Origin of the sequence: Bacillus pumilus (genome assembly GCF_038738535.1) — a bacterium.
In the GTDB taxonomy this organism is placed as follows: Bacteria; Bacillota; Bacilli; order Bacillales; family Bacillaceae; genus Bacillus.
Map to the genome: position 1 here is coordinate 2,349,750 of NZ_CP046128.1, position 57,671 is coordinate 2,407,420.

The 57,671-nt window shown below is 42.8% G+C and carries 56 protein-coding genes and 3 other annotated features (2 of these 59 cut by a window edge); of the genes, 5 read left to right on the plus strand and 51 right to left on the minus strand.

Annotated elements, in window-relative coordinates; genetic code table 11:
- The 4 genes from safA to nadB all read right to left on the minus strand — a co-directional run.
- A protein-coding gene (gene safA, locus GKC25_RS11940) for a SafA/ExsA family spore coat assembly protein (RefSeq protein ID WP_187703990.1) crosses the window boundary here: on the minus strand, nt 1-440 show its 5' end (the start). 961 nt of this gene lie to the left of the window's left edge; only the first 440 of its 1,401 coding nucleotides appear in the window; it begins with the start codon at nt 438-440; its stop codon lies beyond the left edge, outside the window.
- Between the two features lie 131 nt (nt 441-571).
- Nucleotides 572-1,681 (minus strand): quinolinate synthase NadA, encoded by a 1,110-nt coding sequence (gene nadA / locus GKC25_RS11945; protein ID WP_034661601.1) that lies wholly within the window; start codon nt 1,679-1,681, stop codon nt 572-574.
- Complete coding sequence (gene nadC, locus GKC25_RS11950) at nt 1,668-2,531, minus strand: carboxylating nicotinate-nucleotide diphosphorylase (RefSeq protein WP_034661605.1); 864 nt, start codon at nt 2,529-2,531, stop codon at nt 1,668-1,670. Before nadC ends, nadA begins: the two co-directional genes overlap by 14 nt.
- Nucleotides 2,513-4,084: an L-aspartate oxidase gene (gene nadB / locus GKC25_RS11955; RefSeq protein ID WP_342689804.1), complete on the minus strand. Its 1,572-nt coding sequence runs from the start codon at nt 4,082-4,084 to the stop codon at nt 2,513-2,515. The genes nadC and nadB overlap by 19 nt, the downstream gene beginning before the upstream one ends.
- A 97-nt stretch (nt 4,085-4,181) precedes the next feature.
- On the opposite strand from nadB, the gene GKC25_RS11960 reads away from it, so the two are divergent.
- Together GKC25_RS11960 and GKC25_RS11965 are read left to right on the plus strand one after the other, a co-directional pair.
- On the plus strand, nt 4,182-5,324 hold the full coding sequence (locus GKC25_RS11960) for an IscS subfamily cysteine desulfurase (RefSeq protein ID WP_170938408.1): 1,143 nt from the start codon (nt 4,182-4,184) through the stop codon (nt 5,322-5,324).
- A gap of 3 nt (nt 5,325-5,327) precedes the next feature.
- Nucleotides 5,328-5,870: a transcription repressor NadR gene (locus tag GKC25_RS11965; protein WP_307500008.1), complete on the plus strand. Its 543-nt coding sequence runs from the start codon at nt 5,328-5,330 to the stop codon at nt 5,868-5,870.
- A gap of 22 nt (nt 5,871-5,892) precedes the next feature.
- Here the strand turns inward: GKC25_RS11965 and pheA are convergent, their stop codons facing one another.
- The 20 genes from pheA to GKC25_RS12065 all read right to left on the minus strand — a co-directional run bounded on the left by pheA (nt 5,893) and on the right by GKC25_RS12065 (nt 23,952).
- Nucleotides 5,893-6,771: a prephenate dehydratase gene (gene pheA, locus GKC25_RS11970; RefSeq protein ID WP_034661622.1), complete on the minus strand. Its 879-nt coding sequence runs from the start codon at nt 6,769-6,771 to the stop codon at nt 5,893-5,895.
- An 18-nt stretch (nt 6,772-6,789) separates the two neighbouring features.
- A complete protein-coding gene (locus GKC25_RS11975) occupies nt 6,790-7,233 on the minus strand; it encodes an ACT domain-containing protein (protein WP_003216269.1) in 444 nt (147 codons plus the stop codon).
- Between the two features lie 55 nt (nt 7,234-7,288).
- On the minus strand, nt 7,289-8,575 hold the full coding sequence (gene obgE, locus GKC25_RS11980; protein ID WP_034661626.1) for a GTPase ObgE: 1,287 nt from the start codon (nt 8,573-8,575) through the stop codon (nt 7,289-7,291).
- A gap of 21 nt (nt 8,576-8,596) precedes the next feature.
- Complete coding sequence (locus tag GKC25_RS11985) at nt 8,597-9,190, minus strand: sporulation initiation phosphotransferase B (protein ID WP_034661629.1); 594 nt, start codon at nt 9,188-9,190, stop codon at nt 8,597-8,599.
- Between the two features lie 255 nt (nt 9,191-9,445).
- Nucleotides 9,446-9,730: a 50S ribosomal protein L27 gene (gene rpmA / locus GKC25_RS11990; RefSeq protein WP_003216586.1), complete on the minus strand. Its 285-nt coding sequence runs from the start codon at nt 9,728-9,730 to the stop codon at nt 9,446-9,448.
- A gap of 12 nt (nt 9,731-9,742) precedes the next feature.
- Complete coding sequence (locus tag GKC25_RS11995) at nt 9,743-10,081, minus strand: ribosomal-processing cysteine protease Prp (protein ID WP_034661634.1); 339 nt, start codon at nt 10,079-10,081, stop codon at nt 9,743-9,745.
- A 14-nt stretch (nt 10,082-10,095) separates the two neighbouring features.
- Nucleotides 10,096-10,404 (minus strand): 50S ribosomal protein L21, encoded by a 309-nt coding sequence (rplU, locus tag GKC25_RS12000; protein ID WP_003216781.1) that lies wholly within the window; start codon nt 10,402-10,404, stop codon nt 10,096-10,098.
- Nucleotides 10,405-10,416: 12 nt separating this feature from the next.
- Nucleotides 10,417-10,489, minus strand: a sequence feature (ribosomal protein L21 leader region).
- A 66-nt stretch (nt 10,490-10,555) separates the two neighbouring features.
- Nucleotides 10,556-11,425, minus strand: a complete 870-nt coding sequence (locus GKC25_RS12005; protein ID WP_034661637.1) for a M50 family metallopeptidase — start codon at nt 11,423-11,425, stop codon at nt 10,556-10,558.
- Nucleotides 11,418-12,209 carry a M23 family metallopeptidase gene (locus tag GKC25_RS12010; RefSeq protein WP_342689805.1) on the minus strand — a complete coding sequence of 264 codons (792 nt, stop codon included), beginning with the start codon at nt 12,207-12,209 and terminating at the stop codon, nt 11,418-11,420. Before GKC25_RS12010 ends, GKC25_RS12005 begins: the two co-directional genes overlap by 8 nt.
- A 109-nt stretch (nt 12,210-12,318) precedes the next feature.
- Nucleotides 12,319-13,122, minus strand: coding sequence for a septum site-determining protein MinD (gene minD / locus GKC25_RS12015; protein WP_003216504.1), 804 nt, complete (start codon nt 13,120-13,122; stop codon nt 12,319-12,321).
- Between the two features lie 2 nt (nt 13,123-13,124).
- Nucleotides 13,125-13,808, minus strand: coding sequence for a septum site-determining protein MinC (gene minC, locus GKC25_RS12020; protein ID WP_034661644.1), 684 nt, complete (start codon nt 13,806-13,808; stop codon nt 13,125-13,127).
- Nucleotides 13,809-13,862: 54 nt separating this feature from the next.
- Nucleotides 13,863-14,381, minus strand: coding sequence for a rod shape-determining protein MreD (gene mreD / locus GKC25_RS12025; protein WP_106042555.1), 519 nt, complete (start codon nt 14,379-14,381; stop codon nt 13,863-13,865).
- The gene (gene mreC, locus GKC25_RS12030; protein WP_003216396.1) at nt 14,378-15,277 is read right to left on the minus strand and encodes a rod shape-determining protein MreC; all 900 of its coding nucleotides are present in this window, start codon (nt 15,275-15,277) and stop codon (nt 14,378-14,380) included. The genes mreD and mreC overlap by 4 nt, the downstream gene beginning before the upstream one ends.
- Before the next feature lie 27 nt (nt 15,278-15,304).
- Complete coding sequence (locus GKC25_RS12035; protein ID WP_012010766.1) at nt 15,305-16,324, minus strand: rod shape-determining protein; 1,020 nt, start codon at nt 16,322-16,324, stop codon at nt 15,305-15,307.
- A 90-nt stretch (nt 16,325-16,414) separates the two neighbouring features.
- Complete coding sequence (radC, locus tag GKC25_RS12040) at nt 16,415-17,089, minus strand: RadC family protein (protein ID WP_034662037.1); 675 nt, start codon at nt 17,087-17,089, stop codon at nt 16,415-16,417.
- A 48-nt stretch (nt 17,090-17,137) separates the two neighbouring features.
- On the minus strand, nt 17,138-17,707 hold the full coding sequence (locus tag GKC25_RS12045) for a Maf family protein (RefSeq protein ID WP_034661651.1): 570 nt from the start codon (nt 17,705-17,707) through the stop codon (nt 17,138-17,140).
- Nucleotides 17,708-17,884: 177 nt separating this feature from the next.
- Nucleotides 17,885-18,904, minus strand: coding sequence for an SPOR domain-containing protein (locus GKC25_RS12050; protein ID WP_342689806.1), 1,020 nt, complete (start codon nt 18,902-18,904; stop codon nt 17,885-17,887).
- A 168-nt stretch (nt 18,905-19,072) separates the two neighbouring features.
- Nucleotides 19,073-19,792, minus strand: a complete 720-nt coding sequence (locus GKC25_RS12055; protein WP_342689807.1) for a prepilin peptidase — start codon at nt 19,790-19,792, stop codon at nt 19,073-19,075.
- Nucleotides 19,793-19,939: 147 nt separating this feature from the next.
- A complete protein-coding gene (locus tag GKC25_RS12060; RefSeq protein WP_342689808.1) occupies nt 19,940-21,244 on the minus strand; it encodes a folylpolyglutamate synthase/dihydrofolate synthase family protein in 1,305 nt (434 codons plus the stop codon).
- A 65-nt stretch (nt 21,245-21,309) separates the two neighbouring features.
- On the minus strand, nt 21,310-23,952 hold the full coding sequence (locus GKC25_RS12065) for a valine--tRNA ligase (protein WP_106039617.1): 2,643 nt from the start codon (nt 23,950-23,952) through the stop codon (nt 21,310-21,312).
- Nucleotides 23,953-24,011: 59 nt separating this feature from the next.
- Nucleotides 24,012-24,241: a binding site (T-box leader), on the minus strand.
- A 168-nt stretch (nt 24,242-24,409) separates the two neighbouring features.
- On the opposite strand from GKC25_RS12065, the gene GKC25_RS12070 reads away from it, so the two are divergent.
- Nucleotides 24,410-24,598: a hypothetical protein gene (locus tag GKC25_RS12070; RefSeq protein WP_003216497.1), complete on the plus strand. Its 189-nt coding sequence runs from the start codon at nt 24,410-24,412 to the stop codon at nt 24,596-24,598.
- Between the two features lie 44 nt (nt 24,599-24,642).
- Here GKC25_RS12070 and ysxE read toward each other — a convergent pair whose 3' ends face one another.
- From ysxE to hemA, 8 genes are all read right to left on the minus strand, one after another.
- Complete coding sequence (gene ysxE, locus GKC25_RS12075; RefSeq protein WP_342689809.1) at nt 24,643-25,674, minus strand: spore coat protein YsxE; 1,032 nt, start codon at nt 25,672-25,674, stop codon at nt 24,643-24,645.
- 37 nt (nt 25,675-25,711) lie between these two features.
- Nucleotides 25,712-27,169 carry a LysM peptidoglycan-binding domain-containing protein gene (locus tag GKC25_RS12080; RefSeq protein ID WP_342689810.1) on the minus strand — a complete coding sequence of 486 codons (1,458 nt, stop codon included), beginning with the start codon at nt 27,167-27,169 and terminating at the stop codon, nt 25,712-25,714.
- A 133-nt stretch (nt 27,170-27,302) separates the two neighbouring features.
- A complete protein-coding gene (hemL, locus tag GKC25_RS12085; RefSeq protein WP_106038030.1) occupies nt 27,303-28,595 on the minus strand; it encodes a glutamate-1-semialdehyde 2,1-aminomutase in 1,293 nt (430 codons plus the stop codon).
- A gap of 27 nt (nt 28,596-28,622) precedes the next feature.
- The gene (gene hemB / locus GKC25_RS12090; RefSeq protein ID WP_034661673.1) at nt 28,623-29,594 is read right to left on the minus strand and encodes a porphobilinogen synthase; all 972 of its coding nucleotides are present in this window, start codon (nt 29,592-29,594) and stop codon (nt 28,623-28,625) included.
- The gene (locus GKC25_RS12095) at nt 29,591-30,382 is read right to left on the minus strand and encodes a uroporphyrinogen-III synthase (protein ID WP_034661676.1); all 792 of its coding nucleotides are present in this window, start codon (nt 30,380-30,382) and stop codon (nt 29,591-29,593) included. Before GKC25_RS12095 ends, hemB begins: the two co-directional genes overlap by 4 nt.
- Nucleotides 30,379-31,314: a hydroxymethylbilane synthase gene (gene hemC, locus GKC25_RS12100; RefSeq protein ID WP_034661679.1), complete on the minus strand. Its 936-nt coding sequence runs from the start codon at nt 31,312-31,314 to the stop codon at nt 30,379-30,381. Before hemC ends, GKC25_RS12095 begins: the two co-directional genes overlap by 4 nt.
- 41 nt (nt 31,315-31,355) lie before the next feature.
- Entirely contained in the window at nt 31,356-32,186 is an 831-nt protein-coding gene (locus GKC25_RS12105) for a cytochrome c biogenesis protein (RefSeq protein ID WP_034661681.1), read from the minus strand.
- A gap of 7 nt (nt 32,187-32,193) precedes the next feature.
- Nucleotides 32,194-33,561, minus strand: a complete 1,368-nt coding sequence (gene hemA, locus GKC25_RS12110; RefSeq protein WP_034661684.1) for a glutamyl-tRNA reductase — start codon at nt 33,559-33,561, stop codon at nt 32,194-32,196.
- 242 nt (nt 33,562-33,803) lie between these two features.
- On the opposite strand from hemA, the gene GKC25_RS12115 reads away from it, so the two are divergent.
- Nucleotides 33,804-34,289: a hypothetical protein gene (locus GKC25_RS12115; protein ID WP_034661687.1), complete on the plus strand. Its 486-nt coding sequence runs from the start codon at nt 33,804-33,806 to the stop codon at nt 34,287-34,289.
- A gap of 45 nt (nt 34,290-34,334) precedes the next feature.
- Here GKC25_RS12115 and yihA read toward each other — a convergent pair whose 3' ends face one another.
- The 14 genes from yihA to ilvE all read right to left on the minus strand — a co-directional run bounded on the left by yihA (nt 34,335) and on the right by ilvE (nt 52,680).
- Entirely contained in the window at nt 34,335-34,922 is a 588-nt protein-coding gene (gene yihA, locus GKC25_RS12120) for a ribosome biogenesis GTP-binding protein YihA/YsxC (protein WP_034661689.1), read from the minus strand.
- The gene (gene lon / locus GKC25_RS12125) at nt 34,919-37,243 is read right to left on the minus strand and encodes an endopeptidase La (RefSeq protein WP_060596896.1); all 2,325 of its coding nucleotides are present in this window, start codon (nt 37,241-37,243) and stop codon (nt 34,919-34,921) included. Before lon ends, yihA begins: the two co-directional genes overlap by 4 nt.
- A 171-nt stretch (nt 37,244-37,414) precedes the next feature.
- The gene (lonB, locus tag GKC25_RS12130) at nt 37,415-39,076 is read right to left on the minus strand and encodes an ATP-dependent protease LonB (RefSeq protein ID WP_342689811.1); all 1,662 of its coding nucleotides are present in this window, start codon (nt 39,074-39,076) and stop codon (nt 37,415-37,417) included.
- Nucleotides 39,077-39,212: 136 nt separating this feature from the next.
- A complete protein-coding gene (gene clpX, locus GKC25_RS12135) occupies nt 39,213-40,478 on the minus strand; it encodes an ATP-dependent protease ATP-binding subunit ClpX (protein ID WP_012010785.1) in 1,266 nt (421 codons plus the stop codon).
- Nucleotides 40,479-40,729: 251 nt separating this feature from the next.
- Nucleotides 40,730-42,004 (minus strand): trigger factor, encoded by a 1,275-nt coding sequence (gene tig / locus GKC25_RS12140; RefSeq protein ID WP_060596897.1) that lies wholly within the window; start codon nt 42,002-42,004, stop codon nt 40,730-40,732.
- Between the two features lie 239 nt (nt 42,005-42,243).
- A complete protein-coding gene (ddcA, locus tag GKC25_RS12145) occupies nt 42,244-43,251 on the minus strand; it encodes a DNA damage checkpoint antagonist DdcA (RefSeq protein ID WP_342689812.1) in 1,008 nt (335 codons plus the stop codon).
- A 125-nt stretch (nt 43,252-43,376) separates the two neighbouring features.
- Nucleotides 43,377-43,976: a 3-isopropylmalate dehydratase small subunit gene (gene leuD, locus GKC25_RS12150; RefSeq protein ID WP_034661698.1), complete on the minus strand. Its 600-nt coding sequence runs from the start codon at nt 43,974-43,976 to the stop codon at nt 43,377-43,379.
- 13 nt (nt 43,977-43,989) lie between these two features.
- A complete protein-coding gene (gene leuC / locus GKC25_RS12155) occupies nt 43,990-45,405 on the minus strand; it encodes a 3-isopropylmalate dehydratase large subunit (protein ID WP_034661700.1) in 1,416 nt (471 codons plus the stop codon).
- Between the two features lie 40 nt (nt 45,406-45,445).
- Entirely contained in the window at nt 45,446-46,543 is a 1,098-nt protein-coding gene (gene leuB, locus GKC25_RS12160; protein WP_095285533.1) for a 3-isopropylmalate dehydrogenase, read from the minus strand.
- Between the two features lie 18 nt (nt 46,544-46,561).
- A complete protein-coding gene (locus GKC25_RS12165) occupies nt 46,562-48,115 on the minus strand; it encodes a 2-isopropylmalate synthase (RefSeq protein WP_034661703.1) in 1,554 nt (517 codons plus the stop codon).
- Entirely contained in the window at nt 48,102-49,130 is a 1,029-nt protein-coding gene (ilvC, locus tag GKC25_RS12170) for a ketol-acid reductoisomerase (protein WP_034661704.1), read from the minus strand. Before ilvC ends, GKC25_RS12165 begins: the two co-directional genes overlap by 14 nt.
- Nucleotides 49,131-49,148: 18 nt before the next feature.
- Nucleotides 49,149-49,667, minus strand: coding sequence for an acetolactate synthase small subunit (gene ilvN, locus GKC25_RS12175; RefSeq protein WP_034661705.1), 519 nt, complete (start codon nt 49,665-49,667; stop codon nt 49,149-49,151).
- Nucleotides 49,664-51,388 (minus strand): acetolactate synthase large subunit, encoded by a 1,725-nt coding sequence (ilvB, locus tag GKC25_RS12180; protein WP_034661707.1) that lies wholly within the window; start codon nt 51,386-51,388, stop codon nt 49,664-49,666. Before ilvB ends, ilvN begins: the two co-directional genes overlap by 4 nt.
- Before the next feature lie 122 nt (nt 51,389-51,510).
- Nucleotides 51,511-51,757: a binding site (T-box leader), on the minus strand.
- 8 nt (nt 51,758-51,765) lie between these two features.
- The gene (gene ilvE / locus GKC25_RS12185; protein ID WP_003216381.1) at nt 51,766-52,680 is read right to left on the minus strand and encodes a branched-chain-amino-acid transaminase; all 915 of its coding nucleotides are present in this window, start codon (nt 52,678-52,680) and stop codon (nt 51,766-51,768) included.
- Nucleotides 52,681-53,112: 432 nt separating this feature from the next.
- Between ilvE and GKC25_RS12190 the strand changes: the two genes are divergently transcribed.
- Nucleotides 53,113-54,156 carry a lactonase family protein gene (locus GKC25_RS12190; protein WP_095285534.1) on the plus strand — a complete coding sequence of 348 codons (1,044 nt, stop codon included), beginning with the start codon at nt 53,113-53,115 and terminating at the stop codon, nt 54,154-54,156.
- A gap of 81 nt (nt 54,157-54,237) precedes the next feature.
- On the opposite strand, the gene GKC25_RS12195 is transcribed toward GKC25_RS12190, so the two are convergent.
- From GKC25_RS12195 to dltA, 5 genes are all read right to left on the minus strand, one after another.
- Nucleotides 54,238-54,660 (minus strand): YkvA family protein, encoded by a 423-nt coding sequence (locus tag GKC25_RS12195; protein WP_034661711.1) that lies wholly within the window; start codon nt 54,658-54,660, stop codon nt 54,238-54,240.
- A 95-nt stretch (nt 54,661-54,755) separates the two neighbouring features.
- The gene (dltD, locus tag GKC25_RS12200) at nt 54,756-55,922 is read right to left on the minus strand and encodes a D-alanyl-lipoteichoic acid biosynthesis protein DltD (protein WP_342689813.1); all 1,167 of its coding nucleotides are present in this window, start codon (nt 55,920-55,922) and stop codon (nt 54,756-54,758) included.
- Nucleotides 55,922-56,158, minus strand: a complete 237-nt coding sequence (gene dltC, locus GKC25_RS12205; protein ID WP_024423191.1) for a D-alanine--poly(phosphoribitol) ligase subunit 2 — start codon at nt 56,156-56,158, stop codon at nt 55,922-55,924. Before dltC ends, dltD begins: the two co-directional genes overlap by 1 nt.
- A 21-nt stretch (nt 56,159-56,179) precedes the next feature.
- The gene (gene dltB, locus GKC25_RS12210) at nt 56,180-57,364 is read right to left on the minus strand and encodes a D-alanyl-lipoteichoic acid biosynthesis protein DltB (RefSeq protein WP_034661715.1); all 1,185 of its coding nucleotides are present in this window, start codon (nt 57,362-57,364) and stop codon (nt 56,180-56,182) included.
- Nucleotides 57,361-57,671, minus strand: partial view of a D-alanine--poly(phosphoribitol) ligase subunit DltA gene (gene dltA, locus GKC25_RS12215; protein WP_034661718.1) — the end only. The gene runs 1,195 nt beyond the window's last position; the window shows 311 of its 1,506 coding nt (coding positions 1,196-1,506); its start codon lies beyond the right edge, outside the window; its stop codon occupies nt 57,361-57,363. The genes dltB and dltA overlap by 4 nt, the downstream gene beginning before the upstream one ends.

Below are 57,671 nucleotides of genomic sequence, written 5' to 3' on the forward strand. Positions count from 1 at the left end.
TGATCTTTCTTTTCATGAACGTAATCTTTTTTCTCATGATGTTCTTTTTTGGGAGGAGGCGTGAATGGCTGGTAGAGATTGGTCTGATAATAGTTCACATCGACTTGTGGAAAAACTGGATGCTCGATCTTTGGCACTGGCGGTACATAAGGTACCGGTTCATTTGGCTTTTCTTTCGGCTTCGTATCTTGCACTTGCACGACATCTTTTGGCTTTTCTTTCACATACGGATGTTCTTTCGGCTTTGGCATTTCTTTTGCTTTGTGATGATCTGTTTTTACAGGAACACCACTAGATGGAATCTTGATCTTCATACCCGGCATGATCAAATCTGGGTTACTGAGTTGTGAATTTAGTTTTTTCAATTCTTGAAAGTCGACTCCGTATTTCTTTGAAATTTTCCAAAGGGAGTCTCCTTTTTGCACAATATGAATTTTCAACGTTTTCCCCTCCTATGCAAAACGTGAACGTAACGGTTATGTCAGAAGTACAATATGTTTCACCATAAATTTATGCCTATTTACAAGCCGATATGATAAAAACTTGTTTTCTGATAGGAGGGGCTGATTTATTATTTAATGGCGAGCATTTTATTCAGTGCAAGTAAAGCCTCTTTGGTAATGTCTTCATTGACCTGAATCAAACCGACCGGATCACCTTTCTCAATGCTTTCTAGTGACCATAACAAATGAGGAAGATCGATCCGATTCATGGTCAAACATGGACACATATCCGGATTGAGGGATTCAATTTGTTTATCTGGATGCTGATCTATTATCCGCTTGACTAAATTCATCTCTGTTCCAATCGCCCACTTGCTTCCTGCTGGCGCTTCCTTAATCGTATCAATAATAAATTTCGTTGAACCGGCAAGATCAGAAGCCCTGACGACTTCATGCGTGCATTCTGGATGGACAAGGATTTGAATGTCACGGTCTCTTTTTCTCGTTTCTTCAATATTCCGCACCGTAAATTTCTCATGGACAGAGCAATGGCCTTTCCATAAAATCATCTTGATGCGGGAAAGCGGCTGATCGGTGATGAGCTTTTCTTCTATTTGATCCCAGACAGCCATTTCTTCTAGTGAAATGCCTAAATCGAATGCCGTATTACGCCCTAAATGCTGATCAGGGAGAAACAGAATGCGCTCATTTTGTGTGAGCGCCCACTCCAGCACTTTTTTAGCGTTTGATGATGTCACAGTGGCCCCGCCATGCTTTCCGACAAATGCTTTAATATCAGCTGTTGAGTTGACATACGTAAGTGGAAGAATTGTCTCCCCAAACAGATCAGTGAGCTGCTCCCATGCTCTATCCGTTTGTTTCATGTTCGCCATATCTGCCATTGAACAGCCTGCTCTCATATCTGGCAATAGGACCTTTTGATTCTTGTTTGACAGCATGTCTGCCGTTTCAGCCATGAAGTGAACACCGCAGAAAACAATGTACTCCGCTTCCTTGTTGTCCGCGGCTATTTGTGCGAGCTGCAATGAATCTCCTGTTGCATCTGCGAATTGGATGACTTCATCCTTTTGATAATGATGCCCTGGTATAAAGAGTTTTGATCCAAAGGATCGTTTAATGTCTAACACACGCTGCTTCATCTCTTCAACAGATCGGTGTTTATATTCTTCTGGCATCATGGCTGCATGTTGTTTCGCAAGTACATCAAGCAGTGACATGAGTTGTTCCCCCTTTATGACTGAATTCCATATTCATACTAAAATCAAATGCTGGAACAGAATGTGTCAGAAAACCAAGTGAAATAAGGTCGACACCTGTCCCTCTGTAACTTGGCAATGTCTCAAGCGTGATGCCTCCTGAAGCCTCAGTCAGAATTGTCTCCGGTGTCATTTGTTTAAAACGTTTTACCTCGTCCGGAGAGCAGTTGTCAAACATGATGACATCGGCTTTTGCATCAATGGCTTCCTTTAGCTGCGTTTCTGATTCAATTTCTACTTCAATTTTCACCATATGACCCGCATATGCTCTTGCTTTCTCTACAGCTTCACGAATAGAGCCGCATGCGGCAATATGATTATCTTTAATCATCACCCCATCTGATAAGCCGAAGCGATGATTCTTTCCGCCCCCTGTCTTCACAGCATATTTCTCTAACATACGCAAGCCGGGAGTCGTTTTTCTCGTATCACAAATCGTAATCGACGGATCCGCTAATCGCTGCACCGCTTCATGTGTTAATGTGGCGATACCTGTCATGCGCTGCAAGACATTCAAAATGACCCTTTCTCCTTTTAATAAGTCGCTGACCGGCCCCTTTATTTTCGCCAGCACAGCGCCTGAATGAATCCAATCACCTTCCTCAAAAAACAACTCAGCTTGAATCTGTTCATTCAGCAGGCGGTACCCTATGTCAATGACTTGAGAACCTGCCAATACACCCGATTGTTTTGCGATGATGTATGCTGTTCCTTTCTTTTCTCCAAAAATGGCATCAGCTGATACATCTCCAAAGCCAATATCTTCTGTGAAAAAATGAGTCATCATTTGTTTTAACTGTAAACGTTCCATTTGGCACCGATCCTTTCATTTTTCATCATATGAATGTGGCCTTTTTCATGGACAATCTGCATGCCCCGCCACAAAGCATCATTCCGATTTGGATAATCCATTCGAAAATGGCCGCCTCTGCTTTCTGTACGAAGTAATGCAGACTTCACAAGGCAAATCGCTAATGCCCATTGATTGCTTAATTCGATCTGTTCACTTGTGATATTTTTCACATTCGTTTGCTGATAAGGGACTTGCTGTAATACTTGAAGCAAGGTCTTTAGCCCTTTTTCGTCTCTTACAATTGCGGCATATGTCATCATCCATTGTCTCAACTGATCCTCTGAAATCGCTGGGACGGACCATACTTCTTGAATAGAAAAAGATGGGACTGTTTTTTTCTGTTTAGGTACCTGTTCAATTCTCCGTGCCGCTTTGTTTCCTAAAACGAGACCTTCCAATAGAGAATTACTCGCTAATCGGTTCGCTCCGTGTAATCCTGTACAGGCCGCTTCTCCGATAGCAAAAAGAGATGGAACAGTGGTTTCTCCATATTCATTCACGCAGATTCCGCCCATTAAAAAATGCATACCAGGGGAAACTGGGAGCCTGCCGCTTGCCAAATCGATACCTGCCCGTTCACACATTTCAGCAATGGCTGGAAAACGAACTGAGAAATGTGGAATTTCGCTGATATTGAGATACAGATCATGACCTAATTGCTGCTCATGAAAAATAGCTCTAGCGACCACATCTCTAGGCGCTAAATCAGCTTGTGGGTGAATGCCTTTCATCATCCTCCTGCCTGTTTCATCTTCTAAATAGGCTCCCTCTCCCCGGACTGCCTCTGAAACGAGACCGACTGCTTTTCCAGCGATCGTCAAGAGGGTGGGGTGGAATTGAACAAATTCAAGATCTGCTAATTGTGCCCCGGCTCGATAGGCCATCATCAGTCCGTCTCCTGTTACAGAAGGGTCATTTGTGTTTGTTTCATATAGGGAGCCGCAGCCGCCCGTGGATAAAACAACTGCATCTGCGGTCATGGTATGGACGTGTCCTTTCTCGTCTTTCCACACCACACCCATGCAGGTTCCTTCATGGACCAATAGATCAATGACATGGTGATATTCGTATAAATGAATATGTGAGCCAAGCTGACTTTTTAAATACTGCACGAGTGTTTTGCCTGTTTGGTCTCCTCCTGCATGCAAAATGCGATGAGTCGTATGTGCCCCCTCTTTACCTAATTGCGGCTCGCCCGTCTCCGTTTGATCAAATGGACAGCCTTCTTCTACGAGCTGCTCTACCAATTGCTTTCCAAGACTTACGATCTCTTGTACCGCCCTCTCATCATTGTGATCACAGCCGGCAGCTAATGTGTCTTGTACATGCTGATGAACTGAATCCTGTGCTGAAAAGGCAGCAGCGATTCCTCCTTGTGCAAGCATGGAATTACTAGAGGAAAATTGTTTTTTTGTCATCATGATAACTTGGCAGCTTTCTGAAATGGTTTTTGCAAAGGAAAGCGCTGCAATGCCTGATCCCACCACAATGACTTTTTTGATTGATGACACCTTCGCCCCTCCTGTCATTTACACCTGTCTTGACACATATCATTACACAACACTACAATAAATACAAGAAAAAATTTTCTCATAGGAGATGGATGGATTGGTTTATTTAGATTACGCAGCTTCTACACCTGTTTCAGAGGAAGCACTGCATGTTTTTCAGCAGCTAAGTCAAGATTGCTACGGGAATGCAAGCAGTCTTCATGATGCAGGTGGAAGAGCAAATGACATACTGACTTACAGCAGACAATCATTCGCTGCCATTCTTGAGGGCGAACCAGACGGCATCTACTTTACAAGCGGCGGAACAGAATCCAATCTTCTGGCGATTCAATCGATCGCAAATGGTCTGCCAGCACACAGGCAGCATGTCATCACAACTTCTGTAGAGCACCCTTCTGTTCATCACGCGGTTAGTAGCTTAGAGCGTCTTGGCGTGAAGGTCACAATCATTGAACCGAATCAAGATGGGATCATCACTCAGGACATTCTCAAAGAAGCATTATTGCCTGAAACAGGACTAGTATCTATTCAGCATGCTAATTCAGAAACAGGGATTATCCAGCCGCTCGCTGAATTAGCACCCCTTTTAAAAGAAAGGCACATTCTTTTTCATACAGATGCCGTGCAAACATTCGGAAAGATTCGTGTGTCCATCAAGGAGCTTGGGGTTGATGCCGTGTCCATCTCTAGCCATAAAGTGTATGCACCTAAAGGAGCTGGTGCTGTCTATATGAGCGCTCATGTTCCTTGGAAGCCTTTATATTCAGGTGCAGTTCAGGAAGGTGGCTTCCGCCTTGGAACAGTGAACGTTCCATGCATCGGTGCTTTTGCTGCTGCGAGTGAACAATTGATGCTTAAGCTGGATGAGCAGCAACGACAGAATGAGCAGCTTCGTGATTATTTTCTTCAGCAGCTGAAAATGAGACAGCTTCCTGTTCGTACACTTCAAAACAATGGCAATCGCCGCATGCTGCCTCATATTATTGGTTGTTTTTTTGAAGGGTTTGAAGGACAATATGTAATGTTAGCATGTAACCGGCATGGGGTTTGTATATCGACTGGAAGCGCATGTGCTTCTGGTTATCACCATCCTTCCCCGGCTGTGAAGGCATTGCACGTATCAGATCGTGATGCTCTTCAATTCATTCGAGTATCATTTGGATCGAAGTCATCAAAAGAGGACATCGATCAGCTTTTGCATACATTTGAACAATTGCAAAAGGAGAAGAAAGGAGCATAAGACGTGGAGCAAGAGAGGAAACTCATTGGCGAAGAGAGAAGAAACGCCATTTTAGAGTGGCTGAAAGAAACAGATTCACCGCTCACCGGAAGCTTTTTGGCTAAAAAGGCGGCTGTCTCTCGACAAGTCATTGTACAAGATATGTCACTATTGAAAGCAAAAAACGAACCCATTATTGCTACAAGTCAAGGCTATGTATATATGGCACCGCAGCATGCGCCAGAAAGAGAAATTGAACAAATCATCGCCTGCAAGCATAATCCTGTTCGTACAGAAGAGGAACTAACCTTGATTGTAGACTTTGGTGTGACGGTGAAAGATGTGATCATAGAGCACCCCGTTTACGGTGAACTAACGGCCTCTATTCGCGTCAGCACTCGCAAGCAAGTAGCTGATTTCGTCCATCACATTTCTAACACGGGCGCCTCCTACTTGTCAGAACTAACAGACGGCGTGCATTTACATACACTCACTTCTTACAGTCAAAAGCAGCTTGACCAAGCCATTCAAGCACTCGATGACGCTGGTTTTTTAATTAAAGACTAAAAAAAGTGTCCTGCAAGGGACACTATTTTTCATTCGTTAGTTCATATGTTTGGTAGCTGCCGAGCAGTTTGACCTCACAGCCAATCGCTTCTAATTCCTGAATCGCGCCAGGGACAAGGACATCATCCATTTCTTTTTCAATATCTATTATAAATAAATAGTGTCCAAGACCCGTTTTTGTCGGACGAGATTCAATTTTTGACAAGTTGAGATTCCGCCAAGAAAAAGCAGATAACACGCGATGCAATGCACCTGATTGGTCATCCTTTGGCAGACTGACGACAATGGTCGTTTTTGGCTTCGATGAGAACCCAGCATTCATTGGGAACGACGCCTTAGGATCTTTATGTAAAATAACAAAGCGTGTATGATTGTGCGGATAATCATGAATGTCTTTTTTTGCAATCGTTAAACCATATGTTTGCGCGGCAATTTCATTGGCAATGGCCCCAGCAGCCTCATCCGGATGCTCACTGATATATTTGGCTGCATAGCCTGTTGATTCTACCGGACGGTGCGGAATATCTGGGTACTGTTTTTTCAGAAATTGATGGCACTGGGCAATCGCGTGCGGATGTGATTGGATCACATCTAATGTCTCCCAGCTTTCCGCTCTTGATGGGTGGACAAGCAAATGCTGCCGAATCGGTGCTGTCATTTCACCAACAATGGACAGCGCTTCCTCATGAATTAAATAATCAATCGTTAAGTTCACAGATCCTTCGAGTGCATTTTCAAGTGGAACAACCGCCAAATCGACTTCGCCTTTTGACACAGCATCCATACATTGCGGAATCGTTGCATAGGCACGCTGCACTGCATCTGCTGGAAAGCAAGAGCATACGGCCAAATGAGTAAATGTTGCCTCTGGTCCAAAATAACCTACAGTTAATTGCTTCATCTGCTATGATCTCTCCTTTTACGCCCCAGAACCTAGAATTTCAACTTTTTCGACAAATTCAAGTTTTCTTAATTGATTCATGACTGTATTGATATCATCTGCCATACCAGCCGTGCTAATGGATAGGGTGACATTCGCTCTTCCCTGCAGCGGAATCGTTTGGTGAATGGATAACACATTACAGCCAGAGTCCGCCACAATTTGAAGCAGCCTTGACAGAGCCCCAGACCGATCCTCAAGGTGGAAAAACAATGTGATGATCTGCTCTTTCACCATCGTATAAAATGGAAAAACAGCATCTCTGTATTTATAAAAAGCACTGCGGCTTAAATCCGCTTGTTGAACAGCATCGGCAACTGAATCCGCTTTTTTGCGATCGAGAAGCTTTTTGACTTCAAGCGTTTTTCGCATCGCATCTGGAAGGACATCCTCTCTTACTAAATAGAACGTTTCTTCTTTCACCTGTTTTCTCCCCTTTTAAAAACGGGAGAGCCCATGGACTGGACCCTCCTTTTGATCAATCAATAAATTCAAATTCAAATTCAAGCAGACGAATGATGTCGCCGTCTTTTGCACCACGCTCACGCAAGGCATCATCGACACCCATTCCGCGCAGTTGTCTAGAGAATCGTTTCACGGACTCGTCTCTTGAGAAATCTGTCATCTTAAACAGTCGCTCAAGTGCTTTACCCGTTATGACAAACGTACCGTCAGGATCTCTTGTGATCTCAAATGGCGCGTCTCCCTCATCAAACCTGTACATCACGCGGTTATCAGACAGTTCCTCTTCATTATAGAGCGGGAATTCCGGTGTTGTTTCAAGCTGATTGGCGATTTCAAATAAAAGCTCACGAAGCCCTTCTCTTGTGATCGCACTAATTGGGAACACTTTATAGTCATCCGTTAATTTTTCTTTAAATGCCGCTAGATTGTCAGCTGCTTCTGGCATGTCCATTTTGTTCGCTACAATGATTTGTGGACGCTCAGTCAATCTCATATTGTATTGCTCAAGCTCTTCATTAATCGTCACATAATCTTCGTACGGGTCACGCCCTTCAAGTGCTGACATATCAATGACATGGACAATAACCCGTGTCCGCTCAATGTGGCGTAAAAATTGATGACCTAAGCCAACGCCTTCGTGCGCTCCTTCGATCAGTCCTGGCAGATCCGCCATGACGAAGCTTCGGTTATCATCTGTTTCGACAACTCCTAGGTTCGGCACAAGCGTTGTGAAATGATAATCCGCAATTTTCGGTTTCGCAGAAGAGACAATTGAAAGCAGTGTCGACTTCCCGACACTTGGGAAACCAACAAGTCCAACATCTGCAAGTACTTTTAGTTCTAAGATGACGTCACGTTCTTTTCCCGGCTCACCGTTTTCAGAAAGCTGCGGTGCAGGGTTTGCCGGTGTTGCGAAACGTGAATTTCCACGTCCGCCTCGTCCGCCTTTTGCAATGACTGCCCGCTGTCCATGCTCTGTTAAGTCAGCGAGTACTTGTTCCGTCTCTGCATCTGTCACGACCGTACCGGGCGGAACTTTGACAATCATTTCTTCCGCATTTCGGCCATGCTGGTTTTTACTCATTCCATGCTCGCCGCGATCCGCCTTAAAATGGCGCTTATAACGAAAGTCCATCAACGTTCTGAGTCCTTCGTCTACTTCAAATACAACATCTGCACCATTTCCGCCGTCGCCGCCAGCTGGTCCGCCTTTTGGCACATATTTTTCACGACGGAACGCCACCATACCGTTTCCGCCGTCACCGCCTTTAACATACACTTTAACCTGATCTACAAACATAACTTCCTCCGTTTCTCTGCATCACATATCTCGTTCTTGCCTCAAACAAAGCTCAATCATGGACTCATGACTTGTCACATGAAATTGAGCTACACTCATACATGGATAGTTTGCGTCATGAAACGCATTTAACGCATCCAAACTTGTTAATTTTCCTTTGAAATCAAAATATAAGACCACATCATTCTCTTCTTGATCTGTTTGGAACGTGACCGTTAAATGATTTTCAGTTTTTTGGCAAACTGATTGATCGAATATCGAAAACAACTCCTGTGATACCGTTAGCAGCTGCGATTCATATGCTGATAAGTCTCGGGTTTCACCAAGCACTTCATATTCTAGGGTGATAAAATGCGACTCCCAATTAAATGTTAGAAAGTAATAGGCCAATTGGGGAATTTTTAAATTTGAGAGTTTGGATTCATGCTGTGCTTCAATGACCATTTCTTCTATAATTTCAAACACCCGGTCATATTTTTCTAATGTCAAGTTGCCCTTGATCAGCTGCAATTTATTCATCCAGTCGTGTCTTGAACGACTGAGCAGATAGATCAATTCATTTGTTAATGCAACGTGAGTTAATTTTTCGTTTTGTTTACTTGGTATCTCTTCCATTATCGCACTCCCAATCGTTTGGTCTCTCTTTTAGGAGTCTTATCATCACTATGTCTCCCTGAATTATAACAGAGAAGACAGCATAGAAAAACACTAGTTATGTGAGGAAAGGTTGTTTTTTCTGATCTATAGGAGAAAATGAGGCAAAGTCAGCAAAAGTTCTTTGATATTTATGGAGTGCATCTTCTTTTATCATCTTCGATACTACGTGTAAAAAGTGAAAAAACTCCAGTCAATGACCGGAGTTTTTAGCAATTATTGTGCCGCAGGATATACGCTCACTTTTTTACGGTCACGACCGAAACGTTCGAATTTAACTGTTCCGTCGATTTTAGCGAAAAGAGTGTCGTCGCCTCCGCGTCCAACGTTTTCACCTGGATAGATTTTCGTTCCACGTTGACGATAAAGGATAGAACCACCAGTTACGAATTGACCATCAGCACGTTTAGCGCCTAAACGTTTAGACTCAGAGTCACGTCCGTTCTTTGTAGAACCTACCCCTTTTTTAGATGCGAAAAATTGAAGATCTAATCTAAGCATGAAGTTCACCTCCTATTTTTTTGTAGATATTCTCACATAATCGTGATAATCTCGTTCGATTGTCTCTAAGGAAACGACCATGCCTTCTAAAAGCAGCTGGGCTTTTTCAAAGGATACTGGATCTGTATCAGCTGGCAATTCAAAAGAGAAATAGCCGCCTTCTTCACCAATATCGAGCAGTGGATCCATTCCTGTCAGTGCAATAATTGAATTGACTGAGCCGAAAACAACAGCAGATACACCTGCACAAACGAGATCCTGACCTTTTTCAGCAAACTCGGCATGTCCAGTCATCTGAAAAGACGTAATGCTTTCATCTGCTGCCGACCGAGTAATGGTTGCTTTGATCATATCACTCACACGCCTTAAGCGTTGATTTTTTCGATAACAACTTTAGTGTAAGGTTGACGATGACCTTGTTTCTTGTGGTTGTTTTTCTTCGGTTTGTACTTGAACACAGTAATTTTCTTACCGCGACCTTGTTTTTCAACTTTAGCCGTTACTGTTGCTCCAGCAACTGAAGGGTTACCCACTTTGACAGTGTCTCCGCCGACAAACAATACGTTTTCGAAAGTTACTGTTTCACCTGCTTCAGCAGCTAGTTTTTCAACATAAACAGTTTGACCTTCTTCAACTTTTACTTGTTTACCACCAGTTTCGATAATTGCGTACATCTCTGCACCTCCTAATAAACTCAGACTCGCCGAATACAGGGGGCCTTAGGCTCTTTACACCTGCTTCGCGCGGTTGTAGCACGGGTGCTACATATCCATAACATTAAAAAATATATCAAATTAGAAGCAGAATGTCAACGTATTTTCATCACTAGTACGGCAAAAGGAGCTCTTCCATTGAGGAGTTGGTTCTTCGATCTGAAAAATACGCATGGAGCAGTTCATTTTCGTCAAGCTGGCTCATTTTCACGCCATCTCTTTCAATAATAATCGGATGCTTACAGCCTCTTTGGAATCGCGCCATTACTTCATATACTTTTTCCTCAGCGCTCGCTCTCAGCGGAATAAGCTTTTCTACCTTTTGCTCTTTTTTACCGTAATAGCGTTCTAGTAAAAAGCGGACCCTGACGTAATGCCGCTGCCGGTGTTCCATTACGAGTGAATAGGCTAAAAAAGTGAGCAGCACCCAGCCGTTGAATTGCAGCGGCGCAAACAAAAGCAACCCTGCAGTCAATAGAACGAAAAAGACAAGTGAGCCTTTTATGGCAAGGGTATGTGCACGTTGGAAAGGGTAATATGCTGATAAGAGCAAAAAGAATAATTTCCCGCCATCAAGCGGCCAAATAGGCAAAAGATTCACAAGAAAAATCGCCATATTATAAAAAGTGAACATCGTAAAAATGTCGTGCGAAATAAGAGAAGTTTCCATGAAAATCCATGCCATAAGCTGGAGCGGTACATGCTGGAGCGGCCCGCATAAAATGACCGCCAACTCTTCCTTTAGCGGACGGTTCCCATGCTCTTCTACTTCTACCGCTCCGCCAAATGGCAGTAAAAAAATCCGCCGAATGCGCCAATGATAATAGCAAGCAGCCGCTGCATGTCCAAGCTCATGGACAAAGACGATGATGAGCAGACAAAGCAGCGGCTTGATTTGACCAGAGAGAATCGCAAACGCCATCACAATCCACAGCAGCGGATGAATGTGAATTTTCGTCAGCATGACCAGCCATCTATTCAAAGGTCATCACCTGAATAGGATCGATAAACTGTTCATTTTGCTTAATGGCAAAGTAATATGTGCCCTTTCCTTGATCATCAAGTGAGATCTGGCCAATTTTCTCACCCTTATCGACAAAATCGTATAAGGCCACATCGGCTTCCTTTAATTGACCGTACCAGCTATAGCTGTTATCCGCATGCTGCACGACCACTGTAAGCCCTGTGTCACTTTTCTTTTTCACTTCTACTACATAGCCTTCCTTCATACTATCAATCGCTTCAGCCGATGTTTCGACTTTGACACCTGCTCCATTTTGCGTAAAGGATTCCTGCACTTTTCCAGAAGCAGGTACAGCCAGTTCTTGGTTCGCTTGTACATCTTTTTGGTCTGCCTTTTTGTCGGTTAAAAAGGCAAGGGGGTTTCCAACTGTTTTCTCAAACCAGTGATTGGCAGCAGCAAATTGAAAATCTTGCTCAAAGGTCTGCGTAATGATCGGCTTCAGCTGCTGAAACGGCCCTGCCTGACCTTTAAATGAAATGGCTGCAATCAACACAAGGGACGCAGATAATAAACATTTCAGCACAAAGGTATTGGGGTTAAATAACGGATGCCGATATTTCTTCGGCTGATGAGACGACGACTCAAAGGAAGACGACCCTGAATGCTTTTCTTCCTCTGTCAGCATGACCCATGGAGGGATATCTTCTTTTTTCTTGAAAGTCGTCTTCTTAGATGGAGCAGCTGGCTGCTTCGTTTTGCGGCGCTGCGCGATTTTCTTTCGGTACTCGTCCACTCTTTTCATGAGATCACCCTTTACATACAAACAGTTTGTACATTTTATGTGACGACCTCATCTGATATGCAACAAAAAGACCGATTCTCATCGAATCGGTCTCATCTTACTTGAATGCTTATGCTCTTACACCAAAAAATGCTTTCAGCTTCGCAAACATTCCTTTGTTTTCATCTTCAAATGATTGAAGCGGAACAGATTCGCCTAGTACACGGCGGGCGATATTACGATACGCAATCGATACTTTGTTTTTAGCATCCATGACAATCGGTTCACCATTGTTTGAAGCCTTAATCACGTCATCATCATCTGCGACAATGCCAAGAAGATCAATCGATAAGTGATGTACAACTTCATCCACATCCATTGAATCGCCACTTTTCGCCATGTGTGTACGAATACGGTTGACAATCAAACGAGGTGGTTCGATATCTTCTTGTTCTAACAAGCCGATGATACGGTCAGCATCTCTCACAGCTGAGATCTCAGGCGTCGTCACGACAATTGCCTTATCTGCACCTGATACAGCATTTTTAAAGCCTTGCTCAATTCCAGCAGGGCAATCAATGACGACATAATCAAAGTCTTGTTTCAATGATTGAATTAATTCTTTGATCTGCTCCGGCTCTACAGCCGTTTTATCGCTTGTTTGAGCAGCGGGTAAAAGATACAAAAGATCCTCGAAACGCTTATCTTTTACAAGCGCTTGGTGAATTTTACATCTTCCTTCTACTACATCGACTAGATCATAAATAATGCGGTTCTCAAGCCCCATCACGACATCTAGATTCCGAAGGCCAATATCGGTATCCACTAGACACACTTTTTTCCCTTGAATTGCTAGTGCTGTGCCTAAGTTTGCAGATGTTGTTGTTTTGCCAACGCCGCCTTTTCCTGAGGTAATCACAATAGCCTCGCCCAATTTCACATTCCTCCCTCAAGCCTTGTCAGATTAGGTCTTATATGAGCCAATTGCTGCAGGCGTTCAATGATCATGTTGCCATCTATATCTAAATAAGCACATTCCATTTCGTTTCCATCTTCTTTTTGATCTGGTGCACGGTTAAACACTTGTGCGATGCGAAGCTGTGTTGGAATCATACGAGATGCCGCAATGACAGCTTGTTTATTCCCATTACATCCAGCATGTGCCACGCCTTTTAAAGCGCCGAGCACAAAAATATTTCCCCCTGCACGAATCGTTCCGCCAGGATTGACATCTCCTATTAATAAGAGATCTCCTTCGACATACAGCACCTGTCCAGAGCGCACAATTTTGGCTACAGAGGTAATTTCGGCCTCTGCTTTTAATCGTCTCGCCTCTTCAGTTGACATGACGTCACTTTCAATGGAGTGAATGACGAGATGTTCATTTTCAGAGACCGCTTCAGTCAAACGCATTTCCTGATCCTCTGTTAAATACCGAAAACCAAGCTTAATATGCACATTAACCTTATGCCCTTCTCTACCATCTGTGTATTGCTCAAGTAAAAGAACCTCTCGCAAGCCAGAAAGAAGGTCATCAAACGAACAGTCATCATTTAACTGTAATGTTAATCCGTTTTTTGTACCTTTTATCGTCACATATTGCTGTTTTTGAGTTTTCAAGATGCTCACCTCAACAACATACTCATTTCGCCGTAATTGGACAAACTCCTGCTTTTATTCGTCGATCAGTCCTTGTTTCATATTGATGAAAAAGAGCCTAAGCGGCACAACAAGTATGAGAGACGCAGCAGTATTTAAAAGAATCGTTGGAATAAAGCGTTCGATGACATACGTATTAAACGGCATAATCCCTGATTGAATTGTCGCTTGAACGCCGTATACATAAAACTCCATCACGGAAACAGCAATAATCGACAGAAAGACGACCACTAGCATATTCGTTTGCAGAACTTTAAAGGCTTTCGCTAGCAAATAGCAGAGCGCTCCAAAGCCAAACATATGAACACCAAGTATGCCTGTATACGAAATATCATATAAAAGTCCAAAGATAAAACCGAAAATCACACCATATTTTTGATTCACAAAAGCAGTCATAAATACCAGTGCGAGTAAGATGAAATGAGGAGCTAAAATTTGATTGTCTGAAACAAATGGGAGCTTCACTAGATCGACAAAAATACTGTCAAATACGAAGATAAACAACATGACGAAAGCAAGAAGGACACGTCTCACGAGCCTTCCTCCTTCGTCAATTCAGATGCATCTGCCGTACTTGAGCTGCGATTCACCACAATCACGCGGTCTAAATTGTTGAGTTCGGCCGCTGGTTCTACATAAATAATTTTTGTCAGGCCGTAATGATCTGGTTCGATTTCACTCACCTTACCAATCGTCAAGCCTTGCGGGAATACGCCCCCTGCTCCAGATGTTTCAACAAGATCTCCTTTTTTGACATCTCCATCTGCATCAGATTTCAGAATATTCATTGTCAGCATTTTTTTCTTACTGTCATAACCGTTAATAATTCCGTTGAGTTCTTCTTTGCCCTTTTTCGCAAAAATTTTCGTTGAAATTCTATTATTTTGGTCCGTAGAGCTTAGCAACCTTACAGTTGAAGTAAAATTGTTGAGCTTATCACTTTCAATTTTCCCAATTAACGCACCACTCTCATTTGTGACCGCCATATCTTTGTCAACGCCTTGTTTTTTCCCTTTATCAATCATCACAAAGCTATCCCAAAGGGACGGGTTTCTCGCGATAACCGTTGATAGAATTGGCGTATAATCACGAATAGAGTTCACATATCCGAGCTGCTTGCGAAGCTTTTTGTTCTCATCTTCTAGCTCTTGAAGTTTCGCCTCATATTGAGTTTGTCCATCAAGTTTTTTTCGAAGACGCTCGTTTTCATCATATGTGTTCTTTAAATCTTGTACGTTCCCATAAATACCGGCAATAAATTGTGATGGTTTATGAAAGACACCTTGAAAAAAGCCTGTCGTATCCCCCACTAATTTTTCCGGCCATGAAGCACCTCTGCCGCTTTTCACTGAAAAACCAATCATGGCCACCAGTACGATGACACAGACAAGGAGCAACATTAATCTTTTATTCATAAAAAACTGCGGCATGTCTTACACCTCTTTATTTACGCCCGATTATCGATTATCTTTAGATTTTCCTTTGAACAAATGAATGTGCTCTAGTGCTTTTCCTGTACCGATTGCCACACAGTCAAGCGGGTCTTCAGCAATAATGACTGGCATCTTCGTTTCATCACTAATGACTTTGTCAAGATTACGCAGCAATGCACCGCCGCCTGTTAAAACGATTCCGCGGTCCATAATATCTGCTGCCAGCTCAGGCGGGGTTTTTTCAAGTGTCATTTTCACCGCATCGACAATTGTTTCCACCGTATCGCGAAGCGCTTTTGCAATCTCATCTGCCGTAATAGAGATCGTTTTTGGCAGACCTGTTAAAAGGTCACGGCCGCGAATATCCATCTCATCATGTACATCAGGCTGTGCAGAACCGATTTCCATTTTAATGGCTTCTGACGTACGATCACCGATCATCAGGTTATACGTTTTACGGATGTAGCTGCTGATCGCATCATCCATTTCATCTCCTGCCACGCGGATCGACTGTGAGGTCACAATGCCGCCAAGAGAAATAATAGCTACCTCTGTTGTACCGCCGCCAATGTCTACAACCATACTTCCTGTTGGCTCCCATACAGGCAGGTTAGCACCGATCGCCGCAGCAAATGGCTCTTCAATCGGGTATGCGTCACGTGCACCAGCTTGTCTTGTCGCATCAATGACTGCACGCTCTTCTACAGCTGTAATACCAGATGGTACACATACCATCACGTAAGGTTTACGAGCAAAAAGCCCTTTGCCTTTTAATGCTTGATTAATGTAATATTTCATCATTGTTGCTGTCGTCTCGTAATCTGCAATGACTCCGTCTTTCATCGGGCGTAGTGCCACAACATTACCAGGTGTACGGCCAATCATGTTTCTAGCGTCATTTCCGACCGCCACTATAGACTTCGTATCAGTTTCCAAAGCTACGACCGAAGGTTCTCTTACAACAATGCCTTTTCCTTTAATAAAAACAAGCGTATTCGCTGTTCCAAGATCTATTCCAAGGTCTTTTGTACCAATTCCAAACATATGTATGTATCTTCCTTTCTTAAACCAAAATTCCCTTTAGGGAAAAACTCATAAACTCTATTATATCGTAAAACATTGAAAAAAAAAGTGTTACAAATACCCTTTTTCCTTCAAACTCACAAATTTTTGATCACCTATGACAAGATGATCAAGCAGCTGTATTCCAATCAGCTTTCCACATTCAAAAAGTCGCTGTGTAACTTCAATATCTTCCCTGCTGGGCGTCGGATCTCCAGATGGATGGTTGTGCACACATATAAATGAAGCCGCCGAACGTTTAAAGGCCTCTTTGAAAATTTCACGCGGGTGAACGATCGATGAATTCAGGCTTCCAATAAACACGGTATGTTTATGAAGAACTTGATTTTTGGTATTGAGATAAAGACAAACGAAATTTTCCTGTGTCAAAAATCTCATATCTTCCATCACAAAGTTCGCTCCGTCTTCTGGTGTGCGGATCACATAGCGGTTATCCGTCGTTTGATGGTGTAATCTAGTGCCGAGTTCTAAAGCAGCTAAAAGAGAAATCGCCTTCGCCTTTCCAACTCCTCGGATCTTCGACATTTCTTCAATTGAGGCTTCTTTTACAGAGCGAAGACCGCCAAATGTTTGCAGAAGTCTTGCGGAAATTTGGAGAACTGATTCTTTTTTTGTGCCTGTTCTTAGAAGGATCGCAACAAGTTCATGATTTGACAAACTGCTGGGCCCGTATTTGATAAATCGTTCTCTCGGTTTTTCATCATGAGGGAAATGCTTTAGCAGCATAGGGAAATCGTTCAGGATGACCACTCCTTTTAGAATTCCTTCCTGTCTTCAAAAAGGGGTGATTCCAAAGGTTTCAAGCACTCTGACTGTTTTCGCAATAGGTAGACCAACAACGGAAAAATAATCACCATCTATTTTTTGAACAAACAGTGCGCCTTTCCCTTGAATGCCATAACTTCCCGCTTTATCAAGGGGCTCGCCCGTATTGATATAGCGATCTATTTCATTTTGAGTCAGCGTCCAAAATGTCACTTCTGTCTGTTCATAAAATGTTTCTTTTCTATTCTCTGACTGAACCGTGACACCCGTCAAGACTTGATGTGTCTTTCCTGATAATAATTGAAGCATGAAAGCCGCTTCTTTCTTATCTTTTGGTTTCCCAAGACATTTGCCGTCAATTGCAACAATTGTATCTGCACCAATGATCACAGCTTTAGGATTTAATCTTTGAATATCATTTGCTTTTTGTTCTGCCAACCATTGGACGTTCTCAGCAGGAGAAAGGTTTCGATTTATTTCTTCTTTTAAATGACTTGCTTGAATATCATAAGAAAACCCTGCTAGATCAAGCAATTCTTTTCTTCTAGGTGATTGAGATGCGAGAATCAATTGGTTCATGTTTGTTCATCCTTTCAGGGTTTAGCCTAAGAAGTAAGATACCCATTCATCCTAGCAAATGTACATCTTACCGACAATCTACGAAAATTCATTTTTTATGTACCTTCATCATTATGTTGGATGTAAAAGAAAAAAACTAGTCATTTTTTGACTAGTTTCGTTTCTAAAAAAATGATTTTACGTATTTAATTGATCAAGCAGTGCCTGCTGAGATTTCCAGCCGTTTTCAGCAGTTGGGTCATTTAATAGCTGCACAGCTTTTAGCAAACTGCTTTTAGCCGATGCGTCCGCTGTTTTGGCACTTTCAAGCTCAGAAATCAGCTGCGTGACTTCCTTTTGATCCACTTCATCGCCGGCAATCACTTTAGAGGATAATACAGATGCCTTTTCTATTAAACTAGTCAGCTCATCCGGTACTTGAAATGAGAGTTCCTTTCCTCCCCACGCCTCAAAGTGCTGATCGATCAGCTTCTTCCCTACAGCGCTTGTCATTCCCTGCTCTGTCGCAAGCCCAGCAATGACATAATATCCATCATCCATTGAGACCTTTTTCCCCGCATATCCTGCATCTTTTAAGTTTCCAACTAAGTCATCTGCTCCTTTTTCAGAGGAAAATTTCCCAGCCTGTACAACAAAGGTTGACAAACTGCCAGAGGCACTTTTTTCATCGTTGTTCTCTTTTGATTCATCCGTAGTATCTCCTTTCGGCGCATCCCCGCCGGCTTTCATCGATGATTGATTTCCAGATCCAGATGCTGAGACACTGATATCTCCACCTGATGGACTTGGTGTACCATCTTGACTTAAACTAAGCGCAAACACCCCAAGGCCTGTCCCAAGCACCACCGCAAACACAATCGTTGTCATCACTCTCTTGAAGGGGCCGCGGTTTTTACCAAACTTCTGATCAAAGGAGCCTTTTTTCTTTTGATAAGGCGTGACGACCTTTGGATCAGAATGATAAATATGATCAGCTGCATCATCCCACTGGAAATCTTCTTCTTGCGGTTTAGACGAATCTTCCTGAGAAGCCGCTGTCTCCTGTTCCGACTGCCTCTTTTCCTCCCAATTCGAAAACGTCACTTGATCTTCCTGCTGTTTTGGCGGCTGATGATCATCTTCATGCAGCATTTCTTCCTTGCCATTAATATTGACCTTGAGCCCTTGTTTTTTTGCCTGCCTCTTTTTCACTGTCATTCCCCGCTTTCTGACATGTTTGTAAGAAAGACCTTTCTGTCCAATGAATCAGCGCGAATTTAACCCGTCCTTCTTTCTGTTTCACACTTTAACATAGCAGTAAAAAAAAAGAACAAGACTTTTGTCGGCAGGGCAAAAAAGTGTTCGCCAATTTTTTCATCCCTTCGACTAGTCAAATAGAAACAAGACATGAGCCTCAAAGAGATACAGCCAAAAAGAAAAAGCGATCGCAGGAACAAAGGGGAATGGCTCGTCTAATTGAAAGGAAAAGACCTTCGCATAGACCATTCCAGCGATACATGAGAGAAAAAGCATGAGAAGGAACGGCTTGAAGCCAAAGCAAAACGCAAGCAAACTGAACAGCTTCATATCAGCTCCGCCCATGCTATTTGGCTTAAAATAATCTAGACTAGAAAACAAAAGAATGCAAAAAATCAGGGAAGCCGCTCCTTCCCAGTAGATAAGAAGCGGTTCCAGCGTGCGGTATATGACGAAAAGAGGGAAAAAGAAGAGAAACAGCTCGTTCGGCACCTTCATATAGAGAAGATCACTCACGACAGCAATCACGAATAAACTACAAAGAATCACAAGGAAAAGACCTTCAAACGAAAAACCAGCGATTCTATAAATGAACAAAAAAAGACCGCCTGACAGCAGCTCAACCATTGGATATAACCTAGACAACCGAGTGCCGCAATGTTTACAGGCCCCCCTCAAGAAAGCATACGAAACTATCGGGACCATCTCGTATAGAGAAAGCGGCTGTTTACAGGCTATGCAGTGAGAGCGAGGGAAGAGAATAGACCGCTTCACCGGCAGCCTTTCGCCAACGAGATGAAAGAACGAACCCATCGTGATGCCTGCAATAAACAGAAAAATCTCAATCATATATGGTGCTCCTTCCGGGAATAAGATAGACCGGATTTTACCATGACCCTATCCACTAAAGCATCTAGTGAAAATATGATTTTCCCCCTTTACTACATATAAAAAGAAAAAGACGCAGGAGGCATCAAAGCCATTTGCGTCTTTTCGTTACCCGATCATACGATTTCGTATATCTGAAATAAAATAAAGAGAGCCTGTCACAAGGATCACCGCTGAAGGATCATCACTCTTTTTCTGAATCCATTCAAGCGCTGCACGAGGGTCATCATCATATGATTTTGCCTCTAACTGACTGCACGCATAAAGTTTCTCAGCTGATTCAGCTCTTGGAAAGTCAAACGAAACAAAATGAATAGATGAACTAACAGCTTCAAGCTTTTGAATCATTTGCTTGTACGGCTTATCTTTTAAAGCACTAAAACAGACATGCACTTGTTTACTAGAAAAATGGGCTTGTACGGTTTCAATTAAACGGCCGATTCCTTCTTCATTATGAGCGCCGTCTAAATAAACTGGTGGATGATCTTTGACCTTTTCAAATCTTCCAGCCCACACTGCCTGCCGAATGCCTTCATACATCTGCTCTTCTGTCACGCTGATATAGCCTTCTTGCTCCAGCCATTCAATGAGTAGAACGGCAAGAGAAGCATTTTGCCGTTGATGCGTTCCGATCAACCCTGTTTCAAGCTGCGGATACTGCCTTTTTGATGTGTGTAACGTAAACCGTTCGCCTGTTTCAGTTGGCTGCTGATGACTGAAGGTACAAGTATCCTGTAATGAGATGCATTCCGCATTCTTTTCTTTTGCGATGTTTTGAATGACCGCAAGTGCTTCCGGTTGATGAACAGCAGTGATCATCGGGATACCCTCTTTGATAATGCCCGCTTTTTCAGATGCAATCTGTTCAAGTTTGTCACCTAAAATTGCCATATGATCATGACCAATTGACGTAATCGCTGTTAAAATAGGTACGGCAACATTTGTTGAATCAAGTCTTCCACCAAGCCCTGTCTCTAATAGGACAAAGTCTACTTGGTGCACATCGGCAAAATAAGCAAATGCACATGCGGTAATGATTTCAAATTCTGTTGCTGCTCCAAGCTCTGTTTGATCTAATTCATCAACAAAAGGCTTGACCTTATTCACCAAACTCAGCCATTCTTCATCCTGTATAGGCGCTCCGTTCACGCTGATTCGTTCATTGAACGTTAAAATAAACGGAGAGGTGAAGGTTCCGACCGAATAGCCTGCAGCCTGTAAAACGGAACGAGTAAACGCAATGGTTGAACCTTTTCCATTTGTACCTGCAACATGCACCGCTTTTATGCGTTGTTCCGGATGGCCTAGTCTGTTCATCAGCCACTTCATTCTTTCAAGACCTGGTTTTACACCAAAGGCAAGTCTACTGTGAATCCACTCAATGGCTTCATGATAGGTTGTAAACAATGTCATCTCTCATTTCATACGAAATTTTCAAAAAAGACGACTCCATTTTGTTAGGAGCCGTCTTTTCAACCTTATGCTTTCAGCTCTTCAATCCGCTTTTGAACAGCTTCGCGTTTTGCGACATAGTCACGTTCTTTCGCACGCTCTTCTTCTACGACACTTTCAGGTGCTTTTTTCATAAAGCCTTCGTTGCCAAGCTTTTTCTGGACGCGTTCTACTTCTTTTGTCAGCTTATCAAGCTCTTTTTGCAGACGAGCAATTTCCTCATCTAAGTTAATTAAGCCTTCAAGCGGCAGAATGAGCTCTGCTCCAGAAATAACAGCCGTCATCGCTTTATCACTAGCTGGGACATCTGTGCCAATTTCAAGTACACTTGGGTTCGTAAAGCGCTCAATATATGAACGATTCTTCTCTAAACGTTCTTGTACATCAGATGTGGATGCTTTGATGTAAAGTTCGACTTGTTTGCTCATTGGTGTGTTTACTTCACTGCGAATGTTACGAACAGAGCGAATGAGTTCAACAAGCAGTTTCATATCAGCAGAAGCTTGATCATTTGAAAGCTCCGGCTTCACCTCAGGCCAAGCTGCTACAGTAATGGACTCACCTTCATGCGGAAGATGCTGCCAGATTTCTTCTGTTAAGAACGGCATAAACGGATGAAGAAGTCTCATCGTTTGATCTAATACGTACGCAAGGATCGAACGAGTTGTTTTCTTCGCTGCTTCATCTTCACCATAAAGTGGAAGCTTCGCCATCTCAATGTACCAATCACAGAAATCATCCCAAATGAAGTTGTATAAATGTCTGCCCACTTCACCGAATTCATACTTGTCAGCTAGCTGTGTGACACTTTCAATCGTTTCATTTAAGCGGGTTAAAATCCATTGGTCAGCGACTGATTTTTCTCCAGTCAAATCAAGTTCATCATACGTTAAGCCATCCATGTTCATTAAAGCAAAACGCGATGCGTTCCAAATTTTGTTCGCAAAGTTCCAAGTAGATTCAACCTTTTCAAAGCTAAAGCGAAGATCCTGACCTGGTGAGCTTCCAGTCGCTAAGAAATATCTTAATGAATCAGCACCGTATTGATCAATGACCTCCATTGGATCAATTCCGTTGCCGAGCGACTTACTCATTTTACGTCCTTGTTCGTCACGGATCAGCCCATGAATCAGAACGTCTTTGAACGGTTTTTCCCCTGTAAATTCAAGGCCTTGGAAGATCATGCGAGAGACCCAGAAGAAAATGATGTCATAGCCTGTGACCAGCAGGTTTGTTGGATAGTAGCGCTTGAAGTCTTCACTGTCTGCATCCGGCCAGCCCATTGTAGAGAAAGGCCAAAGCGCTGAACTAAACCATGTATCAAGCACATCGTTATCCTGTTCCCAGTTCTCCAGATCTTCTGGCGCTTCCAGTCCAACATATACTTCTTTCGTTTCTTTATGATACCAAGCCGGAATGCGGTGTCCCCACCATAGCTGACGAGAAATACACCAGTCACGGATATTTTCCATCCAGTGTAAATACGTCTTTTCAAAGCGGTCTGGAACAAATTGAACTTGGTCGTCCCCATTTTGAAGGTTGATGGCTTCGTCTGCCAGCGGCTGCATTTTTACAAACCATTGAGTAGATAAATAAGGCTCAACGACAGCTCCGCTTCGCTCACTATGACCAACTGAATGCATGTGGTCCTCAATTTTGAACAAAATACCCTCTTCTTGTAAATCTTTCACAAGCTGTTTACGGCATTCGAAGCGGTCCATTCCTTTGTATTGCAATGCATTTGCATTCATTGTGCCATCTTCATTCATGACAAGAATACGCTCTAGCTCATGGCGGTTTCCAAGCTCAAAGTCATTCGGGTCATGGGCAGGTGTAATTTTCACAGCTCCTGAACCAAACTCCATATCGACATAGTCATCACCAACGATTGGAATCTCTCGGCCTGTAATTGGTAAGACCACTGTTTTTCCAATCAAATGCTGATAGCGTTCGTCATCAGGGTGCACGGCAACGGCTGTATCCCCAAGCATGGTTTCAGGTCTTGTCGTCGCAATTTCAATTGAACCCGTGCCATCTGAAAGCGGGTATCTCAAGTGATAAAACGCACCTTGAACATCTTTATAAATGACTTCAATATCAGAAAGTGCCGTTTTCGTCGCTGGATCCCAGTTAATGATGTACTCTCCGCGATAGATAAGTCCTTTTTCATACAATTGGACAAACACTTGGCGTACCGCTTTATTCAGACCTTCATCTAATGTAAAACGTTCACGTGAATAATCAAGACCAAGTCCCATTTTCGCCCACTGGCTGCGAATAAAGTCCGCATATTCTTCTTTCCATTTCCACGTTTCTTCCACAAATTTCTCCCGGCCAAGGTCATAACGGCTCACGCCTTCTTCGCGAAGCTTCGCCTCTACCTTTGCTTGAGTAGCAATACCAGCATGGTCCATTCCTGGAAGCCATAGAACGTCATAGCCCTGCATCCGTTTCATACGTGTCACGATGTCTTGAAGTGTAGAATCCCACGCATGCCCAAGGTGCAGTTTTCCTGTCACGTTTGGTGGAGGAATGACGACTGTATATGGATCTTTCGTTTTGTCATTTTGTGCTTCGAAGAATTTCCCTTCAAGCCAGTACGTATAGCGGTCTTTTTCAATCGCATTTGGATCGTACTTTGTTGGCATTTCTTGATTATTTGTTCCCATTTGTGTAACCTCCACATTTTTTCGGCTGATGAAACATAAAAAAAGCCTTTCCATCCTTATAAAAGGACGAAAAAGCTTTTTCGCGGTACCACCTTTTTTCATGGAACACATAGACGTGTCCCATACACTCTAAAGGATAACGGGGTTCTCCCGAATTTCTCTACTTGTTCATTCAAGAAATTAAGCTCACAGGCGACCTTCCAAACAAGTACATCCTAGGAAACCTTTCAGCTCATGGTCCCCCTCTCTTTAGGGTCTTGCTCGTACTCTTCCTGATCCACGCTTACGATATATCACGTTCATCAGCACATACTCATCTTTTATTTATATTACTAAATGCCTTTTGTTTTCGTCAATCATCTTTTCCGCTTTTCTTCTTCTTTATACAAATTGGGCAGGCACCCTTTGCCCTATTACCCATATGATAATAACAAAATGAAGAAGGAGGGCGTTTGCTTTGAAGAAAATCAATCCTTACACACTTCCCCCCTGGCTGAGACAAATTCGGGCAGTGGCCTCCCAAGTCGTTCTCCCGATTGCGATATTTCAAGGATTTCGTACGATCATTTTCCCCACGACATTTGACGTCCTCATCCTAGGTATTCTGATTTTTCTCGCCTGCGCCTTTCACCTTGATTGGTTTTAAACTCGCGCTTATGTAACGGCCAATATGAACACAAAATAACCTCGTCATTCCGCTGATGACGAGGCACTTTGTTCTTCTTCAAGCCGTCTAGCCTGCTCAATCTCATGAATCTTCATGACGATCGGCTCTGAATTTTTCATCTGCCAATACGCTCTTAACAGCCGCTGACAGCTTTCCATTTCATCCTGTCCGCCTGCTTCATAGGCTTTTACTGTATCAAACAGACCTTGCGGATAAGCAAGGTAACTAAGAAACAAATGCAGCTCTTCCTCCCGAAGAGGATTTCCTTTTTGGTACGTATAAAACAAGGAAGTGCATTCAGGACAAGACGTGGGATAGGTTTTGAATGTCCGAAAGTAAAAGGTCAGAAGGTCATAAATGGGGGCGGCTTTTTTAGACCGCTCAAAATTGGTGAAATGTCCTGTGCCCACATCATTATACAAAAAGTGATGAATCGACAGCTGCCCATGATTTAACACAACACGTGTTGTCTCTTGATCTTTCATTTCATCATGCCAATCTTCTAATCGTTCAAGCGCAAATTCGCTGGCAGACATCGCCTCTGAAAAATACATCGCAGCAGCCAGTTCAAATGGCGACATATACCAAGTCTGCTCTGCCCGCTCTATGAATCGTTCATACATGTCTTTCTCTGTTTCCCATTTGGTCTTAATTTGTGTGTAGTGCGCTTCTATCTCTTGCTCTGTGATATCCATCATCACTTCAGTCCGCTTATGAAGTCTTGCAATCTCTTGAAATAAATATTCATGTTTATCGTCCTGCTCTTCTCTCTTTTCATTCGTCAGCCACGGCATGAGATAGTATGCGTACTGGCTTTCTCGATGACTTGAGAAAAAAGAACCGCTCTTCGTCCGATAAATCGGCACAAAAGAGCGATAGCCCTTTGATTCTAGTTCAAGCATTTGCTCTGTAAACTGCATATGTCGACTGGCTTTTACTCGCTTTAGGGCAAATACGCCCTGCTTTGTATATACTTTGACGACAGCAGGACTGACAGGTTCAATGTATTCCGCCTCAAGCCCGTATTCGTATAGGATAGACTGGATTTCATCCACGTTCACTCACCACATTTTCTCGGTCGGTCATCGCTTGTTATGCATTGCTTTTTTGATATTCAGGAATATAAAGAATCTGCCCTTCTTCAAGCTCCGCATCAACCGATAATGAGTTTGTGCGAAGGAGCTGCTGCACATTCAACTGATATCGCTCACAAATAAGATCGACCGTATCTTCTTGCTGAACTATACATATTTTCATGCGAGAAAAATCTTCCTCCTCCTGCTTAGCAAATAGCTTTGTTAAATAAAGAGAGTTCTCACTGCCAGACGTTTCTCTCTCGTCATATTCAGGCTCCTCTTCTTCTTGAGCTGACTCATATACTTTTGGTGCTTCTCGTTCATATAACCGTCCGAGCTGGTTCGTATCATCCTGTTCCTGTTCCTCTTGCTCCTCTTCTACGTGATAAGTGGGTGATTCAAATATTGGATACGGCTGAACCGTTTCTTCCAGCTCTTCGGCTGCTTCCGGTTCTTTTCTCACTTCCACCTCAAAGAACGTATCTTCCCGCTTCTCTTCTTCTAAGAGCTTAGGCGGTTCAAAAAATGGTGGTTCTTGCACCTGAGCTTCAGGTAAGGAGCGATAACCAAGCGCCACTTCTTCTTGGCTCTCCGTTTCCTCCAGTTCTTCCGATTCTTCCGGTTCTTCGGTTTCTCCCTCTTCTTCCCTACTCACCAGCTCTATCTCAATTTCTTCTTCCTGTTCTTCTTGCTGTTCTTCTTTCTCGGCGCGTGTGTCATGCTGTAATACAGCCTGTTCCTCATATTCTTGGCTCTCCGTTTCCTCCAGTTCTTCCGATTCTTCCAGTTCTTCGGTTTCTCCCTCTTCTTCCCTACTCACCAGCTCTATCTCAATTTCTTCTTCCCGTTCTTCTTCCTGTTCTTCTTGCTCGGCGCGTGTATCATGCTGTAATACAGCCTGTTCCTCATAGACCTCACGTTCATTGCCTTGCAGCTCTTCTTGTTCCTCATGCTCTGGCTGCAGCTGATAATCGTAGGTCACATCGCCATATTCTTCTTCAGGACGATGGACAAATTCATACGGCTCCACTACAGGCGCTTGAGGCATTTTCTCGTCTAATAGACCCTCAATCGCCAGATCAGCTTGAATGGTGAGCAAACGATTTTCTGTCAGCTGGTAATCAAACGCATCAATAAACACAAACACATCATTTAAATGACTAATTTTGTTCTTAGGGATGGTGATATCGACCGGGAATTGATGCAGAAGCTCCGCTGTTCCGTCTTCTCTTACCTTCACCTCATCAGCTTCCCTGTATGATGCATAGGAACTCAATTCACCCAATAGCTCCTCTTGATTTATGTTGTATTCTCCTGTTAGCTCAAGTGAACCTCTAATCGAAACATAATCATTCACTTCTTGAACGAGAATGTCAGGATCGAGAGAAATTGACAGCAGCTCACTGACTTCCTGTCCGCTTTTGAAATAAATGGATTCTTCTACCGAAAACTGTAATCGATTGTTTTGAGACAAGTCGGTGTCCTCCTTTCATCTAATCCTTCAAAATAAAATTAGATGTCAATACAGATGTATGTGAGAGGCAGTGAAAATATGATTGGTTTTCAGCAACACAAAAAAGCCGATATGTCCCCATACCGGCTTTCGTTTATCGACGCAGTTTTTGAAATACCTTTTCCACTGTCTCAATCGTATATTCGATGTCTTCATCTGTATGAGCTGTTGACAGGAACAGTCCTTCGAATTGAGAAGGAGGAAGGAAGATGCCGTGATCCGCCATTTCCTTGTAAAATTCAGCGAATAAAGCGAGATCAGCGGTTTTTGCTTTGTCATAATTGACCACTTCTTCATTTGTAAAGAAGAATCCAATCATCGAACCCGCACGGTTAAACGTTAATGGAATTCCGTGTACTTTCGCCGCTTTTGAAATGCCTTCTTCCAGCCGGTCTCCTTTTCGTCTAAACTCTTCATAAGACTCAGGTGTCAGCTGTTTTAAGGTTTCTAACCCTGCTGTCATCGCAAGAGGGTTACCAGATAACGTTCCTGCTTGATAAATTGGACCGCTTGGTGCAATTTGTCTCATAATATCCGCTCTTCCGCCATAAGCACCGACTGGGAGACCGCCTCCGATCACTTTACCAAGGCACGTCAGATCAGGTGTGATGCCAAAATAGCCTTGCGCGCAGTGATAATCCACACGGAAGCCAGTCATGACCTCATCAAAAATGAGTAAAGCTCCGTATTGCTCCGTGATGTCTCTCAGCCCTTGTAAGAAACCTTCTTGCGGAGGAACAACTCCCATATTTCCTGCAACCGGCTCGACAATGACACCTGCAATATCGTCTCCAAACTCCTGAAAAGCAACTTGAATGCTCTCTAAATCATTGTACGGCACTGTGATCGTGTTGCTTGCAGTCCCTTCAGGTACACCTGGGCTATCTGGAAGCCCTAGCGTTGCGACACCTGAACCCGCTTTAATGAGCAAAGAATCGCCGTGGCCATGATAGCAGCCTTCAAATTTCACAATTTTATTTCTGCCTGTAAAGCCGCGAGCTAGACGAAGTGCACTCATGGTCGCCTCTGTACCAGAGCTGACCATACGAATGACTTCGATGGAAGGAACTCGCTCTGATACAAGCTTAGCTAATTCATTTTCAACTAACGTGGAAGCACCAAAGCTTGTCCCCTGTTCCGCAACTCGTTGAATACTTTCAACCACACGGTCATTCGTATGCCCTAAAATTAGCGGTCCCCATGATAAGACATAATCGATGTATTCATTTCCATCAATATCATATATCTTGGCGCCTTTGCCTCGTTCCATAAAAATCGGGTCTGTGTTAACTGATTTAAATGCACGCACAGGGCTGTTGACACCACCAGGCATTAAATGCTGTGCTTCTTCAAATGCTTGCTTTGATTTTTCATAGCTACGTCCCATTTCAACGTCCTCCTGTCTATCCGTTCTTTATTCTGAGAGCCATTTGGCTGCATCTTTTGCATGATACGTAATGATGAGCTCTGCTCCTGCACGTTTCATGCTTGTCAGCATTTCAAGAACAAGCTCTTTTTCAGAAATCCAGCCATTTTGAGCAGCGGCTTTGACCATTGCATATTCTCCGCTCACATTGTAAGCAACAACAGGGAGTGTAAATTCATTTTTGACATCACGCATAATATCTAAATAAGAAAGGGATGGTTTGACAATGAGGAAATCAGCCCCCTCTTCTACATCAGACTGCGCTTCTCTGAGTGCCTCTAAACGGTTTGCAGGGTCCATTTGGTATGTTTTACGATCTCCAAACTGCGGTGTGCTATGCGCCGCGTCACGAAACGGGCCGTAAAAAGCACTTGCATATTTCACAGCATATGACATGACAGGTACATGAATAAAGCCAGCTTCATCAAGTGCCTCACGAATGGCCACAACAAATCCATCCATCATATTGGAAGGAGCAATGATATCTGCACCTGCGCGCGCTTGGCTAACAGCTGTTTTCGCTAAAAGCTGAAGAGATTCATCATTTAAAATTTCACCATCTTCAACGATGCCGCAATGTCCATGATCTGTATATTGGCATAAGCAAGTGTCTGCAATGACCACAAGTTCTGGGAAATGCTTTTTGATCTCAAGCGTCGCTCTTTGAACAATGCCATGGTCGTGATACGCCTCACTGCCCACATGGTCTTTATGATCTGGAACACCAAATACAATAATTGATTTGATGCCTAGGTCGACAAGTTCTTGGACTTCTTCTTTTACAAGGTCCACTGAAATGTGATAAACACCCGGCATTGAAGGGACTTCTTTTCGGACATTTTCTCCCTCTACAAAAAAGATCGGATAAATGAAATCAGATGGTCTTAAAAAGGTTTCTCTGACTAATTCTCTCATTCCTGCGCTTGTCCGCAGTCTGCGGTGTCTGTTAAATTTCATCATTGGTTCAACTTCCTTTCAGATAAACGGCACATCAATTCAAGCATTCCGTCTATCGTATAAGTATCTGGGGTTTCAGAAGAAATCCCGTATTGAAGCAGTGCCTCTTTTGTCAGAGGACCGATCGTCACAAAACAGGTGCCAGAAGCAGCCAGCTTCGCTGCATCTGCCTCCATGGCATGCATAAATGAATGAACAGTGGATGAGCTCGTAAATGTAATAAAATCAAATGATTGCTTCGTCATCGCCGTTTTGAGTGCGGCAATACCTTCCTCATCCTTGACAGTTTCATATAAAATCCATTCCTTTACTTCTATGCCAAGCGGAATGAGGGTTTTCTTCACGACATCTCGAGACAGGTGTCCTTTTGCTACAAACACACGCTCTCCTGGACGCACATGGTCAAGTAACGCATCTGCGAGCTCTTCCGCTATGAATCGTTCTGGTACCACATCCACCTTCAAGCCGTGCTGCTCAAGATAGGCAGAGGTTTTCTCACCTACAGCAGCCACTTTCAAATGCGATAAACTCTTATGTAAATGATGGTCCTTTATGTAGCTCAGAAAAAAAGACGCACCATTCACACTCGTGAAAACAAGCCATTGGCTATTTTCTAAGTCCTTTAAAAAGGCCTGCGCTTTTTCTTTTGTGAGCGTAGGCTCAAACCTAATAAGAGAGGTTAAAACAGCATGGCCGTTCAGCTCTTCAATCTTTTGCTGAAACACACCCGCTTGACGTTCATTTCGAGTGACAAGCACCGTCTGTCCGTGAAGCGATTTGCCTATGGTCATTGGGAGGACAGATCCTTTTTCACCTTGTCGATTAAATCCTTTGCTCCCTTATCAGCCATCTGCTTCGCACATGCTGTCCCAATTGCCTCAGGGTCAGTGCCTGATACAGTTTCTCGAATAATCGTGTGTCCGTCAGCAGATGCCACAAGACCCGTCAGTTCAATTTCATCACGCTCATTCATCGTTGCATAGCCAGCGATCGGCACCTGACAGCTGCCATCCATTTGTTTGAGGAAGGCTCTTTCAGCGAGAACCGTTTTCTTCGTATATTCATTCGTAAATTGAGCGAGGAGCTGCAATAGCTCTTCATCATCCCCGCGGCACTCAATCGACAAAGCGCCTTGGCCAACGGCGGGCAGGCAAGTCTCAGGAGATAAAAATTCCGACACAACCTCTTTGCTCCATCCCATTCTGGACAGACCGGCAGCCGCTAGAATAATGGCATCATATTCTTCATTTTTCAGCTTTTCCAATCTTGTATCAATGTTTCCTCGAATCCATTTAATTTCAAGGTCTGGTCTTTCCTGAAGAAGCTGGGCACTGCGCCGTAAGCTGCTTGTTCCCACAACAGCACCCTTCGGCAGTTCATGAAGACGCAGATGATCCTTCGAAATAAGAGCGTCCCTTACATCTTCACGCTCAGGAATACAGCCAATGACTAAACCTTCAGGAAGAGCAGCCGGCATATCCTTCATACTGTGAACCGCCATATCGATGTCATGATTCAGCATCGCCTGTTCAATTTCTTTGACAAACAGTCCTTTTCCGCCAACCTTTGATAAGGTCACATCTAAAATTTGATCACCCTTTGTCACAATCTCTTTTATTTCAAAAGAATAAGAAGGGTTTAGTTCAGACAGCTTTTGAATAACCCATTTTGTTTGTGTAATTGCAAGCTTACTTCTTCTAGAACCTACTTTAATTGTACGCAATACGTCTTCCTCCCGACAATGCCCTTTAGACTCATCACTATTTATTGAAACCAATGAAAGGTTGATAAGCTACCAAGCAGAAAATAATTGATCATCAGCACAATGAATGAACCGACATTCCACAGTGCCACGATTTTGCCCTGCATATTTCTCACCAATCTGATATATAAGTAAAAGCCGTATAAAAACAGCATAATAAACGAACCAAGCACCTTTGCATCTGTCCAGTACAACGTATCATACGAAATATATGCCCAAATGATGCCAAGAATCAAACTAAGCAAGAGCATTGGCACACCAATAATGTTTAATACGTACGCCATATGATCAAGCTTCGATAAATCTTCAATTCTCAGAAGCCATTTTCCCCATTTTTTCTTTTTCAGCAAACGATATTGAAAGAGATAGAGAAGGGAGAAAGCAAATGAAAGTGAAAAAGCACCGTATGATAAAATCGCCATCGTAATATGAATCACAAGCAGTTCACTCGTCAGCTTCCCCGTTAGTTCTGCTGAGTGGAGATCAGATGGTGTAAAGGTGTGAATCGCCATCATGGAAAAACCGATGACATTTGTAAAAAAGACAATAAATTCAACACGCAATACTTTTGTGAGAACAAGTGAAAGTGTCACAAGCACCCACGTATAAAAATATAAACCCTCTGCTACATTCAACACAGGGAATCGGTCTGTTTCCATCATAATATAGAACATGTAGACTGTTTGCAGCAGCCAGACAATAGAAAGCAACCAGAAAGCCATTTTTCCAGCCTTCCGGTTGTGTTGAAGAAAATCTATGAAATAGAACAAGACACTTAGAGCATAGATCAAGGTCGTCGCTTCGCCTAGTCTCGCTACAATGGATTCCATCATCGCTTAATCACTCACTGGCAACTGTAGCAAAGCCTTGTGCCATATTTGGTTTGAACAGCTGAAATGACCCTTGCTCCACCTGTACAGGCTCCACCTTTTGCTCTTCATCTTCAACCTGTAAATCAAAGATTTCTTTGAAGAGTAAAAGTTTTTCCTCTGCATTCGGCTCCGCGGCAATTTCTTTTGCCTTTAAGATAGGATCTTTCAGCATTTGATTAATAATGCTTTTCGTATGTTTATTTAATAGCTTCATTTCACGGTGTGTGAGGTTCGGAAGCTTTCGTTCAATACTCTGCATCGTATCCGCTTGAATCGTCAGCGCCTTTTCTCTAAGTGCAGAAATGACAGGAACCACACCAAGCGTATTCAGCCATTGCTTAAATTCCACAATTTCTGCTTCAATGAGGATCTCAACCTGCTCAGCCACCGCACGGCGCTCTTTTAAGTTGGCTGCCACGATGCCCTCAAGGTCATCAATGTCATACAAAAAAGCACCTTCTACTTCAGAAATGGCTGGATCTAAATCACGGGGCACAGCAATATCCACCATAAATAGAGGTCTGCCCTTCCGCTTTTTATTCGCACTTTCGACCATTTCCTTTGTAATGACAAATTGTTTCGCACCAGTGGAGCTAATTAAAATGTCCGCTTCGGATAATGTTTTTTCCAATTGGTTTAAGCTTTTAGGCTCTCCTGAAAAACGACCCGCCAATTCTTTTGCTTTCTCATACGTTCGATTGATAACCGTTACTTGACCAATCCCTTGACCTTGAAGGTTTTGAGCCGCTAGTTCGCCCATTTTACCCGCACCAAGAATCAGGACATGTTTATCAGAAAGACGTCCAAAGATTTTTTTTGCAAGCTCGACAGCTGCATAGCTGACAGACACGGCATTAGACGCAATGTCTGTTTCCGCATGAGAGCGTTTTGCAACGGTGACCGCCTGTTTGAATAAATAATTGAAAACGGTACCAATGGTCTTCTCCTCTTGAGCTACTTTAAAGCTAGAGCGCACTTGACCAAGTATTTGTGTTTCGCCAATCACCATGGAATCAAGTCCACAGGCCACACGGAATAAATGCTCAACCGCTCCATCATTTTCATAGAACTTCAAATAAGGAGAGACATCTTCTTTTTCTAAACCGAACCAATCGGCTAAAAATCTTTTTATATAAAACCGTCCAGTATGAAGCTGATCTACCACTGCGTAGATCTCTGTTCGATTACATGTTGAGATGACGATATTCTCTAGAATGCTTTTTTCTTCTTTAAGCTTGGACATCGCTGTTCCGAGCTCGCTCGGTTCAAAGCTCAGCTGTTCCCGTATCTCAACAGGGGCTGTTTTATAATCTAAACCCACAACAAGAATATGCATAACTTCAGCTTGCACCCCCAACGCCCTGTCTAATTTATAATAATTACAATATAGAATTTATTATTTATAATGATTATAACATATATTCATTTTTAACTGGATGAAAATTGTGAACAGATTTCAAAAATGTTGTGATATAGTAGAAAAATGTTCGACACTAATTATGCCATATCATCACTTCAAGCAATTTACCAGATTTGGCGCGTGCGGACAAATGATCTGCTTAAAAGAAGGTGACATCTTTGAAGAAGAAATCCATTTTGCTGCCGCTCACTTTGCTGGCTGTAGCGCTATATGCCATTCTCTCAGGAGGTCAATTTGACATTTGGAAGGATCAAGAGAAATGGTATACACTCATACTGCTTTTTGGCCTTGCTTTCTTATATCAAGGAAAGAAGGAGCAAGAAAGCGCTCATGTGTTTATCGGTATGCTTATGACGGGCCTTTCGCTACACTTTATTCTTCAGCCAAAATTAGACCACTGGCCAGACACATTTACGATGATCGTATTCATCGTTGGACTTGCACTCTTTGTGAAATCATCTCAGAAAAAAGAATATCGTATTGAAAGTGTTGTTCTCATTGCACTCGGTCTGTTCCTTTATTTCTTTCAGCAAATTACAAAACAGCTAAGTTCCCTTTCGATCCCTACTTCCGGTTTTGAATTGTACTGGCCTTATGTACTGATTGCTGTCAGTCTCCTCTTATTATTTTTAAAAAGGAAATAACTTATACAATAAAAAGGCATCTGTCCATGACAGATGCCTTTTCTTTTAGCTGTTAATCTTCGCAAGGATGGCATTCCAGGCTTCGTCTTTTCCCTTTTTCGTTTCAGAAGAGAACAGGACTAGTTCATCTGATGGGTCAATGTCGAGTGTCTGTTTGACGACTTTCGCATGTTTTTCCCATTTGCCTTTTGGAATTTTGTCCGCCTTTGTTGCGATGACGATTACGGGAACTCCGTAATATTTCAGGAATTCATACATGTTCACATCATCTACTGATGGCTTATGACGCAGGTCCACAATTTGGACGACTGCTTTTAATTCTTCACGCATTGTAATATACGTTTCGATCATTCTCCCCCAGGCTTCGCGCTCTGTCTTTGATACTTTAGCAAAGCCGTAGCCTGGAACGTCCACAAAATGGAGCATATCATTGATGATGTAGAAATTAAGCGTTTGAGTCTTACCTGGTTTAGAAGACGTACGCGCTAAATTTTTACGATTAATCAATGAGTTGATGAACGAGGACTTCCCAACATTTGATCGTCCAGCAAGAGCGATTTCAGGCAGTCCCCCGCTCGGATACTGCTCTGGTTTTACCGCACTAATGACGATATCTGATTTTGTTACTTTCATCTTCCCTCTCCTACCAACGCTTTCTCAAGCACCTCATCTAAATGTGAGACCGGAATAAAGGTTAGTCCTTCTCTCACACTTTCAGGAATATCATCAATATCCTTCTCGTTGTCCTTTGGAAGAATAATGGTTTTCAGTCCTGCGCGATGTGCGCCTAATGCTTTTTCTTTTAGTCCGCCAATTGGAAGCACTCTTCCTCTTAACGTAATCTCTCCTGTCATACCAACCTCTTTTGACACAGGTCGTCCTGTGAGTGCTGATACAAGAGCCGTCGCAATGGTGATACCAGCTGATGGCCCGTCCTTTGGAACCGCACCCTCTGGAACATGGATATGAATATCATGCTTTTCATTAAAATTAGGATCAATGTTCAGTTCATCTGCTTTCGAACGAATATAACTGAATGCCGCCTGTGCAGATTCTCTCATGACATCACCAAGCTTCCCTGTTAACAAGAGCTTGCCTTTACCCGGTGAGAGTGATACCTCAATCGACAAGGTGTCTCCGCCAACAGTGGTATACGCAAGTCCTGTGACAACCCCCACTTGGTCTGTCGTTTCAGCCTGGCCATAACGGTAAAGTCTTTTTCCGAGAAATTCAGATAAGTTCTTTTCCGTCACCGTGATGCGTTTGCGGTCTTCAGCCACAATCGCTCTTGCCGCTTTACGGCATATTGCCGCAAGCTGACGCTCTAATCCACGAACACCCGCTTCTCTTGTGTAATAGCGAATCGTATCATAAATCGCTGCTTCACGAAGCTGCAAGTTCCCTTTCTTTAATCCGTGCTCCTTTAGCTGCTTCGGCAGAAGGTGATCTTTCACAATTTCTGCTTTTTCAACCTCTGTATACCCTGCAATCGTGATAATCTCCATTCTATCACGAAGTGGACCTGGAATGGTTGCTAAATTGTTGGCAGTGGCAATAAATAGCACCTGAGACAAATCAAATGTTTCTTCAATATAGTGATCGCTAAAGTTATGATTTTGCTCTGGGTCTAAGACTTCGAGCATCGCAGAAGATGGATCGCCTCTAAAATCAGAGGACATCTTATCGATTTCATCTAAAAGGAACACCGGATTCATCGTTCCTGCCTTGCTCATCCCGCGAATGATACGGCCAGGCATCGCACCTACATACGTTCTTCTATGTCCACGAATCTCAGACTCATCACGCACACCGCCAAGGGAGATACGGATAAACTTTCGATCAAGTGATTTGGCAATAGATTTGGCAAGTGACGTTTTCCCTACCCCAGGAGGCCCTGCTAAGCAAAGAATCGGTCCTTTTAATGAATTGGTCAGCTTCTGTACAGCAAGATATTCAAGCACCCGTTCTTTGACCTTTTCCAGCCCGTGATGCTCATCATCTAAAATTTCACTTGCAAGCTTTAAATCTAGACGATCTTCTGTATAAATGCCCCATGGAAGATTGATCAGCCAATCAATATAATTTCGAATGACAGAGCTCTCAGCAGAGCTTGAAGGAATTTTTTCATAACGGTTCAATTCTTTGAGCGCTGTTTCACGAACAGAATCCGGCATGCTCGACTCTTCGATTTTAGACATTAAAGAACTGACTTCGCCAGTTTTCCCTTCCTTGTCTCCAAGCTCCTTTTGAATGGCTTTCATTTGTTCACGCAAATAATATTCTTTTTGCGTACGTTCCATTGAACGTTTCACGCGCTGCCCGATTTTCTTTTCAATCTCCAGTACTTCTTTTTCATTGTGTATTAAGCTGATGACCCGGTTCAGCCGTTTTTTGACATCCACTGTTTCCAGTACTTCTTGTTTGTCCTTTAATTTGAGCGGCAGGTGAGAAGCGACGATATCTGCCATTCTCCCTGGTTCCTCAATATCCGTCACTGTTGCATATGTTTCAGCTGAGATTTTTTTTGAAATTTTTATGTATTGATCAAAGTGATCTAACAATGTACGCATGAGTGCTTCTGCTTCTGCGTCCTTTAAATCTTCTTCTGCCAATTCTTTTATGTCGACGGACGTATAGTCCTCCAGCTCTACGTATGATTCGATCTGCGCTCGATTCAAGCCTTCAACGAGTACACGAATCGTTCCATTTGGCAGCTTCAGCATTTGTTTAATTTTTGTGTAGGTGCCGACTTTGAAAATTTCCTCTTCACCTGGTTCATCTATTGAAATTTCCCGCTGTGTTGCTAGAAAAATCATATGATCGTTCATCATCGCCTGTTCTAATGCTTGAACAGACTTCTCGCGTCCAACGTCCAAATGCAAGACCATTGTTGGATAAACAAGTAAACCTCGCAATGGAAGGAGCGGAACATTCTTTTTGATTTCATCTGCCATGTTGATTGACACCTCCGTCACTAGTATGAATCATTATAATATACCTGTTTCAGTCTTGTACAATGTAAAAGACTTGAGAAATGTTGATCTTACCGTAGTATACCCTTTCTTTTTATCATGAAAAAGAAAAAAAGATCTATTTCACTAAAAAATCCCCATATGTGATGGGGATTAAACAGATTTACTTTTCATTTCGTCTTCTAGTCCATCTTTCTTCTCGTCTGGCGGGTTGACCAAACACTGATCCAGCACTTCTTGGAAGTGCTTCACAGGCACAATGGTGACCCCTTCAATCTCTTTTAAGATCGACTGCTGGTTGTCATAAGGAATAATGACGGTTGTGGCACCAGCTTGTTTCGCTGCCTTAATCTTCGGTATCACACCGCCGATCGGCTTCACCTGACCCTGCAATCCGATTTCACCCGTCATGGCTGTCAGATGATCGATCGGAATTTGATGTATGGCTGAGAAGATCGCGGTCGCCATAGCAATCCCAGCAGACGGTCCATCAATAGGGGCACCGCCTGGAAAATTAATATGGATGTCATATTCATTTGTCCGAATGCCTAAATTTCGAAGCACCGTTAATACATTTTCAACTGACCCTTTGGCCATACTTTTTCGTCTAATGGATTTCGACTGATTGCCAATGCTTTCTTCTTCTGCAATGTTTGTAATGTTGATACTGCCTTTTTCAAGCGCCTTACAAATGTTCACTTCAATCTCAAGCAGGGCGCCGCTGTTTGGTCCATAAACGGCCAGTCCATTGACTACCCCCACTTTTGGCTTTTCTGGTACTTTTTGTTCATATCTTGGTGTCAGCTGGCTTGAATGAATGACCCATTCTACATCTTCGATCGTGATGTCTTTTCGGTTTTCCGTGACAGCCATACCAGCGGCAATCTGCACCATGTTGACCGCTTCACGTCCATTTTTCACATAGGATGTTAAAAGGTTCAGCCCTTCATCACTTAATTCCTTTTGAATTTTTTGGACAGCCTTGGCAGCGACGATTTTCAGTTCATGCTGGTCAAGGTCCTTAAAGAAAATTTCGAGACACCTTGACCGGATCGCTGGTGGAATTTCGTCAGGTGTTCTAGTCGTGGCACCAATCAATCGAAAATCAGCCGGAAGCCCATTTTGGAAAATATCATGAATGTGATTGGGGATTTGGGTATTTTCTTCACTGTAGTAGGCACTGTCTAAAAAGACTTTCCGATCTTCAAGCACTTTGAGCATTTTGTTCATTTGGATCGGATGCAGCTCGCCAATTTCATCGATAAACAGAACCCCGCCATGAGCATGTGTGACGGCTCCTTGTTTTGGCTGCGGAATGCCTGCCTGTCCCATTGCTCCAGCCCCTTGGTAAATCGGGTCATGCACAGAACCAATGAGCGGGTCTGCGATGCCTCGTTCATCGAATCTCGCGGTTGTCGCATCGAGCTCTACAAAGACCGCATCTTTTTTAAACGGAGAATCAGCGTGACGCTTCGCTTCTTCCATCACAAGACGGGCAGCGGCTGTTTTACCGACTCCCGGTGGTCCGTAGACGATGACATGCTGAGGGTTCGGCCCGCATAGTGCCGCTTTTAGTGCACGAATGCCGTCTTCCTGCCCTACAATATCTTGAAACCCCTTTGGCCGGACTCTCTCTGATAAAGGTTCACTCAGCTTGATTGACCGCATCTTTCTGAGTGCTTCCATTTCTTTCTTTGACTCTTTGTCTATCGTCACCTTTTGTGTGCGCTGATTTCGCAGTAAGTTCCAAAAGTACAGCCCGATGACGATACCAAAGAACAGCTGTATGAATAATACGATTCCTGTCCAGCTCAATCGGTGCTCCCTCCTTCATCTATCGTATGTATTGGTTTCTGTCTGCTAGTATTTCCTAGAGCTGGACGGAATAAACACAACTTCCACGATAAATAAAAAACTCCTGAATCAAAAAGATTCAGGAGTGAGACTACCCTTATGCAGATGTTTTCGTATCTTTATTGACGACTGTGCCGTCCTTTAACACAAGACGCGGCGACTCGCCATCGGCAACCGTTGCACCAGTGATCACACATTTTTCAATATCATCACGTGATGGAAGGTCAAACATCACATCAAGCATGATGCCTTCAATGATTGAACGTAGACCACGAGCTCCTGTTTTACGCTCAATTGCTTTTTTCGCAATTTCGCTAAGAGCATCTTCTTCAAACTCAAGCTCTACATCATCAAGCTCAAGCATTTTTGTATACTGCTTAACGAGCGCATTTTTAGGCTTCGTCAAGATCTCTACAAGTGCTTTTTCATCTAACGGCTCTAGGCTTGCAATAACCGGTAGACGGCCGATGAATTCCGGGATTAAACCGAAGCGAAGCAAGTCTTCTGGGAGTACTTTTGATAGAAGAACTTCTTTTTCAAGATCTTCGATTTTATTTTCCGCACCGAATCCAATGACTTTTTGACCTAAGCGGCGTTTGATGATTTGCTCAATGCCGTCAAAGGCTCCACCACAAATAAAGAGGATATTTGTTGTATCGATTTGAATGAATTCTTGATGAGGATGCTTACGTCCACCTTGAGGCGGTACACTAGCGACAGTCCCTTCAAGAATTTTCAATAGCGCTTGCTGAACACCTTCCCCAGATACATCACGAGTGATAGAAGGGTTTTCTGATTTTCTTGCTACTTTATCGATTTCATCGATGTAGATAATGCCTTTTTCCGCTTTTTCTACATCATAATCGGCTGCTTGGATCAGCTTTAGTAAAATATTCTCTACGTCTTCACCAACATAACCTGCTTCAGTTAAAGATGTTGCATCTGCAATCGCAAATGGCACATTTAAAATACGAGCAAGCGTTTGAGCAAGTAAAGTTTTACCGCTTCCTGTTGGCCCAATCATAGAGATATTACTTTTCGAAAGCTCAACATCATCAATCTTGCTGTTGGAATTGATCCGTTTGTAGTGGTTATACACCGCTACAGCTAAGGATTTCTTCGCATTTTCTTGTCCGATGACATATTCATCAAGAATCTCCCGAATTTCATGAGGCTTCGGAACATCCTTGAATTCAACTTCTTCCTCAGTGCCGAGCTCTTCTTCAACTATTTCCGTGCAAAGCTCGATACATTCATCACATATATATACGCCAGGTCCTGCGACCAGTTTACGCACTTGATCTTGCGTTTTTCCGCAAAACGAGCATTTTAATTGACCTTTTTCCTCGTTGAATTTAAACATTCTTTCACCCCTTATTCTTCTTCACTTGCCTGTAGCTAACAGTCAGCTACCTTTCTGGGTCCAGTATGTATGCATTTTACCATACTTTCCTAAAAGACGGTAATGATGTGTTTCTAACACTGCACATTGAGATATGTATAACAGAAAGATGCGACTTACACTATCGTTTCCAAAAGAAGCGATGATAAGTCAAAAATTGTACAAAACAAGGCACGAGTCACTCGCGCCCTGTTTTATTATTATGCACCATATTAACGGTTTTCTACAAGAAAATCAATTGCTTTGCGAACTTTTAGATCTTCTTTCATTGCGTCAGTAGATCCGATCGCTTGTTTGATATTTTCAATTGGCATGTTGTATGCTTCAGCCATTTTTGAAAGTTCTTCTTCTACTTCTTCATCAGACACTTGTAAGTTTTCTGCAGCAGCAATTGCTTCAAGTGTTAGGTTAGATTTCACGCGTTTAGCAGCATCTTCTTTCATTTGCTCTTTCAGCGCATTTTCATCTTGTCCTGAGAATTGGAAGTAAAGCTCAAGGTTCATTCCTTGCATTTGAAGGCGTTGTTCGAATTCTTTCATCATACGGTCTAGCTCTGTGTCAACCATCGCTTGAGGGATGTCAACTTCCGCATTTTCAGAAGCTTTCTCCACTAGCTCTTCACGAAGTTTACCTTCTGCTTCGTTTTCTTTCGCTTCTTCAAGACGTTTCTTCGTTTTTTCAGTTAGTTCAGCAAGAGTTTCTACTTCTTCATCAGCATCTTTCGCGAACTCATCGTCAAGTGCTGGAAGTTCTTTTGCTTTGATTTCGTGAATTTTCACTTTGAATACAGCTGGTTTACCTGCAAGGTCTTCAGCATGATATTCTTCTGGGAAAGTGACTTCTACGTCTTTTTCAGCGCCTGCTTCAAGACCAACTAACTGCTCTTCGAAACCAGGGATGAATGAACCTGAACCTACTTCAAGAGAGTAGTTCTCAGCTTTTCCGCCTTCGAATGCTTCTCCATCAACGAATCCTTCGAAATCAAGAACAACTGTATCGCCGTTTTCGATTGCGCCTTCTTCTTTGACAACAAGCTCAGCTTGACGGTTTTGCATGCCTTTTAACTCTTCTTGTACATCTTCATCAGTGACAGTTGCGTCGTCTTTTTCTACGTTAAGACCTTTGTAGTCACCAAGTTTCACTTCAGGCTTCACTGTTACTTTTGCAGTGAAGATTAAGCTTTCGCCTTTTTCGATTTTCTCAACATCGATTTCAGGGCGGTCAACTGGCTCGATACCAGCTTCATCGATTGCTTTTGGATATTCAACTGGAAGAAGAATATCTAATGCATCTTGATAAAGAGATTCTACACCAAAACGCTGTTCGAAAAGACCACGTGGTACTTTCCCTTTACGGAATCCAGGGATCGATACTTGCTTGACAACCTTCTTAAACGCATCATCAAGTGCTTTGTTAAATGTTTCAGCATCAACTTCTACAGTTAGGACGCCTTCGTTACCTTCTTGTTTTTCCCATTTTACTGACATGTGTGTTTCCCTCCAAAAATCTATTCAGATTGTGCGTTGTTACATTCTAAAGCATCATAAAGACTTCGTCCAATCAAAAACCACGCACGCCGCTCAAGAAGCGGTATTATGTATACAACATTTGACTTGATTATACATATCGTCTTTCAACCGTTGGAATCTACAACTGCACGATATATGCACAAATACAACCATTATATTATAACATAACAAGTCCGTCTTTCAACTAAATCGACAAATTACAAATAAGAAATTTCTTCAATATCTTTCAGCATTGTGCAAGCTTCTCTCAGCTCTCGTTCATTAAATTCATACAATAGATGCAATTCTTCGAGGTCAATCTCAATCCCGTGCATTTCATAGCCGACTTTATGAAGTGCTGCTGCCCAAAGATTCGGATCTGTGTATTTAGGAAGAAATGGATAAAGCACAAATAAGTGCCGGCGCCATAACTCTTCCACGCCTTGGTAAAGGGTTGGGTTCTCATTGCCGAGTGTGTCATCGAGCTTACGAAGGACTTTGTGAAGCAGCGGCATCTGCTCTGGCTTAACAGCCTCAGAAGGAACAAGCGTTAAAGAATCACCGAATTTCGTCACATGAACCGGCTTTGCCACATCATGATCTGACAGAAGCTGCAGGATTAATGATTTGACCAAAGGGTTTCCATCAGGCTTTTGTAAGATCGTATTTAATAGACCCATGTGTGGTGTGATGTTCCGGTCTTTCAACGAATGGATGAACTGCACCTGCTCTTCTGGCCGCTCAAGCATATCATCTATATTGATTTCACCGGCGCCATCCTCATCTTCATCTAAAATCTTTTCAGGTGATTCGATCATTTTTCTGCTAAATTCGAGCAGCTTGTAAAAATGCTCCGCGCTTTCTGCTGGAAGGTGATTTTCCTCAAGTACTGCCTCAATTGTCTGCTTCACTTCTTCATATTCTTTCAGCTGAATTAAGATCGTCATATACACTTGAAGCACGGTGAAGTAATGACCATATCCCTCATGCAGCATCTTTTCACAAACACGCTTTGCATCCTGCAGCTCGCCCAGCTCCAGAAAACAAATCGCCATGCCGAGGTGAATATCGGATTCTTCATCGTCATCATAAGATTTTGCTTCTGAAAACAAGTGAAGCGCCTCTTGATACTGTTTATCTTTTAATGCTGCCATTCCTTTTTCAATCAGTCTTTCTTTCAGACCAGGAAACAAAATGACATTATCTTTCTTCTTGTCATGTTTCATGCTTACGTTCCTTTCGGGCGCATATTTTTTATCAGTTTACCAACGAAGGTTAGTAAACACAAGTAACGAGAGGTTTTCATGCAAAAAAGAAGCCGTCACACCTCGGGCGGACGGCTTCTTGTAGTTTACGCACGCAGCCAGTTGCTGCGCTTTTCTTCAAATGCTTGAATGTCATCTTCTAGTAGTAAAGTTAATGAAATCTCATCATAGCCATTCAGGAGCATTTCTCTCCAGTGAGGATCCACATCAAAAGGAGTGATATTCCCTTCGTGATCTTCTATTTGCTGTTTTTCAAGATCAACCGTCATCTCATACCCTTTGTTCTCATATGACGCAGCGAATGTTTTCCACACATCATAATCAAGACGAATCGGAAGCATCCCATTTTTAAAGCAGTTTTGGTGAAAAATATCTGCGAATGATGGTGCGATGACAATTTTGAAACCATAATCATCAAGTGCCCAAGGGGCATGTTCCCTTGATGATCCGCAGCCAAAGTTTTCTCCTGCGATCAAAATGGATGCTCCTTCATAAATCGGCTGATTCAGTTCGAAATCAGGGTTTGGGCTGCCATCGGCTAAATACCGCCAGTCGAAAAAGGCAAACCGGCCATATCCTGTTCGTTCAATTCTTTTCAAAAATTGCTTCGGAATAATTTGATCTGTATCTACGTTGATACGGTTAAGCACAGCGGCTTTCCCTTTGTGTGTGACTAAAGGCTCCATCTATGACAACTCCTTACACGACTGTTTTCTCTTGATTAAACTTCCTGACATCGACAAATCGGCCATGTATTGCAGCCATTGCAGCCATTGCCGGGCTGACAAGATGCGTTCTCGCACCTTTTCCTTGACGTCCCTCAAAGTTACGGTTTGATGTGGATGCGCAGCGTTCGCCTTCTGGTACCACATCGTTATTCATGCTAAGACACATACTGCAGCCAGATTCTCTCCATTCAAATCCTGCTTCAAGGAAGATTTCATGAAGACCTTCTTCTTCTGCTTGCAATTTGACGCTTTGAGAGCCAGGCACGACAATCGCTCTGACATGATCAGCTACCTTTTGTCCTTCTATCATAGAAGCTGCTTGGCGTAAATCAGTCATTCTTGAGTTTGTACATGAGCCGATAAACACATGCTCAATCGTAATATCTTCAATACGCTGATGCGGATGAACACCCATGTATTCGTACGCACGAATCGCTTCTTTTTGATCATCCTCTTGTGCAAAATCCTCAGGCCCTGGGATCGACGCATCTACAGGCAGCACCATTCCTGGGTTAATTCCCCATGTGACCATTGGTGAAATCTCATTCCCATCTAAAACAATCGTTTTATCATAGGTTGCACCTGGATCTGTTTTAAGTTCTTCCCATTCTTTAATCGCTGCTTCGAAGTCTTCTCCCTGCGGTGCATATTTGCGGCCGCGGCAATATTCAAAGGTGACTTCATCAGGTGCAATCAATCCTGCTCTTGCACCTGCTTCAATCGACATATTACAAACCGTCATGCGTTCATCCATCGTCATGTTTCTGAATACTTCCCCAGTGTATTCAATCACATAACCTGATCCGAACTTCACGCCATGCGCACCAATGACTGCTAAAATGACATCTTTGGCCGTTACCCCTTTTTGCAGCTTTCCGTCTACTCTAATTTCTAATGTTTTCGGACGCTGCTGCCAAAGCGTTTGTGTGGAAAGTACATGTTCAACCTCACTTGTACCGATTCCAAAAGCAAGTGCACCAAACGCGCCATGAGTTGATGTATGACTATCTCCGCAAACGATTGTTTTCCCTGGAAGTGTCAACCCAAGCTCCGGTCCAACAACATGGACGATCCCTTGGTCTACACTGTGAAGGTCAGCTAGACGGACGCCAAATTCAGCACAGTTGCGCTCTAGAGCACTCACTTGTTTTTTAGCAATCTCATCTTTGATCACAAATCGATTCACAGTCGGGATGTTGTGATCCATGGTCGCAAACGTGTTTTGAGGTCTTCTCACCTTGCGCCCTTTTTGTCTTAATCCTTCAAATGCTTGAGGTGATGTCACTTCATGCACCAAATGCAGATCAATATATAAAAGGTCTGGTTTCCCCTCGCCGCTTTTGACAACGTGCTGATCCCATATTTTTTCGATGATTGTTCGAGGCATAACCCTTTTCCTCCCTCTACCTAATTCCACAAGATTCTATTTATACAATTGTTTTCACGCGCTGCTTGAGTGCGTCTACAACTGCATGAGTGATTTCTTCAGTTGTTTGATACGTTCCCTCTTTTGCCGATAAGTCCTTTGTTCGTTTGCCAGAGGCAAGAACAGCTTCCACAGCTTCTTCTATTGCAGCCCCTTCTTCTTCTAATGCAAAGGATGTTCTAAGCAAGCTAGCTGCCGACAAAATGGTTGCTAGAGGGTTTGCGACGTTTTGCCCCGCAATATCGGGTGCTGAACCATGAATCGGCTCATATAAATGGAGGCCAGTGCTTGATAGACTGGCAGATGGCAGCATACCGAGTGACCCAGTAATCATTGAAGCCTCGTCACTTAAAATGTCACCAAACATATTCTCTGTCACAATGACATCAAATTGAGCAGGCTTATAAATCAGCTGCATGGCGGCATTATCAACGAGCATGTGCTCATATTCGACGTCTGGATATTGAGAAGCCACTTCTTCTACCGCATCCCGCCATAGTTTACTAGAAGCAAGAACATTCGCTTTATCCACAGACGTTACTTTTTTCCGTCTCGTTAAGGCCATGTCGAATGCTTCTTTTAATACACGGACAATCTCTTCCTTTGTATAAAGAAGCGTATCAACCGCAGCTTCTTTTCCTTCTTCATCCGTGTAACGCTCGCTTGGTTCACCAAAATAGAGACCGCCTGTTAATTCACGAACGATGACAAAATCGACTCCGCTAATGTGATCCTGTTTTAACGGTGACGCCTCGCTTAAGCTATCGAACACTTTGACAGGACGGATGTTTGCAAATAAGTCCAGTTGTTTACGAATAGCGAGCAAGCCTTTTTCCGGACGAAGCTCTGGCGGGTTTTGATCCCATTTTGGTCCGCCGACTGCTCCTAATAAAATCGCATCAGCGCTCTTGCATACATCAACCGTTTCTTTTGGGAGCGGATTGTTTTTTTCATCTATTGCGATACCGCCAATGAGCGCCGTTTCGAATTCGAATTCGTGTTGAAATTGAGCCGCTGTCTCTTTGAGGACAGCGACCGCTGATGTCACAACTTCCGGTCCGATTCCATCGCCGGGCAAAAGTGCAATTTTCTTTTTCATGAGAACCTACCTCCTTTCCTATGAAATCGCGTGATGTTTCTCAATTTCAATGAGATTTGATTTAAAGATTAAATGCCTGTTTACTGCATTGACGTAGGCTTTCGCCGATGCTTCCAGCACATCTTGCGCCACACCGCGTCCAGCTGTTTCTTTTCCTTCTATTGAAACAGTGACATATACTTCCGCTAGTGCATCTCTGCCTTTTCCATTCGATTGAATACGGTAGTCTAGCAAATGAATTCTTTCCTCCATACAGCGCTCCAGCGTGTTGTACACAGCTTCTACACTGCCTGCGCCTGTAGCTGCTTCTTGAATGACTTCCTGCGTTTCTTGATTTTTCAGAGAGACCGTTGCTGTTGGCATTTGTTCTGTCCCATAGTGCACTTGAAGACTTTCAAATTCGTAGCCAATTTTTCGATCTGCTACTTTTTCTTCTAATATAATAGAAATTAAATCATCATCAGTGATTTCTTTTTTCTTCTCCGTCAAGTTCTTGAAGGTTTCGAAGAACTTATTGATTTCTTCTTCCGTTAGTTTAAATCCTAGCGTTTTCATACGATCTTTAAACGCATGTCTTCCGGAGTGTTTTCCAAGGACTAGTACATCTGTTGTCACACCGACAAGCTCTGGAGAAATGATTTCATAGGTTGTTTTTTCTTTGAGGAAACCATCTTGGTGAATACCTGATTCATGTGCAAAAGCGTTGTTGCCAACGACTGCTTTATTGCGCGGTACAATCATTCCTGAGTATTTGCTCACTACATCACTTGTACGCTTAATTTCATTCAATTGAATCGTTGATTCGACCTGGTAGAAGTCTTTTCGAATATGAAGAGCGACTGCAATTTCTTCTAAAGCGGCATTTCCTGCACGTTCTCCAATTCCATTAACAGCCGTTTCAATTTGATTTGCTCCATTTTCAATGGCAGCAAGTGAGTTTGCTACAGCCATTCCTAGATCATCATGACAGTGAGCAGACAAGTTGACGCGGTCGATATTTGGAACGTGTTCCTTCATATATTTAAAGATATTGCCGTACTCTTTTGGCGCTAAGTATCCAACTGTATCTGGCAAGTTAATGACACTTGCCCCAGCGTCAATGACCTTCTCTACAATTTCTGCTAAGAAAGCTAGATCTGTACGACACGCATCTTCTGCGGACCACTGGACAACCGGAAAACGTTCTTTCGCGTATTTCACCATTGAGACAGCCTGTTCTACGACTTCTTCACGTGTTTTCTTTAGTTTATGCTTCAGATGAATATCAGAAGTAGCGATAAAGATATGAATTCTTGGTTCCACTCCATCTTTTAACGCTTCCCATGCAGCATCGATGTCACCTTTCACACATCGTGCAAGACCAGCAACTGAACAGTTTTTGATCGTTCTAGCAATTTCTTGTACGCCTAAGAAATCCCCTCGGGATGAAGCGGGAAAACCCGCTTCAATGATATTAACCCCAAGGCGCTCAAGCTGCTTTGCAATGATTAGCTTTTCTTGTGCATTTAAGTTCACTCCTGGTGATTGCTCTCCATCTCGAAGTGTTGTGTCAAAAAAATTAATTTTCCGCACCGACGCTCACCGCTTCCTTTTTCTTTCCTTGTTTGACGAAAGGCATCATTTCACGAAGCTTTCTTCCGACGATTTCAATTTGGTGCTCATTTTCATTTGCATTGATCGCATTGAAACGTGGACGATTCACTTGGTTTTCAACAATCCATTCTTTTGCAAATGTTCCGTTTTGGATATCAGTCAAGACGGCTTTCATAGATTCTTTTACGTTTGCATCCACAACACGCGGTCCTGATACGAAGTCACCCCATTGTGCTGTATCAGAGATTGAATATCTCATGCCTTCTAATCCTTCTTCATACATAAGGTCAACAATTAATTTCAGTTCATGCAGACACTCGAAGTATGCAAGCTCTGGCTGATAACCAGCTTCTGTTAACGTTTCGAAACCTGCTTTCACTAGTGAAGTAAGACCCCCGCAAAGGACCGCTTGCTCACCGAATAGATCCGTTTCCGTTTCTTCTTTAAATGTTGTTTCAAGGACGCCTGCTCTTGCTCCGCCGATTGCTTTTGCATAAGCAAGTGCTTTGTCTTTCGCTTGGCCAGATACATCTTGATAGATGGCAAATAGGGCAGGTACACCAGCGCCTTGCTCATATGTTCTTCTCACAAGATGTCCTGGACCTTTTGGAGCCACAAGATACACATCTACGTCACTTGGAGGAACAATTTGATGAAAGTGAACGTTGAATCCGTGTGCGAAAACAAGTGAGTTGCCTGCTTCTAATTGATCTTTGATTTCTTCGTCATATACTTTCTTTTGCTGCTCATCTGGTAGTAGTACCATGACGACATCTGCTTGTGCTGCCGCTTCTTTTACTGTGAATACTTGATGGCCGTCTTCTTGTGCTTTTGTATAAGATCCGCCTTTTCTCACGCCGACGATCACATCTACGCCGCTTTCTTTTAAGTTCAATGCATGTGCATGACCTTGTGATCCATACCCAATGATAGCAACCTTTTGACCATTTAATACGTTTTCTTGAATATCACCGTTATAATATACTTTTACCATTTGACTCTCTCCTTTTGTTTAGACAATTGAAATTGTTTTATTTGATTGCGGCTTTTGCTGATTATCTCTCGCAAAGGCCGTGGTGCCAGTTCTGGCGACTTCTTTAATGCCGTATGGCTTAAGTAATTCAATGAGTGCTTCAATTTTTGAAGACTCACCTGTCACCTGAATGACGACACTCTCTCTGCTTACATCTACAATAGAAGCTCTAAACGGTTCAATGACCCCTGTGATCTCCATTCTAGATGCCGGTGCAGAAACGACTTTTATCAAAGCCAGCTCTCGCTGAACGATTGATTGGTTTGTAATGTCTGTTACTTTGAGAACATCAATTTGCTTGTTCAGCTGTTTTGTCAGCTGTTCGATGTCTTTCTCTTGGTCTACATGGACGACGAACGTGATGCGTGATACATCTTGAATCTCAGAATGGCCGACCGTAATGCTTTCAATGTTGTAGTGTCTTTTGGTAAAAAGGCCAGTGATTCGGTTCAGTACGCCTGATCGATTTAATACAGTCAACACAATAATTCTTTTCAAGGTTTCACCCCCACCATCTCATGAAGTCCTTTCCCCGGTGCGACCATCGGGAATACTTTTTCATCTCTCGCTACATTGACATCGATGAAAACAGGCTCTCTAGAGGTTAACGCTTCTTCAAGCTTTTCTTTCGCCTCTTCGTCTGATGAGATTCTGATTCCTTTAATGCCATAAGCTTCAGATAATTTAACAAAGTCTGGCTGATCTGAAAATTTAGAATATGAGTAGCGTTCTTCGTAGAAAATTTCTTGCCATTGTCTTACCATTCCAAGGCTGTGATTATTCAGAACAATCACTTTCACTGGAAGGTTCAGCTCACGGATAACGGCAAGTTCTTGCAAGGTCATTTGGAAACCTCCGTCTCCTAAAATCGCCACAACCGTTGCCTCTTGATCAGCCAGCTGAGCGCCAATGGCTGCCGGTAAACCGAAGCCCATCGTACCAAGGCCGCCAGATGTGACCCACTTATCTGCATTTTCAAATGGATAGAACTGCGCTGCCCACATTTGATGCTGTCCGACATCAGTTGCCACAATGGCTTCACCTTTTGTGAATTGATGAATGTATTCAATCAGCTTTTGAGGCTTAAAGCCCTCTGCTTCGTTTTCAACGTACCAGAGTGGATATTCTTCCTTCCACTCATCTAATTGGTTTTTCCATTCATTTGATTCCCCTTGCTTCCCGTCTTGCTTGATCAGCTCTTCAAGGACTAGCTTACTGTCTCCAACAACCGGGATATGGGTATGAATGTTCTTGCCAATTTCCGCTGGATCGATATCAATATGTGCTACCTTCGCATGTTTCGCAAAGTGATTGAGGTTGCCAGTTACCCTGTCATCAAATCTTGCACCGATTGAAATGAGCAGATCACATTGGTGAAGGGCCATATTCGCCGCATATGTGCCATGCATACCAGCCATCCCTAGAAATAGAGGATGCTTTGCTGGGAATCCGCCAAGTCCAAGCAGTGTATGAGCGACTGGGATTTGCTGCTGCTCTACATACTGCCTTAATTCTTCAGATGCTTTGCCATGAAGAACGCCAGCTCCTGCTAGAATGACTGGTTTCTTCGCTCTGCTTACAGCTTCTACTAATTTGCGAATTTGCAAATAGTTCGGCTCGACTTTTGGCTGATAACCAGGTAAATCAATTGGCTGATCGTATTCAAACGTTCCTTCAATGCCTGCCACATCTTTTGGAATATCAATCAAGACTGGACCAGGTCTGCCTGTTGTTGCGATGTGGAACGCCTCTTTAATGACACCCGGTAATTCCTCTGGATTTCTTACTTGGTAGCTGTGCTTTGTGATGGGCATTGTGATGCCGAGCACGTCTGCTTCCTGGAAAGCGTCTGATCCAATGACTGAGGTTGCCACCTGTCCTGTGAAGACAACAAGAGGAAGTGAATCAATCATTGCATCTGCAATTCCTGTGACAAGGTTTGTCGCTCCAGGTCCTGATGTTGCAATGACAACACCCGGTTTGCCAGATACTCTTGCGTATCCTTCTGCTGCGTGAATCGCTCCCTGCTCATGCCTTGGCAGGACATGAAATAAACCAGAATCATAAATTTTATCGTAGATCGGTAAAACCGCTCCGCCTGGATATCCGAAAATGACTTCTACTTTTTCTCTTTTGAGTGCTTCAATTAACATGAGTGCACCGTTCATCGTTTGTGGTGCTTTAGATGTTTCCGTCTCCACTTGTACATTTGTCCCCATTTGATTTCCTCCTCTTTGTCTTGCTTCAGTCAAGTCTTTTCACCCTTTTCTATTCAAGATCGAGATTTTAGACCATATAAAAAAGCCTTCTCACCCCACAATGACACTACTTTTCACTAGGTCAAAGGGGCGAAAAAGCTTTGTTTTTCGCGGTACCACCCTTGTTCACGGCAAAATCTGCTGCCGTCTCATGGACATCTTTCATCCATTTTGGTAACGAGTGAGCAATGTCACTCGGTCTGCCCTACTATCATTTCAAGCAGACACTCAGAGGTGAGTTCACTTTAGAAAGTAACACCGGTTTCCAGCTACCACCGGCTCTCTGTAGATACTGACTCTAAAGCTACTAGTCCTCTTCAACGTTTATCGATATCTATTTAGCTTGCGTGAATGTTTTCATCTGTAAATACGACTTTTTCTCCTTCTTCAACCACTCGCTTGCGGAATTGTTCAAGAAGTTTGTTTGTGTGGACCCCAGGTTTCCCTTCACCGATTGTACGGCCGTCAACCTTTACAACAGCGATCACTTCGGCTGCGGTTCCTGTCAGAAAAACTTCTTCTGCTGTATACACATCGTGCCTTGTGAATGGTTCTTCTTTCACTTCGTAGCCTAAGTCTTCTGCAATCTCCATGATGGCATTTCTTGTGATGCCTTCAAGAGCGCCGATATAACCTGGCGGTGTATAAAGCTTACCTTTTTTATAAATAAACACATTGTCTGCAGAACCTTCTGCCACGTACCCTTGATCGTTCAGCATCAGCGCTTCACTCACACCGGCCATATGGGCTTCGATTCGGACAAGGATGTTATTCAAATAATTTAATGATTTCACTTTTGGGCTCAGTACATCGGGACGATTTCGTCTCGTCGGTACTGTTACAATATCAATACCCGTTTCATATAGGTGCTTTGGAAAGATGGCCAGCGGCTCTACAATGATCACTGTGTTGGCTCTCCCGCAGTTGTTTGGATCTAAACCAAGATCACCAGCTCCTCTTGAGACAACAAGACGAATATAGGCATCCTTTAGGCCGTTCCTTTCAACTGTATGAATCATTTTTTCCGTGAGTTCCTCAAGTGAATATGGAATGTTCAGCATAATGGATCTGGCGGAATCATACAGGCGGTCTAAATGTTCTTTCATTCGAAAGATATTTCCGTTATACACGCGTATCCCTTCGAACACACCGTCACCATATAAGAAGCCATGATCATAAACTGAAATTTTCGCATCCTCTTTTTTCACGAGTTCATCGTTTAAAAAGATCCACTGTTCCTTTTGGTCTTCCATTATCAGTGCGCACCCTCTCTTTCAAACAAAAAGTAGTTGAATTTTCAGACACTTTTTATTGAAGCCTCTCACGCTTGCTCTGCGTGTTTGTTTAGCTTTTGTTGAACCCATCTTACGCCGCTTTCCATACAGTGTCAACAGCATTTTTAAAATTATTAGACAATTTAGACTAATCAAAATTAAATGTATACGCTTACACCTTTGCTAGACAAGGAATGAAAAAACTTAAAATTTTTTGTATTTTTTCTTCAATTGATTTACTTTACCTGAACGCTTTTCTTTTGAGAAAACGTTTGTCATATTTTTTCACATCGTTTTTAATGAATACTGGTAGATTTCAACGCTTTTGATTTTCTTTCGGCATGCCTTTCTAAAGCGTTTTCCTATGAATTTATGATAGAATGAGAGCATCTTATAGAAGGAGGGCAATACATGGCTAACATCAGAGGTTATATCGGAACATATACAAAGGGAGACAGTAAAGGCATTTATACTTTTACATTAAATACGGACAAGCAGCAGATCGAACAAGTAAAAGTAGCTGCTGAACTTGAAAATCCTACATATTTAACCGTCTCAGATTCTCAAAAATTTGTGTATTCTGTTGTGAAAGAAGGATCACAGGGCGGCGTGGCTGCGTATCAAATTGATGCAGAAACCGGCACACTTCGTTTCATCAACCAAGAGCTTGCCGATGGCGCTTCTCCTTGCCACGTCAGCGTGGACAATCAAACAAAAACAGCTTTTACAGCAAACTATCATAAAGGAACAGCAGAGATGTATGAAATCGATGCTGAAAATGGCTCAGTCATCCGCACGCTGTCACAGGCGCAGCATGAAGGAACTGGACCAAACGAAGACCGTCAGGAAAAACCGCACACTCACTTTATGGGTCTGACACCAGATGAACAATTTGCAGTGGCTGTTGACCTTGGGACAGATGGCATTTATACGTATAAGAAAGAGGGCGACAAACTCGAGCTCGCTCATACATTTGAAACAAAACCAGGCACCGGTCCTCGCCATATCACATTCCATCCAACGAAACCTGTGGCATATGTGATGACAGAGCTAAGCTCAGAGGTGATTGTGCTTCGTTACTTTGAAGATGGTCATTTCGAAGAGATCCAAACGATCGCAACCATTCCAAGCGACTTTACAGAGAACAATCAGGGCAGTGCCATTCACGTCTCTTCAGACGGGCAATTTGTTTATGCAGGAAATCGCGGTCATGACAGCATTGCGATTTTTAAAGCAGACGCTGACGGCCAATTAAGTCTTGTCGAGATTGCTTCCTCTGAAGGAAACTGGCCTAGAGACTTTGTGCTTGATCCAACTGAAGAATTCCTCGTCGGTTCAAACCAAGAATCTAGCAACCTAGTGTTATACAAACGCGACAAAGAAACAGGACTTCTCACTGTCTTACAATCAGACATCGCCGTTCCTCATCCAGTTTGCGTGAAATTTTTAGGATAATGAAAAAAGCCTCCGTTTTGGAGGCTTCAGCTTGTTGACAAAGGGCTAAAATGAACTTTATTTTAGCCCTTTGTCTTCTTTTCAGCGTGCAGACGGCATCCCGCCATCTTCAAGCTTTTGATCAATAAGAGACGTATCGGTTTTTTCACCGAACCATTTTGACAGCCTGTCCTTCGCTTTTCCTTTCACATCATCATCAATGTACATCGCTACTTGGAGCAGAGCAAATGTGATCGCTCCTAAATCATCTGTGTAGCCGACACCAATCAATGTATCAGGGATGAGGTCAATAGGAAGGATAAAGTATCCGAGTGCCCCAATAATAAGGGTTTTTGCTTTGACAGGCACTTCGGGTTTTTGCAATGTATAGTAAAGTAATAGCACAGCATAGACAAGAGAGACACCAGCCTTTTGTGCCGTCTTTTTTAACTTTTCCCAAAAGGCATGATCATTAAAATGCTTCTTCGAACGCTTTAATAGTTCTTTTTTCTCAGAACGGTTCATCATATCGCCTCCATCTACAGCATAGCCCTTTTCCCTTCGTTATACAAGATATCCGCCGATTCGACAAACAAAAAGCAGCAGAAAGCTGCTGCATTCTACTGCTCTTTGTAAAACTTTTCGATCGCCTTATCGATGTAGACCCATCCTTTATAAGACACATGAATTGTATCTTTAAAGAAGTAAGGATCGTATTCATGTTTAGTCAAATCTGCGACTTCATACCCGTTATCTCGAATTTGACGATTGATTTTCTCATAATACTCTGTACGCCCCTCTTTCGGGAAACCGGTATAATCATACCATTTTCCATTGACAGGAATCGTCACAAACAAAGGCTTCGCCCCTGCCTGTTTTAAAATATCCAGCATGATTTGAAAATCTTTGTATTCTGGTGATTCCGCATAGGAGTGGTCTTCACGAGAATCTTTCATCTTTTTCATGATCGGTTTCAGCTTGCGGTCAAATAGTTTTTGATTAATATAAAACGGGTTGTTCCCTGCTTTTTCCGCACCTAAGACACTCGCTTCTTTTTCAAGCTCAGTCCATGTTTTTCCTTTGACAGAAGGAGACGGATGAAGCTTACGCTCTTTCCCCGATCCAATTGTATAGTACATGTCTTTCTTTTGAAGCATGCCATAATACATTTTTGCAATAGGAGAAATCGCGCCATAAGCGAATTTGTTCCCAGAAAGCTCTGCTTTAAAAAGTTCTGTGATGACCATGTCGTTCTTTACAGCTTTAAACGTCATGATTCTCTTGATCAGCTCTTTTTTCACAGCTGGATCAATTTCTTTATTATAAGCGAGATTAAGCGCTTGAAGCGCTGAATAGTTCGGTGCAAAGTGATTCTCGTCAGATCCCCATTTCACAAACCACTGCGGGGACACGATAAACACAAGCTTCTTCCCTTTTAATTCATCCATATGCGCTGCGAAGTTCATCGCATGAATTAATGATTGTGACCCACCTTTTCCAATAAGATAAGGTGTAAACCCTTGAGGATTCTCATGAAAGAAATTCGAAGGGTGATATGGATCAAAACGTGATAGTTCAGAAGATCCATAGATCGGCAAATAAGTTGGATCTTTTAGCATTTCATCTTGTAAATAAAGCCCCTGGAACATCCCTGGATCTAATTCTGTGGCTGACTTTTGTAATTTGTCTTTTGGGATCAGATGTGAGAGCCATGCATTTGGTACAAGAAGAACACCAATGAATAGAACAGCCGCTAAAAAAAGCGGCCCAAAAAAACGCTTTTTCATTACTTCATCTCTGCCAGCTGCTCAGCAATGTGATTCGGTGTATCCCACACATCACGATCGAACTCTGTAATCGGAACAGTAATTCCGAGCTGACTTTCAATTGCCATAAGCAGTTCTACTGTACCAAATGAATCTAGAAGACCTTCTTCAAAAATTGCAATCTCTGGATTTTCTTTCACAACGTCGTCCTGACAAACCTCTGCAATAATACCGTATACTTGATTTTTAAATTCCATAATTTTCTACTCCCTTAATGATTAATGATGAAATGGTTTTCCTGAAAAAATATAAAATCCGAAACAAATCACATGGAATGTAATAATGATCGACACAACCATTGTGACCTTATTATCCGGCCACCACTTGTGCTTTTTATTCCATTTCTCAAATAAATTGTAACCGGACATCACAACTGCGTGATATAGTCCGTAAATAATATATTGAAGTGCTAGACCATGCCAAGCACCCATCAATAGAAAGAGGACAAAGTACCCAATATTTGATACAGCCATACGGTTCTTGATCCACTTCTTTTTTGTCATAAAGAACACAAATCTCATAAACACGTAGTCTCTGAACCAGAAGGAGAGGGACATGTGCCAGCGATTCCAGAAGTCTTTAATGTTCCGGCTGATAAACGGTTTGTTAAAGTTTTCTGGTGATTTAATGCCCATCATATAACTCACACCAACAGCAAATGCTGTATACCCAGCAAAGTCAAAGAACAAATACATACTGTACGCATACATATACGTTAACTGTTGAACAAAGTGACTGCTGCTAATGTGATGAATATTCATGAGAATATACGTGTGAATCAGATAACCAATAATGAACTTATATAAGAAGCCGATAAAAATTTTATGAATACCAGCGTATAGAAGATCACTGTACACTTCCTTTTCAGGCGGCGTATCCATATCCTTTTCAAACCGGCGGTAACGATCAATCGGACCTGATGAAATCGTCGGGAAAAAGACAATGAAATAGACCAAACGATGAATCGGAATTTTCTTCTTAATCAAGCCGTCTCTTGTCTCGATAATTAACTGGACACCTTTAAATGTTAGGTACGAGATTCCTAAAAAGCTCAGCCAGTTCATTGGCGGCGGTTGATGCGGCTGATGAGTTAAAAAGAACGGTAAAACCTTTGAGAGTACAAGCGGCAAAATAGATGCCACCACTGCCATATAGAAGACAGACGCTTGATTCGCCTTCAGCCGGTACGAAAGGTACAAGCGGATGATCAAGATTTGCCACACTGTAAACAAGAAGAGCAGCAATGCGCCATGTGCATCCTTTGAGAAAATAAGCGCGAGCGCCACAACCGTTGCAAACATGTTGTAGCCCTGCATTCTTTTGCCGCGAAGACCAAGAATGATCGTCGGCAAAAGAAGAACACCAATTAGAATGAAGAAAAAGAATGAACTAAACGGAATCATAGAAGAACCTCTTTCGCGATTCTTTTACGATCAACCTTCCCGTTTGGCGTCATGTACAGCTGCTCAAGATAGACAAACTTTCTTGGAATCATGTACGCAGGCAGTGAATCCGCCATTTCTTTCTTAATTGCACTTGTCAGCTGATATTCTTTTTCAAAAGAATGCGCTGCTGGAACAATGGCTGCAATTAAGTACTCCACATGACCGTTTGGCTGGAACGGCACAATCACACAAGCATTGACATAGGTTGTCTCGCTCACATGATATTCAATTTCTTCAAGCTCCATCCGGTATCCATGCAGCTTAA

Excerpts from the sequence above, each read along its gene's own strand:
- yihA (WP_034661689.1), bottom strand. The coding sequence starts at position 34,922 with ATGAAAGTAACAAAATCAGATATCGTCATTAGTGCGGTAAAACCAGAG.
- GKC25_RS12095 (WP_034661676.1), bottom strand. The coding sequence starts at position 30,382 with ATGACCATAGGCAAATCGCTTCACGGACAGACGGTGCTTGTCACTCGA.
- pheA (WP_034661622.1), bottom strand. The coding sequence starts at position 6,771 with ATGAAGCAATTAACTGTAGGTTATTTTGGACCAGAGGCAACATTTACT.
- dltD (WP_342689813.1), bottom strand. The coding sequence starts at position 55,922 with ATGAAAAAGCGTTTTTTTGGGCCGCTTTTTTTAGCGGCTGTTCTATTC.
- GKC25_RS12065 (WP_106039617.1), bottom strand. The coding sequence starts at position 23,952 with ATGGGAACAAATAATCAAGAAATGCCAACAAAGTACGATCCAAATGCG.
- GKC25_RS12190 (WP_095285534.1), top strand. The coding sequence starts at position 53,113 with ATGGCTAACATCAGAGGTTATATCGGAACATATACAAAGGGAGACAGT.
- leuC (WP_034661700.1), bottom strand. The coding sequence starts at position 45,405 with ATGCCTCGAACAATCATCGAAAAAATATGGGATCAGCACGTTGTCAAA.
- hemB (WP_034661673.1), bottom strand. The coding sequence starts at position 29,594 with ATGATGAAATTTAACAGACACCGCAGACTGCGGACAAGCGCAGGAATG.
- rplU (WP_003216781.1), bottom strand. The coding sequence starts at position 10,404 with ATGTACGCAATTATCGAAACTGGTGGTAAACAAGTAAAAGTTGAAGAA.
- GKC25_RS12010 (WP_342689805.1), bottom strand. The coding sequence starts at position 12,209 with ATGAAAAGAGTGGACGAGTACCGAAAGAAAATCGCGCAGCGCCGCAAA.
- ilvB (WP_034661707.1), bottom strand. The coding sequence starts at position 51,388 with ATGGGGACAAATGTACAAGTGGAGACGGAAACATCTAAAGCACCACAA.
- nadA (WP_034661601.1), bottom strand. The coding sequence starts at position 1,681 with ATGTCACTGCTTGATGTACTTGCGAAACAACATGCAGCCATGATGCCA.
- GKC25_RS12195 (WP_034661711.1), bottom strand. The coding sequence starts at position 54,660 with ATGAACCGTTCTGAGAAAAAAGAACTATTAAAGCGTTCGAAGAAGCAT.
- dltB (WP_034661715.1), bottom strand. The coding sequence starts at position 57,364 with ATGATTCCGTTTAGTTCATTCTTTTTCTTCATTCTAATTGGTGTTCTT.
- GKC25_RS11995 (WP_034661634.1), bottom strand. The coding sequence starts at position 10,081 with ATGATCAAAGCAACCATTACTCGGTCGGCAGCAGATGAAAGCATTACG.
- GKC25_RS12035 (WP_012010766.1), bottom strand. The coding sequence starts at position 16,324 with ATGTTTGGAATTGGTACAAAAGACCTTGGAATAGATCTTGGAACAGCG.
- hemA (WP_034661684.1), bottom strand. The coding sequence starts at position 33,561 with ATGCATATTCTTGTTGTGGGTTTAGATTATAAAACAGCCCCTGTTGAG.
- dltC (WP_024423191.1), bottom strand. The coding sequence starts at position 56,158 with ATGGAATTTAAAAATCAAGTATACGGTATTATTGCAGAGGTTTGTCAG.
- GKC25_RS12050 (WP_342689806.1), bottom strand. The coding sequence starts at position 18,904 with ATGACAGTGAAAAAGAGGCAGGCAAAAAAACAAGGGCTCAAGGTCAAT.
- hemL (WP_106038030.1), bottom strand. The coding sequence starts at position 28,595 with ATGGGACGTAGCTATGAAAAATCAAAGCAAGCATTTGAAGAAGCACAG.
- tig (WP_060596897.1), bottom strand. The coding sequence starts at position 42,004 with ATGTCAGTAAAATGGGAAAAACAAGAAGGTAACGAAGGCGTCCTAACT.
- obgE (WP_034661626.1), bottom strand. The coding sequence starts at position 8,575 with ATGTTTGTAGATCAGGTTAAAGTGTATGTTAAAGGCGGTGACGGCGGA.
- GKC25_RS12055 (WP_342689807.1), bottom strand. The coding sequence starts at position 19,792 with ATGATTGAGATTTTTCTGTTTATTGCAGGCATCACGATGGGTTCGTTC.
- ilvE (WP_003216381.1), bottom strand. The coding sequence starts at position 52,680 with ATGGAAGACCAAAAGGAACAGTGGATCTTTTTAAACGATGAACTCGTG.
- leuB (WP_095285533.1), bottom strand. The coding sequence starts at position 46,543 with ATGAAAAAGAAAATTGCACTTTTGCCCGGCGATGGAATCGGACCGGAA.
- GKC25_RS11985 (WP_034661629.1), bottom strand. The coding sequence starts at position 9,190 with ATGGAAGAGATACCAAGTAAACAAAACGAAAAATTAACTCACGTTGCA.
- mreC (WP_003216396.1), bottom strand. The coding sequence starts at position 15,277 with ATGCCGCAGTTTTTTATGAATAAAAGATTAATGTTGCTCCTTGTCTGT.
- nadC (WP_034661605.1), bottom strand. The coding sequence starts at position 2,531 with ATGGAACGTTTACAGTTAAAACAAATGATGACTCATTTTTTCACAGAA.
- clpX (WP_012010785.1), bottom strand. The coding sequence starts at position 40,478 with ATGTTTAAATTCAACGAGGAAAAAGGTCAATTAAAATGCTCGTTTTGC.
- leuD (WP_034661698.1), bottom strand. The coding sequence starts at position 43,976 with ATGGAGCCTTTAGTCACACACAAAGGGAAAGCCGCTGTGCTTAACCGT.
- lon (WP_060596896.1), bottom strand. The coding sequence starts at position 37,243 with ATGGCAGATGAAATCAAAAAGAATGTTCCGCTCCTTCCATTGCGAGGT.
- GKC25_RS12060 (WP_342689808.1), bottom strand. The coding sequence starts at position 21,244 with ATGACATTGTTTACAACCTATCATGAAGCCATTGAGTGGATTCACAGT.
- rpmA (WP_003216586.1), bottom strand. The coding sequence starts at position 9,730 with ATGCTTAGATTAGATCTTCAATTTTTCGCATCTAAAAAAGGGGTAGGT.
- GKC25_RS12045 (WP_034661651.1), bottom strand. The coding sequence starts at position 17,707 with ATGAACCAATTGATTCTCGCATCTCAATCACCTAGAAGAAAAGAATTG.
- ilvC (WP_034661704.1), bottom strand. The coding sequence starts at position 49,130 with ATGGTAAAAGTATATTATAACGGTGATATTCAAGAAAACGTATTAAAT.
- radC (WP_034662037.1), bottom strand. The coding sequence starts at position 17,089 with ATGCTGCTAAAGCATTTCCCTCATGATGAAAAACCGAGAGAACGATTT.
- ddcA (WP_342689812.1), bottom strand. The coding sequence starts at position 43,251 with ATGAAACATGACAAGAAGAAAGATAATGTCATTTTGTTTCCTGGTCTG.
- GKC25_RS12105 (WP_034661681.1), bottom strand. The coding sequence starts at position 32,186 with ATGATGGAATCCATTGTAGCGAGACTAGGCGAAGCGACGACCTTGATC.